At 63.3% G+C, this 57,671-nt stretch carries 46 protein-coding genes (1 of these 46 running past the window's edge); 35 read left to right on the forward strand and 11 right to left on the reverse strand.

The window, feature by feature from the left end:
• From ACXIUA_RS00055 to ACXIUA_RS00070, 4 genes are all read left to right on the forward strand, one after another.
• A partial coding sequence (locus tag ACXIUA_RS00055; RefSeq protein ID WP_457975840.1) for a CshA/CshB family fibrillar adhesin-related protein occupies positions 1-5,688 on the forward strand: 5,688 nt, incomplete at its 5' end.
• A 5-nt stretch (positions 5,689-5,693) separates the two neighbouring features.
• Positions 5,694-7,223, forward strand: coding sequence for a SpaH/EbpB family LPXTG-anchored major pilin (locus tag ACXIUA_RS00060; RefSeq protein ID WP_457975841.1), 1,530 nt, complete (start codon positions 5,694-5,696; stop codon positions 7,221-7,223).
• An 18-nt stretch (positions 7,224-7,241) separates the two neighbouring features.
• Entirely contained in the window at positions 7,242-8,483 is a 1,242-nt protein-coding gene (locus ACXIUA_RS00065; protein WP_256005541.1) for an LPXTG cell wall anchor domain-containing protein, read from the forward strand.
• Positions 8,480-9,325: a class C sortase gene (locus ACXIUA_RS00070; RefSeq protein WP_256005539.1), complete on the forward strand. Its 846-nt coding sequence runs from the start codon at positions 8,480-8,482 to the stop codon at positions 9,323-9,325. The genes ACXIUA_RS00065 and ACXIUA_RS00070 overlap by 4 nt, the downstream gene beginning before the upstream one ends.
• Positions 9,326-9,445: 120 nt before the next feature.
• Here the strand turns inward: ACXIUA_RS00070 and ACXIUA_RS00075 are convergent, their stop codons facing one another.
• Positions 9,446-9,871: a MarR family winged helix-turn-helix transcriptional regulator gene (locus tag ACXIUA_RS00075; protein ID WP_070361882.1), complete on the reverse strand. Its 426-nt coding sequence runs from the start codon at positions 9,869-9,871 to the stop codon at positions 9,446-9,448.
• A 42-nt stretch (positions 9,872-9,913) separates the two neighbouring features.
• On the reverse strand, positions 9,914-10,204 hold the full coding sequence (locus ACXIUA_RS00080; protein WP_070363433.1) for a rhodanese-like domain-containing protein: 291 nt from the start codon (positions 10,202-10,204) through the stop codon (positions 9,914-9,916).
• A 49-nt stretch (positions 10,205-10,253) separates the two neighbouring features.
• On the opposite strand from ACXIUA_RS00080, the gene ACXIUA_RS00085 reads away from it, so the two are divergent.
• The 3 genes from ACXIUA_RS00085 to ACXIUA_RS00095 all read left to right on the forward strand — a co-directional run bounded on the left by ACXIUA_RS00085 (position 10,254) and on the right by ACXIUA_RS00095 (position 14,334).
• Positions 10,254-10,952 carry a sortase gene (locus ACXIUA_RS00085; RefSeq protein WP_256005536.1) on the forward strand — a complete coding sequence of 233 codons (699 nt, stop codon included), beginning with the start codon at positions 10,254-10,256 and terminating at the stop codon, positions 10,950-10,952.
• A gap of 106 nt (positions 10,953-11,058) precedes the next feature.
• Positions 11,059-11,841, forward strand: a complete 783-nt coding sequence (locus tag ACXIUA_RS00090) for a hypothetical protein (protein ID WP_457975843.1) — start codon at positions 11,059-11,061, stop codon at positions 11,839-11,841.
• Between the two features lie 9 nt (positions 11,842-11,850).
• A complete protein-coding gene (locus ACXIUA_RS00095) occupies positions 11,851-14,334 on the forward strand; it encodes a hypothetical protein (RefSeq protein WP_457975844.1) in 2,484 nt (827 codons plus the stop codon).
• Between the two features lie 222 nt (positions 14,335-14,556).
• Here ACXIUA_RS00095 and ACXIUA_RS00100 read toward each other — a convergent pair whose 3' ends face one another.
• A complete protein-coding gene (locus ACXIUA_RS00100; protein ID WP_070361888.1) occupies positions 14,557-15,033 on the reverse strand; it encodes an inorganic diphosphatase in 477 nt (158 codons plus the stop codon).
• An 89-nt stretch (positions 15,034-15,122) separates the two neighbouring features.
• On the opposite strand from ACXIUA_RS00100, the gene dacB reads away from it, so the two are divergent.
• The 16 genes from dacB (at position 15,123) to ACXIUA_RS00180 (ending at position 30,691) form a co-directional block, all read left to right on the forward strand.
• Entirely contained in the window at positions 15,123-16,385 is a 1,263-nt protein-coding gene (gene dacB, locus ACXIUA_RS00105; RefSeq protein ID WP_457975845.1) for a D-alanyl-D-alanine carboxypeptidase/D-alanyl-D-alanine endopeptidase, read from the forward strand.
• A gap of 2 nt (positions 16,386-16,387) precedes the next feature.
• On the forward strand, positions 16,388-17,293 hold the full coding sequence (gene tilS, locus ACXIUA_RS00110) for a tRNA lysidine(34) synthetase TilS (protein ID WP_457975846.1): 906 nt from the start codon (positions 16,388-16,390) through the stop codon (positions 17,291-17,293).
• 78 nt (positions 17,294-17,371) lie between these two features.
• A complete protein-coding gene (gene hpt / locus ACXIUA_RS00115; protein WP_176754803.1) occupies positions 17,372-17,980 on the forward strand; it encodes a hypoxanthine phosphoribosyltransferase in 609 nt (202 codons plus the stop codon).
• A gap of 18 nt (positions 17,981-17,998) precedes the next feature.
• Positions 17,999-20,293, forward strand: coding sequence for an ATP-dependent zinc metalloprotease FtsH (ftsH, locus tag ACXIUA_RS00120; protein WP_457975848.1), 2,295 nt, complete (start codon positions 17,999-18,001; stop codon positions 20,291-20,293).
• Complete coding sequence (folE, locus tag ACXIUA_RS00125; RefSeq protein WP_070361892.1) at positions 20,283-20,855, forward strand: GTP cyclohydrolase I FolE; 573 nt, start codon at positions 20,283-20,285, stop codon at positions 20,853-20,855. Before ftsH ends, folE begins: the two co-directional genes overlap by 11 nt.
• Before the next feature lie 2 nt (positions 20,856-20,857).
• Positions 20,858-21,709 (forward strand): dihydropteroate synthase, encoded by an 852-nt coding sequence (gene folP / locus ACXIUA_RS00130; RefSeq protein ID WP_457975849.1) that lies wholly within the window; start codon positions 20,858-20,860, stop codon positions 21,707-21,709.
• Entirely contained in the window at positions 21,702-22,082 is a 381-nt protein-coding gene (folB, locus tag ACXIUA_RS00135; protein WP_070361894.1) for a dihydroneopterin aldolase, read from the forward strand. Before folP ends, folB begins: the two co-directional genes overlap by 8 nt.
• Positions 22,082-22,543, forward strand: coding sequence for a 2-amino-4-hydroxy-6-hydroxymethyldihydropteridine diphosphokinase (folK, locus tag ACXIUA_RS00140; RefSeq protein ID WP_457975850.1), 462 nt, complete (start codon positions 22,082-22,084; stop codon positions 22,541-22,543). Before folB ends, folK begins: the two co-directional genes overlap by 1 nt.
• Positions 22,540-23,007 carry a DUF3180 domain-containing protein gene (locus tag ACXIUA_RS00145; RefSeq protein WP_070361896.1) on the forward strand — a complete coding sequence of 156 codons (468 nt, stop codon included), beginning with the start codon at positions 22,540-22,542 and terminating at the stop codon, positions 23,005-23,007. Before folK ends, ACXIUA_RS00145 begins: the two co-directional genes overlap by 4 nt.
• 10 nt (positions 23,008-23,017) lie before the next feature.
• Positions 23,018-23,830, forward strand: a complete 813-nt coding sequence (locus ACXIUA_RS00150) for a DUF6779 domain-containing protein (protein ID WP_457975851.1) — start codon at positions 23,018-23,020, stop codon at positions 23,828-23,830.
• Positions 23,827-24,462, forward strand: a complete 636-nt coding sequence (locus ACXIUA_RS00155) for a hypothetical protein (RefSeq protein WP_457975852.1) — start codon at positions 23,827-23,829, stop codon at positions 24,460-24,462. The genes ACXIUA_RS00150 and ACXIUA_RS00155 overlap by 4 nt, the downstream gene beginning before the upstream one ends.
• Entirely contained in the window at positions 24,459-25,265 is an 807-nt protein-coding gene (locus tag ACXIUA_RS00160) for a pantoate--beta-alanine ligase (protein ID WP_457975853.1), read from the forward strand. The genes ACXIUA_RS00155 and ACXIUA_RS00160 overlap by 4 nt, the downstream gene beginning before the upstream one ends.
• 57 nt (positions 25,266-25,322) lie before the next feature.
• The gene (locus ACXIUA_RS00165) at positions 25,323-26,609 is read left to right on the forward strand and encodes a hypothetical protein (RefSeq protein WP_457975854.1); all 1,287 of its coding nucleotides are present in this window, start codon (positions 25,323-25,325) and stop codon (positions 26,607-26,609) included.
• 13 nt (positions 26,610-26,622) lie between these two features.
• Positions 26,623-28,017 (forward strand): DHA2 family efflux MFS transporter permease subunit, encoded by a 1,395-nt coding sequence (locus ACXIUA_RS00170; RefSeq protein WP_457975855.1) that lies wholly within the window; start codon positions 26,623-26,625, stop codon positions 28,015-28,017.
• Between the two features lie 25 nt (positions 28,018-28,042).
• Positions 28,043-29,593, forward strand: a complete 1,551-nt coding sequence (lysS, locus tag ACXIUA_RS00175) for a lysine--tRNA ligase (protein WP_457975856.1) — start codon at positions 28,043-28,045, stop codon at positions 29,591-29,593.
• A gap of 207 nt (positions 29,594-29,800) precedes the next feature.
• A complete protein-coding gene (locus ACXIUA_RS00180; protein ID WP_457975857.1) occupies positions 29,801-30,691 on the forward strand; it encodes a hypothetical protein in 891 nt (296 codons plus the stop codon).
• Here ACXIUA_RS00180 and ACXIUA_RS00185 read toward each other — a convergent pair.
• Complete coding sequence (locus ACXIUA_RS00185) at positions 30,688-31,785, reverse strand: hypothetical protein (protein WP_457975858.1); 1,098 nt, start codon at positions 31,783-31,785, stop codon at positions 30,688-30,690. The two genes, ACXIUA_RS00180 and ACXIUA_RS00185, sit on opposite strands and share 4 nt — an antisense overlap.
• A gap of 96 nt (positions 31,786-31,881) precedes the next feature.
• Between ACXIUA_RS00185 and ACXIUA_RS00190 the strand changes: the two genes are divergently transcribed.
• The 3 genes from ACXIUA_RS00190 (at position 31,882) to ACXIUA_RS00200 (ending at position 34,963) form a co-directional block, all read left to right on the forward strand.
• Positions 31,882-32,787, forward strand: a complete 906-nt coding sequence (locus ACXIUA_RS00190) for a hypothetical protein (protein ID WP_457975859.1) — start codon at positions 31,882-31,884, stop codon at positions 32,785-32,787.
• Positions 32,788-32,815: 28 nt separating this feature from the next.
• A complete protein-coding gene (locus tag ACXIUA_RS00195) occupies positions 32,816-34,117 on the forward strand; it encodes a hypothetical protein (protein ID WP_457975860.1) in 1,302 nt (433 codons plus the stop codon).
• A 393-nt stretch (positions 34,118-34,510) separates the two neighbouring features.
• Positions 34,511-34,963, forward strand: a complete 453-nt coding sequence (locus tag ACXIUA_RS00200) for a Panacea domain-containing protein (RefSeq protein ID WP_288792714.1) — start codon at positions 34,511-34,513, stop codon at positions 34,961-34,963.
• 638 nt (positions 34,964-35,601) lie between these two features.
• On the opposite strand, the gene ACXIUA_RS00205 is transcribed toward ACXIUA_RS00200, so the two are convergent.
• From ACXIUA_RS00205 to ACXIUA_RS00235, 7 genes are all read right to left on the reverse strand, one after another.
• Positions 35,602-36,015 carry a monovalent cation/H(+) antiporter subunit G gene (locus ACXIUA_RS00205; protein WP_457975861.1) on the reverse strand — a complete coding sequence of 138 codons (414 nt, stop codon included), beginning with the start codon at positions 36,013-36,015 and terminating at the stop codon, positions 35,602-35,604.
• A gap of 13 nt (positions 36,016-36,028) precedes the next feature.
• On the reverse strand, positions 36,029-36,304 hold the full coding sequence (locus ACXIUA_RS00210; RefSeq protein WP_070361856.1) for a monovalent cation/H+ antiporter complex subunit F: 276 nt from the start codon (positions 36,302-36,304) through the stop codon (positions 36,029-36,031).
• Between the two features lie 3 nt (positions 36,305-36,307).
• A complete protein-coding gene (locus ACXIUA_RS00215) occupies positions 36,308-36,829 on the reverse strand; it encodes a Na+/H+ antiporter subunit E (RefSeq protein WP_256021507.1) in 522 nt (173 codons plus the stop codon).
• Positions 36,826-38,610, reverse strand: coding sequence for a Na+/H+ antiporter subunit D (locus ACXIUA_RS00220; RefSeq protein ID WP_457975862.1), 1,785 nt, complete (start codon positions 38,608-38,610; stop codon positions 36,826-36,828). The genes ACXIUA_RS00215 and ACXIUA_RS00220 overlap by 4 nt, the downstream gene beginning before the upstream one ends.
• Positions 38,600-39,094 (reverse strand): Na(+)/H(+) antiporter subunit C, encoded by a 495-nt coding sequence (locus ACXIUA_RS00225; RefSeq protein WP_256001346.1) that lies wholly within the window; start codon positions 39,092-39,094, stop codon positions 38,600-38,602. Before ACXIUA_RS00225 ends, ACXIUA_RS00220 begins: the two co-directional genes overlap by 11 nt.
• Positions 39,094-42,123, reverse strand: coding sequence for a Na+/H+ antiporter subunit A (locus tag ACXIUA_RS00230; protein ID WP_457975863.1), 3,030 nt, complete (start codon positions 42,121-42,123; stop codon positions 39,094-39,096). The genes ACXIUA_RS00225 and ACXIUA_RS00230 overlap by 1 nt, the downstream gene beginning before the upstream one ends.
• Before the next feature lie 726 nt (positions 42,124-42,849).
• Positions 42,850-44,193 (reverse strand): M20/M25/M40 family metallo-hydrolase, encoded by a 1,344-nt coding sequence (locus tag ACXIUA_RS00235; protein WP_457975864.1) that lies wholly within the window; start codon positions 44,191-44,193, stop codon positions 42,850-42,852.
• A 78-nt stretch (positions 44,194-44,271) separates the two neighbouring features.
• Here ACXIUA_RS00235 and ACXIUA_RS00240 point away from each other — a divergent pair, with 78 nt between their 5' ends.
• From ACXIUA_RS00240 to ACXIUA_RS00280, 9 genes are all read left to right on the forward strand, one after another.
• Positions 44,272-46,272 (forward strand): OPT family oligopeptide transporter, encoded by a 2,001-nt coding sequence (locus ACXIUA_RS00240; protein ID WP_288792800.1) that lies wholly within the window; start codon positions 44,272-44,274, stop codon positions 46,270-46,272.
• Positions 46,273-46,374: 102 nt separating this feature from the next.
• Entirely contained in the window at positions 46,375-48,018 is a 1,644-nt protein-coding gene (gene groL / locus ACXIUA_RS00245; RefSeq protein ID WP_070363432.1) for a chaperonin GroEL, read from the forward strand.
• A gap of 670 nt (positions 48,019-48,688) precedes the next feature.
• Positions 48,689-50,173, forward strand: coding sequence for a SpaH/EbpB family LPXTG-anchored major pilin (locus ACXIUA_RS00250; RefSeq protein ID WP_070361866.1), 1,485 nt, complete (start codon positions 48,689-48,691; stop codon positions 50,171-50,173).
• 114 nt (positions 50,174-50,287) lie between these two features.
• On the forward strand, positions 50,288-51,196 hold the full coding sequence (locus tag ACXIUA_RS00255) for a class C sortase (protein WP_070361867.1): 909 nt from the start codon (positions 50,288-50,290) through the stop codon (positions 51,194-51,196).
• Positions 51,196-52,110, forward strand: a complete 915-nt coding sequence (locus tag ACXIUA_RS00260; protein ID WP_457975865.1) for a SpaA isopeptide-forming pilin-related protein — start codon at positions 51,196-51,198, stop codon at positions 52,108-52,110. Before ACXIUA_RS00255 ends, ACXIUA_RS00260 begins: the two co-directional genes overlap by 1 nt.
• A 21-nt stretch (positions 52,111-52,131) precedes the next feature.
• The gene (locus tag ACXIUA_RS00265; protein ID WP_457975866.1) at positions 52,132-55,773 is read left to right on the forward strand and encodes a DUF6923 family protein; all 3,642 of its coding nucleotides are present in this window, start codon (positions 52,132-52,134) and stop codon (positions 55,771-55,773) included.
• A gap of 567 nt (positions 55,774-56,340) precedes the next feature.
• Positions 56,341-56,625, forward strand: a complete 285-nt coding sequence (locus ACXIUA_RS00270) for a type II toxin-antitoxin system TacA family antitoxin (protein WP_070361871.1) — start codon at positions 56,341-56,343, stop codon at positions 56,623-56,625.
• Entirely contained in the window at positions 56,615-57,124 is a 510-nt protein-coding gene (locus ACXIUA_RS00275; protein ID WP_070361872.1) for a GNAT family N-acetyltransferase, read from the forward strand. Before ACXIUA_RS00270 ends, ACXIUA_RS00275 begins: the two co-directional genes overlap by 11 nt.
• 309 nt (positions 57,125-57,433) lie before the next feature.
• Positions 57,434-57,671: the 5' end (the start) of a single stranded DNA-binding domain-containing protein gene (locus ACXIUA_RS00280; RefSeq protein ID WP_143000799.1), read on the forward strand. The gene runs 431 nt beyond the window's last position; 238 of the gene's 669 nt are visible here — the first part of the coding sequence; its start codon is at positions 57,434-57,436; the stop codon falls past the right edge of the window.

A 57,671-nucleotide genomic window follows, 5' to 3' on the forward strand; every position in this document is an offset into this window, starting at 1 on the left:
ATGCTGCTCGCGCTGGTTGCCGTGCTCGGAGGCCTCGGCGGTCAAAGCTCAGCGAGCGCCGCCGACGCTAACGGCCGCGTCAATATTGGGGACTGCTCGTTTCGTAAGGCGGACGGGGACGCCAAGAAGTGGGCGAACCAGATGTGTTGGATTGATGCGTCGGATATTGCGAAGCCGGGGACGCACAATGTGACGAAGCGTTTCGGGGATTACACGCTGACGTACACGGTGACGGTGGAGGCCTCGGATACGGGGACGGGGTCGAATAAGGGCAGCTTGTCGGCGGGGCAGCAGCCGCCGTGGAGCCGGGCTGCGTTCGGGAACCAGATTGCGGGGCAATCGTTCTTCGTTGCGGAGACGGGGGCTACCGCGAATGACATTTTCCAGACGGAGAAGAACCGCTTCGTGCGCCTTTCGTTCCGCAACGTGAAGTTCACGTACCGCGGGCAGCCGCTGCCGTCGTTTCGGATGATGGTTGCGGATGCCGAGTCGACGGGCAGTGTGCTCGGCGGCGAAATGATCAGCGTGGATGTCTCCGACTCGGGCGGCACGGGCACGGTCAATCCGCCGATTAGGCTGACGCCGAACGGCAGTCGTGAGGCGTGCCGGAAGACGTTCGGGGCGGGCGTCGAGAGGAATCAGTGGCAGTGGGCCGACATGGGCGGCAAGAAACGTGACTTCATCTGTGATAATGACTCCGGCGGTACCTACGGCACGTTCCTTGTTGGGTTGGATTCGCCGACGGCGTTTGAGATTGGCATCGCGTCGAACTCGGGCGGTACGGCACGCTTCCCGGACCCGCGCGGCAACCAGGCGTTCGCGATGGCGATCGCGCTTAACCGCATCTCCACTCAGGAAGGCAAGGAGCTGGGCACGGCGGACACGGCGGCGCAGCAGGCGTTCACCGGCCAGGCGGAGCAGCCGGTGACGAGGATTTTCACCCAGGATGGGCAACAGCGTAACTGGATTGAGCCAGTCGGTGGGTCGAGCACTACTCCGGTGCTGCGTCGTCTGAACGCGGACGGTGTGCCGGAGGATACTGTCGGGCTGCAGTCGACGATGGCTGGGAAGGATCTGGCCTTTCGTCGTTACTCCCCGGAGTGGACGTGTAGCGCGATTTCCGCTGACGGCGCCACGGACACCTTCGTGTACGAGCCAGGAGCCAACACTGACCAGGCCCCGGTGCGTTTGACGCACAACGGTGCGCCGCTGAGCCGCGCGGATGCGGAGCGCAGTGGCATTTGGTTCCGGGAAAACCGCGCGGAGGGCGTCTCCGAGGTGCAATTCGCGAACAAGGAAAACCGGGAAATCAACTGTAACGTGCACTGGAAGTCTCGCTTCGCCCCGGCATCGTTGGAGCTGAACAAGCGGGTCACCGGCACGGCGAGCAATTACGCGGAGCTTGCCGGCAAGAAGTTCACCATCGACTACGCGTGCACGGCCCCGGAGGGGTTCCAGGCCGCGTACCCGGATGTGAAGCTCAGCGGGTCCCGCGAGGTGCAGCCGGGTTCTCGCCAGCTTGTCGACGGCCTGCCAGCCGGCGCGACGTGCACCCTCAAGGAAACCGCGCCTGCGGCGGTGTCGGGCGCGGACCTGGATCTGCGGTGGAATGGCGCCACCCACGGCACCCCGAACCAGGGCAGCGCGCAGCATACGTTGACGCTGCAGCCGAATACCGCACCTGCGGCTGTTGAGGCGGAGAACCAGTACTCGGCGCGGACTGCGACGCTGCAGTTGCGTCATGTGGTGCAGGGCCCGGCGGCGACGCCCGTGCTGCAGAATCAGGAATTCACGTTTGAGCTCAGCTGCCCGGCCACCAATGCGCCTGCGCGGCAGATCACGGTCCGCGGGGGCGCCCCGGTGACCGTGGATGGTGTGCCACGCGGGCAGGATTGCGTGTTGCGCCCCGTCGAAGGGCTGACAGCGGAGCAGCAGAAGTACATCAGCCTGACCAGCAGGGACGCCACCGGTGCCGCCCAGCAGCAGGACGGGCTGGCGCTCCGCCTGCCTGCGACCGGGCCTGCGGCCGCCGAGCCGGTGGAAATCCGCAGCACCTACGACTACCGCACCGCCGATGTGCAGGTGCACCAGGTGCTTGCGGGCCCGGCGGGTGCGTTGCCGTCCGTGACGGGCCAGGGCTTCAGCGCGAACTATGCGTGCACGGCCCCGGACGCGACGAAGCGCACCGGCACTGTGACGCTGACTGATGGCCACGCCGTCATCCCGAAGATGCCGGTCGGATCTACGTGTACGTTGAGCTCGCAGGAGCCCACCGCGGCTCCCGGCGAGGGTCCGGTGCGCACGTTCGAGCTGCAGAGCACGACCGTCGCGCCGCAGACGTTGACGGTCGGCGATGGGCAGGCGGACGCATTCACCATCACCCGTACTTACGACTACAAGTACGGCACTGCACAGCTTTCCAAGGTCGTGACTGCCAACGGGGTGCGCAGCTTGCCCGCGAATTACACGTTCAACTTCGCGTGTGGTTCCCGCAACGTCGTGAGCAATGGCACGGTCGAGGCAATCAAGCTGGAGGGCACCGCGACGGTCGCTCCGGGTGCGCCCGTCACGCTGAAAGTGGGGGATCCGCGTGTCGACGACGGCCCCGGCGCCACCATGCGCGTGCCCTACGGCAACACCTGTACCTTCACCGAGGATCGCCCTCAGCTGCCCGGTGGTGTGAACTGGGACACTGACGTGGATAACGTGGCGCTGACCATCACCGGCCAGACCAATACGGCCACCGTGAACAACACGTTTACCCCTGCCGGCAACGGGCTGACCATCACGCAGCGCTACACCGGGGAGCAGGCACTGTACCCGAAGGTGGGCGTCGATTATCAGTTGAGCTGCGGTGCATTTCAAGAGACCTTCCAGCTTGCCGACGGCGCCCAGCGCACCTTCAGTGCCGCCGAAATCCCCGCAGGTACCCAGTGCACCCTTGCGCGGCGCAGCCCGGTGGACACGCAGCGTACCAACAGCAAGGGCGCGGACTACCCAATCACTCACACTACGGTGGGCCATTACGCGCCGGGTGGCGAGCAGTCCACGGAGCTGGCGCCGGGAGTTGCCTTTACGGTCGGGGAGCGCGCGACGCTGGCCATGGAGGACGAGTTCGCCTACCAGCGCGCCACCCTCACCGGGGTCAAGCGCGTGCGGTTCGACCCGGCGACCAAGGGCCTGATCGCGCCTGCGAAGCAGGAGGCGTGGCTTGGTCGGGAGTATCCGGCGTCGCTGCGCTGTGTGCTGCCGGATGGGACGCCGGGGGCGTCGCTGCAGGCGTCAGTGCGCAATGGCGTGGCCGTAACCCAGGGCGACCTGGTGGTGGGCAGTAGCTGCACCGTCGCGGAGAACCCGCTGACCCCGGAGCCAGGCATCCACATGGCGGCCACGACCGCCGTGGACGGCACACCGGGCAACACGTTTACAGTCTTGCGGGCTGGTAACTCGGTGGAGTTCATCAACACGTTCTCCCGCCGGGTCACCGACGCAACCGTGCGCACCGGCGTGGTGCTGCCGGGGACGGCGCGCCAGGACTATGAGGCCACGGGGAAGACGCTCGGCGCGGTGCTGCCCGCCCACCCGGTGACGATGGTGTGCCGCGACGGGGACGCCGAATTGCTCCGCCGCAGCGCCATCGTCGACGGCGAAGGCGCCGTCAGCGTGGCAGGCGTGCCGGTTGGCGCGGCCTGCACGGTCGAGCTCGGCGGGTATGCGCCGCTGGACCTCCAGGCGGACACCCCGGAGGATTCGCTGCGGGCAACAATGCTGCCGGACGCGGTGGACTGGACGGTGAGCCGCCCGGACTCGACACTGGCGACGGGCAAGCCACTCGAGCAGGGGAATGAGGCGGCGGTTGCTCCTGCGTTCGTGGTCGAAGAAGACGCTGCGGCCAACGTGGTGCGTGCTACGAGCCGCTACGTGTACCAGACCGCGCCGCTGAAGCTGCGCAAAGACATCGAAGGCAATTCCGCGGACATGCGACTGCTCGGCGAGGCGAACACGATGCGATTCGCGCTGCAGTGCCGGGCGCTCGGCACCGAGTTGACCAGTGTGGAAGGACTGCCGCTCCAGCTGCAGCCCGGTGACTTCACGGCGGTCGACGGCGGGCTGCGCTACATCTCCACAGGCGGCGCGGAGTCCGCGGTGCCGGTCGGTGCGCACTGTCGCCTGCGCGAAATCGCGGTAGACAACGTGCCCGCCCAGCTCACCGTGGTCGCGGCCCAACCCAGCGTGGAGGCCGACGTCACCACCCAGGGCGCAGAGCTGCACCTGGTGAACAAGATCAGCCGACGCACCACCAACCTGCAGGTAGCGATGCGCCAAACCGGGTACCTCCACGGCGCGGACCCCGCAGGCTACACGGGCACGCTCGTGTGCAAAGACGGCGACGCCACCCTGGCCATCCGTCCAGTCCAGTTCAGCGTGGCCGAAGTTCCCGAGCGCCCGCTGCCCGGCGCGGACGCCGTGCCGGTGACCGGCCTGCGCACCGTGGAGGTGCCGGCGGGGACCTCGTGCACGCTGACCATGGATGCCGCGGCGGCACTCAGCGCGCGTGGCGAGCTCGAAGTGTCCGCGGGTGATCGCCGCCCGTACCTCGGCTTCGCCGCCTGGCACAACGGCACCTACGACGGCCCGGATACCACCGTGGACGGCGTCGCCCCGCAGGACGTGGGGGCCAAGCAGTACGAATACGCAGTGGACGTCCCCGTCGACGCTCCGGATACCACCGCGGCTGACCCGGCGGTGGTCGTCGGTGTGCAGGCGCACCACCCGCGGGCAACCGTGGACGTGGCATTCACCAAGCAGGCTGCCGGCGCCCCCGACGCAGAAGGCACCTACACCTTCCGTGCCAATTGCGGCGACGGCACCCGCGATCCGTTTACCCTGCGCGCCGGGCAGACCCACGTGCTGCGGAACGTGCCCGTGGGCAGCGACTGCACCGTGGAGGAAGAGCAGACGGCTGGTACGTACACGTTCGCGCTGACCTCCCAGGGCGCCAAGCTGGGGGAGGGCTACCAGCCTGAAACCGGCACACCGACCGTGGCGTTTAAGGTGCTCGCCCCCGAGGCCACCGACACCGCCCGCGCGGGCGAGGCCTGGACGGCGACCGCACTGAACAAGTACGCCAGCGTGGCGCTGAACAAGCGCATTGCAGGCACCCCGCTGTCTGGCGTCACCAACGTGGTGGATACCGCCCTGTTGCCGGATCACGCCACCACCATGGACGTCACCTACGAGCTGACCAACACCGGCCAGTTCGACCTGAGCAACATGGTGCTGCGCGACCCAGCCTTGGCAGGCATGACCGTGCGCACGCCCGACGGCCCGCACACCATCGGCGAGCAGGGCACCATCCCCGCCGCCGCATGTTCTGCGGTGCGGGCGGCGCTGGCGCCGGGCCAGTCCGCAACCTGCACCGTCACGGTGGACATCCCCGCGGAGGGAACGTTCCGCCACCGCGGCACCGCGACGCTGCAGGCAGCCACGGGCACCCTCGGGGCGGTCAGCGCCGAATCCACGTACGGGGCGCTGCGGGTGCCGTCGACCATTGGCTGGTTGTTGCCCGATACCGGCAGCACTACACTCGTGTGGATTCTGCTCCTCGGCCTGCTGATCTTCGGCTTCAGCGCCCGACGCCTGCTCACACAGACTTCAACCTCAACAACTCCAACAACAGAAAGTTAGACACCATGAAACACATCATTTCCCGTTCCGCACTCGCAATTTCCACCGCGGCGGCCGTCGCGTTTGTCGGCCCGGTGGGCGCTTCCATCGTTGCGACGATGCCAGCCGCCGTCGCCCAGGCGCAGGTCGACGTCAACCACGCCACCAAGCTGACCATCAAGAAGTACAAGGGCGAGCCGATCGGCGAGAACGGCAAACTCGACGACCTGAAGACGATCAAGGACGTCACCTTCAAGGTGGAGCGTATCGCCACCGCGCCGCTGAACACCGCGAAGGGTTGGGAAGACGTCGCCGCAGAAGGCGAGAAGAAGGTTTCCGATGTGCAGGCGGACCCGAACTTCACAGCGAAGGAAGTCGCCACGAACGCTGACGGCGAGGCCGTGTTCACGGACCTCGGCGTGGGCCTCTTCCGCGTCACCGAGCTGCGCGCCGAGGGCGCGAAGCACTCCGTGGCAACCCCGTTTCTGCTCACCCTCCCAGCATTCGAGAACGGCGAGGCGAAGTACGAGCGCACCATCAGCCCGAAGAACCAGATCCTCGAGCCGAAGAAGTCGCTCATCAGCGAAAACACCACCCTTGGTGACAAGGCCCGCTACCGTATCGACGCCCCCATCCCAGCATTCGGCCCGAACCCGGAAGGCGATCAACTGAGGGTCGTCGATACGCTGGCGGCGAACCTCAAGTGGAGCCAGGCCGAGCACCCCGTGCTGGTGCAGGTGCTGAAGTCCGCCGACGACAAGGCTCCGGAGACGCTTGCCGTCGATACGCACTACACCGTGCCCGATGCGGGCGGCAACACCATCAACGTGACGTTCACCGAGGAAGGCCTGAAGAAGCTGCGCGACTTGCGCGCCGCGAACCCGGGCCTGACCGTGCGCACCGAGTTCGACGCGACGCTGGTCGACCTGCCCGAGAACGGCACGATCGACAACACCGCGCAGGTGTACTACTCCAACGACGACAAGCCGCACAACACCACCCCAACCGACGACCCGGACGGCGGCGCAACGACGCTGAACTTCGCCAATGTTGAGGTGACCAAGCTGCTGAACAAGCAGGCCAAGGACGGCGAAAAGAACGGCGCCGGCGCCCAGTTCCAGATCTTTACCTGCACCAAGCAGAACGACGGCTCCTGGAAGGTCGAACAAGGCACCGCCGCGCAGCGCGTCGTCATTGACGGCAAGCCCGGAACGACCCTGACCGCCGACAAGACCGTCGCTGACGGCAATGAGCACGCCGGTGCCGCCCAGGCGAAGGCCAAGGGCCTGAACCTGACCAAGAAGGACAACAAGTTCGCCGACTACTGCGCAGTAGAAACCAAGGGCGTGTCCGGCTACCTGAACAACCCGGAGCCACAGCCGCTGACCTACGATGAAGCCACGAAGACGCTCACCGGCAGCGTGAACAACGTCAAGGACAACCTGTTCGGCCGCCTGCCAGCAACCGGTGAGCGCACCATGCTCATCATCCTGGCGCTCGGCGTGGTCCTCTTCGGCGGCGGCGCTGTCTACCAGCTGCGCTCCCGCAAGGCATAGGTAGGGGAGCACACAGCGGTGAGAAACCCGGGGACTGCGATGGCGGTGGCGCTGGCCGTAACGGTCGGCGTTGCCGGCGTCGGCATGCCTGCGTTCGGGCCACCCGCCGCGGTGGCTGCGGCACCGAGCAGCGTCACGGTGGACCTGCGCGCCGCCGCGGGTGTCGACGGCCTGGACACCATCGGGGAGCGCACCGTCACCGCCTCACGCATCACCACCGTGGACATGAGTACCCAGGCCGGGCGCGAATCCCTGGCCACCCTCGACGTCCCGGCACTGCTACGTACGCAGCCCGACACGATCGTCGAAGTCGCCACCGCGCGCACCAGCGGCGGACGCGTCACCCTCGACGGCCTGCAACCCGGCGCGTACCTCTTCACGCTTGGCGACACTGAGGCGAAGACGGCGTCGCAAGTCTTCTTCGCACCCTTCGTCGTGCCCGTGACGGGCGGCTCCGCGCGCACCGTGGAACCGAAAGCCCAACAACTCAGCGTCGTGCTCGAGGCCAGCCGCAAGCGCGTCCACCCCGGCGAGGACGTCACCCTCACCGTGCGCGGAGTGGCGCCCAACCCGTCTCTCGACGGCACCATCGGCCACTACGAGCTCACCCTCACGCTCACCGGAAACCTGGAATTCGACGGCGAACCCACCGTGCGCATCAACGGGGCGGCACTCGGCCCGAGTGACGTCACCTTCCACCGCGAAGGCAACCGCCTGCGCGCAGCCTTGACCAAGTCCGGCCTGGAAAAACTCGCGCGCGCCCGCGCAACCGACGCCACCACCACCGTCACGCTCGAGCAGCGCGCCCGCGCCACCGCGCAAGGCACCGCAGGTGCCGACGCCACCCTCACCACCGACGGCATGGACCCCGAACGCAACCACGTCACCGTGCGAGCCACCCACGCGGACGTACTCATCGAGGCGCCTGCGCAGCAGGGCTCCTCCAAGGGGGATCGGCGCTGGCTGTGGGGCCTGCTCGGCCTGCTGCCGCTGATACCGCTGCTGCCAGGGCTGCCAGACACGGCTCCGTCGGACACTGCGCCGACGAGCCCGAGGCCTGCGGGCCCGCAGGGGACCGCGCCGGAAACACCGAAACCTACAACTGAAGCGCAGCCCTCGCAGGACGGACCGCGCGGCCGCGTCGATCAAGTCCTCGCCTACACAGGCGCTAACGTCATCTGGCTCGCGCTGCTCGCCCTCGCTTTGATCGTTTTGGGATGGTTGCTGGCGCGTCGAAAAGAAGACGAGCAACAACAGTGAGCAAACCCAACCGCAAACGCGCCGGGAACCTCATCTCGTTGATCGGGCTGATCCTCGGCGCGCTCCTGCTGCTGTACCCAATCGTGGCCACACTCGCCACCAACGAGCAGCTCCGCCGCCAAGCCGACGCCTACAGCGAACACACCACCAGCCTCAGCGCCGAAGAACGCGACGCCCAACTCGCGCGCGCCCGCGACTACAACCAACGCCTGCTGGCCACCGGTCCACACGCACGCCCACCCGCCACAAACGACCCCGACATGCCCGACTACATGGCACAACTCAACCTGCCAGGCTCCGGGGGCATCATGGCGCGCATCCGCATCCCCGACATCGGCGTCGACCTGCCCGTCTACCACACCACCGCACCCCACGTCCTCTACGACGGCGCAGGCCACATGTTCGGCTCCACCCTCCCCGTCGGCGGCGACGGCACCAACGCCGTCATCACCGCCCACACCGGCATGGTTAACGCCGCCATGTTCGACGCCCTCCCCACCCTCAAAGCAGGCCAAGACATCTACATAGACGTGATGGGGCAGCGACTGCGCTACCAGATGGTCAGCCGCGAAGTGGTGAAACCGGACCAATACCAGGCCGTAGGCTACCAACCAGGGGAGGATCGCCTCACCCTGATCACGTGTACCCCCTACGGGCTCAACACTGACAGGCTGCTCGTCCACGCCATTCGCGTACCTCTTGACCCTGACGCCCCCGAACCGCGCGTCACCGGCCTGGGCATCAGCTGGTGGATGATCCTCGTGGCCCTGATCGTGCTGGTGGTGTTGCTGCTGATTCTGTACCGGCGGTGGAAGCGTCGGCGGGACGCTGTCGAGGAGTAGCTGGGAGTTTGCTGGGCACCACGATCCGCGGCGACGGGCTGGTGAACTGGGGAAACGCTGCGCGGGTCTGCTGAAACCCGGGAATTTGGTGCGCGCCGCGCGAAGTGAGTCAAGCAAAAGCTACAAAATCGCCTGCGACAGCTTCCGCAGGTTCTTGAGTTGCTTGTGGTTGGCGGCGTCAAGGGCGCGTTCCTCGGCGGCGGCCACATCCTCCGCGAGTTTCGCCAGGGCCTTGCCGCCCTTCTTGGTGGCGGTCACGATTTGGCGGCGTCGGTCCTTCGGGTCGCGTTCGCGTTTGACCCACGCGTGCTTCTCCAGGCAGTCGATGAGGCGGACCATGTCGGAGGCGTCGATCGCGAGCAGCTCGGAGAGTTGCGATTGGGAGCGTGCTTGCTCGGAGACGCAGCTGAGCACCCAGAACTCTCGCATGGAGGAGTCGTGCTTCGCCAGGGTGCGCTCCACCTCGTCTTTGGTGTGCCTGCGCACGCGTTCGATCTGGAACGATGGCGAAGTAGTCAGCGCCTCTGGGAGTTCAATCGTGGCCATAAGTCCCAGAGTATCGGGCTGCTGGCCAGGAATGAAACCGTGCTACTCGGTGGGCAGCCCGTTGGCGATCCATTCCATGGTGCCGCCCTCGACGTTGATGGGTTCCCAGCCGTGTACCTGCTCGAGGTATTCGCATGCGCGGGAGGAGCGCCCGCCGGAGCGGCAGATGACGTAGATGTCCTGGTCGGGGTCGATCCGGTCGGTGAGGGTGGTCAGTTCGCTCAGTGGCAGGTTGGTGGCGCCTACGGCGTGGACTTCGGCGTACTCTTCGGGCTCGCGGACGTCGATAAGCTGGGCGTTTTCAGGGACTTTGTTGACGTTGATGGATTGCATGTGCGCGATTGTAGCGGAAGTGTCGGGTGTGTCGGCTACGATTTGCACTATGCGCACGCCTCCTCGAACTCGCCCCCCGCAGTGGGTGTTTTGGGTGCGCCGAATAGTGGCGTTGGTGCTGCTCATGGTGCTCGTCTCGCTGCCGGTACGGTGCGGCAAGGAGGAGCCTACGCCTGCGCCCGAGCCGCCCGCGCCGGCTCCTGCAACGCTCGGCCAGTCGCAGCCGTTGGAGATGTTTATCCCCTCGGTGGGGCTTCGCGCGCAGTTCGAGGACGGCCCGTGCCGCGTGCGCGCCGACGCGCTGGACCCCGCCACATTAGATAAGGCGTGCGTCTACACGGCGTCGGATAAGCCGTACTCGCTGCCGGGCCCGGGTGCTGAGGACCTGGTGGTCGTCGCGGGTCACACGGGTGCAGGGGTGCACGGGGTCTTTGACCAGCTTTTCGACGGCTCCTCCGACCACCACACCATCCATGTTGGGGACATGCTGTACCTGCGCACCGCCGATTCCGAGGCGGCCGGCGGGAAGTGGTTGTCCTACCGTGCGACTGACCTGCATGACCCGGTGAAAGAGGTGATGGCGGGTGATGCCGATATTTGGGGTGATGGGCCACGCCCGGGGCGCCTGCTCACGATCTCCTGTATTCAGCCGCGCAATATTTTGGCGGACTCGGTTCGCAACGCGGTGATTGGGTGGCAATTCGCGTCTGTGCTGGATGCGCCGCCGACCGATACGGGCGCAAAGTAACTGAAGTTTTTTGTGTAAACACTTGTGACTGGGGTGAAGTGCGTCTACAGTGGGGCTAAACCATGAAGTAAGACTTGAGACTTCATGTTGAGCAAAGGAGCCCCTAATGAAGCGCAACACCGTACTGGCCGCCGTCATGACCGGCGCGCTCGCAACCGCCATCGTCCCCATGGCCCAGGCACAGGACGTCCCGCTGCCGGCCGTGACCCACGACATCAACGGTGCCGAGTACTTCCTCACCCAGGACGGCACCCACTACGTGCCGGACCGCAACCTGGTCAACATCGCCTTTGACCAGCTCTCGGCGGCTGACCGTGAGCGCGCAGTGGACGTGGCCAAGGCGGCCGTCGCCGGGCTTATCGACGCCCCCGCTGCCGAAACCGCAGCCCCTGCAGCTCCCGCAACCGAAGTGACGACCCCTGTCGAGCAGCCAGATCCGACCGGCGACCACCAGGACGTCCCATTCACCGCCGAAGATGTTGACCCGAACAACCCGGCACCGGCTGCAGCTGGCCTGATCGCGCTTCCGGCAGTGCTCGCGATTGGTGGTCTGACGTACTACCTCAACGCTGACGGCAAGACCTACGTCACCGACCTGGCCCGCATCAACGAGCCTCCAACCGACGCCGAGGTGAAGGACTCCAACGCGCTGCTGGCAGAAAACGCTGCTGAGGTGGCGCGCCAGGGCCTGGCAACCTCCAAGGCCGCAGGTCAGGCGCCGGTTGAGGCGCAGCAGCAGGCCGCCCCAGCGCAGGCTCCGGTGGCAGAGCAGCGCGGTATCGCGGCTGAGACCGGATCCAACACCCTGGTGCGGGCGCTGTTTGCGTTGGTGGTGGCGTCGATAATTGGTGCAGCCGTCTTTGCATACGGGCGCCGATACCTCATATAGTAAACCTTTGTGAAAACTCGAAATGTCCTTGCTGCAGTCTGTACTTTCTCCCTGGTATTAGGGGGTACGGCGCCCGCGTACGCGCACGTTGATGTTCAGCCGAATGGCAGTGAATGCAAAGCGTTGAAGTCGCAGTTCAAGCGGGGACAGCAACTGGACATTTCGCGGTTTACGTTCGCGGGTGACCACAACACGGGCATCCGCAACAACACCCTCTACCTTTACGACACCACCGGCCACCGCGCCGACATCCAACGCGCCGCCGACCTGTGGGTCAAGGCCGTGCGCGACCGAGGTGGGTACCTGGATATCAAGTTCATCGATCACAAGACGCCCGAGGCCGTCAGCGTGCTCGTTGATCCAAGCCTGCCGGTGCTCGGCCGCGTGACCGGTGGTGGGCCGTCGCTCACCGTGCGGATTAGCCCGCAAATGTTCGCGTCCACAGTTGGCGCGACCAGCCGAATCATGACCATCGCGCACGAAATGGGCCACGCGATGGCACTCGCGCACAGCTGCGACGACCTGCTCATGGTCTCTGGTCGCTCGCGTAAGCCGGGACTTACCCCGCAGCCTCTCGACGCCGAAATCCTCATCCTGCGCAACAACCTGCGCCAGAAGCCGACTCCTACACCGGAGCCTTCGCCTGAGCCTTCGCCTTTGCCACCGGTGGTGACGCCGACGACTTCCGAGCGTCCGAAGCCAAAGCCGACGACATCGTCTTCTTCGTCTTCGTCGTCGAGCCAGCCGTCCCTCCCGGACCTGCCACCGTTGCCGATGCCGACGATCCCGAGCGCCCTACCGCTGCCAACGACCTCGACGAGCTCGACGACTTCTGAAGCGCCCTCCGTCACTGTGACGATCGCTCCGGAGACCACGCCGTCTACCTCGACGACTGCTACCTCTAAGCCTTCTACCTCTAAGCCGTCCTCGACGTCTTCGCAGGTACCGAGCACCGACTACATCGTTGCGCCGGAATACGTCGCCCCGCCAAAGCCTTCCACGGTCGAAGAGGGCGAACGCATCGTCGCCGACGCAGAAGCCACGTTGAAGAAGGCCGAGCAGGCTGAGAAGAACGCTCGGAGTACGAAGGACCGCATCTTGACGCGCCTGCACGTGGAGAATGCGGAGCGTGCCCTCGCGGAAGCCAAGGCAAACCTTGGGAAGCTGCGCGAGCAGCTCGCCAGCGAGACCTCAACGACCACGTCCACAACGCCTACCACGTCGACCACGTCCGCGCCGCGGACAACCGCGACTACGTCGGTTGCGCCAACTCCGACCACGTCGATTACGTCCGTTACGCCAACTCCGACCACGTCGACTACGTCGGTTACGCCAACTCCGACCACGTCGACCACGTCCGCGCCGCGGACAACCACTTCGGCGGCCCCGAGCGTGTCGGCAACGCCAACTACGTCTACGACTTCCGCTACGCGGACAACGCCGACGGTGGGGCCGTCGACAAGCGGGGAGACCTCCACGTCATCGCCTCGTTGCTGCCCGAACTGCGGAGCCACAACACCGCAGTACGAAGCCCCGAGCTACGCGCCCGCAGTGAAACCAAAGAGCGTTGAGGAAGCCCGCGCGGCGCTGGCGACCGCCAAGCAAGAACACAAAATCGCCGAAGCGCTCATGAAGGTTGTGCGCCGCACCGGTTACGCACCAGAAATCAACAAGGCGCAAGCCGAGCTTGACCGCACGTTCTTCCGCGTCGTCGAGGCGCAGGAAAACCTGGACGAGCTGCTGGCAAAGGAGCCGACGCCAACAACCACGGACGTCACTTCTTCTGCTGCGCCATCGTCGGTGACTACTTCGGTCACACCGTCTCCGACCACGTCAGAGGTTTCGACGACCACATCCTCGTCCGCGACCTCGTCCACGTCTTCGTCCGCGTCCTCGGAAGCACCGAAAGCGTCCGCGCCGCGGACAACCGAAACGACTACGGCGGAGCCTTCCACGGAGCCTTCGACTTCCGAGGCGCCGAAGGTGTCCGCGCCGCGGACAACCGAAACGACTACGGCGGAGCCTTCCACGGAGCCTTCGACCTCGGAGGCGCCGAAAGTGTCCGCCCCGCGGACAACCCAAACCATCGAACCTTCGACCTCGGAGACGTCGAAAGTGTCCGCTCCGCGGACAACTACGCCAACGACTACGCTGGTTGAGCCCGCACCAGAGTCTTCAACAACGCTGACTACGACGGCATCCTCTTCGACGACCGAGTCGACTACCACGTCCGAGTCGACTACCACGTCCGAGTCCGCCGCGCGGACAACTGAGGAAGCCCCAGAGCCGGAGGTGGGGACGTCGACAAGTGAGCCGGCACCCGAGCCGAGCGTTCCGGCGCCTGCGACCTGCGCGAAGGATGGTTCTTCAAGTGGATCCTCCGAGAATTGCGAAGGCAGCTCGAAGGGCGGCATCATCGCGGCGATCCTGGTGCCGCTGCTTGCGCTGCTGGGCGCGGCGGCGTTCTGGGCGAAAGATCACCTCAAGTTCTAGACGCTCGTGGTGTGCAGATTGGGCAGCCAGTGACAAAGGACGCAACCCTGCAAAAGCGCATCCTTATTTCCGCTGGTAGGAAAAGGGCTAGATGTATTGGGTTGCGTGTTTTGTCACTCAGGCCGACTCGGGCCTGCTGAGCCGACGCCAAAACCAGGAATTTGGTAGAGGCCCAAGCAAAAAGCCGCCCGGGAACACCCAGGCGGCTTCAAAGGCAGCAGACTACTTCTTGTAGTTGTCGATGGAGGCCTGCAGGATCTTCTCGGCCTCTGCCTTGTTGCCCCAGCCGGAGCCGGAAACTTCCTTGTTCGGCTCGAGGTCCTTGTAGTGGACGAAGAAGTGCTCGATTTCGTCCTTGAGGAACTGGGAGACATCGTCGATGTCCTGGTAGTGGTCGTAGCGGACGTCGTCGATGACGCAGAGGAGTTTGTCGTCGCCGCCGGCTTCGTCGGTCATCTTGAAGACGCCGATTGGGCGTGCCTTAACGATGACACCTGGGAAGACGGACTCGGGGAGGATGACGAGGGCGTCCATTGGGTCGCCGTCGTCGGCGAGGGTTTCGTCGATGAAGCCGTAGTCGAGTGGGTAGGCCATCGGGGTGAACAAGTGGCGGTCGAGGTAGACCTTGCCTGTTTCGTGGTCGAGTTCGTACTTGTTGCGGGAACCCTTGGGGATTTCGATGGTGACTTCGACAGCCATGTGCGCTCCTTTTGTAGTCGCGTTGATAATACCGGTACTTATCATACGGGGCTGCGTCGGCGTGTGGGTTTGGGCTACGCTTATGCGCCGTGAAGCTTTGGACTTGGATTGTTGGCGGGGTTGCGTTGGTCGCGGTGGGTGGCGCGGCTGGCTTCGGTGTGGCGGCGCAGCAGGAGTTGGGGCGCATCGAGCACGCCCCGGCGTATCAGTTGCCGCAGGCGGAGCCGGTGTTGGTGCCGGCGGTGCCACGCCCGGTGGATGTCGAGGCGCTGCAGGCGCGCCTGGCGGAGCTTGCGGAGGACCCAGCGTTGGGCACGTTCCATGCGCGTGTGTCAGACGGTTCGACGGGTGAGGTGTTGTTTGATCGGTTGGCGGGGGAGGCGTTGCGCCCGGCGTCGACGACGAAGATTCTGACGGCTGCGGCGGCGGTGTTGGAGTTGGGGGCGGATGACAGGATCGAGACGCAGGTGGTGCGCGGGGAGCAGCCGGGCTCGGTTGTGATCAAAGCGAATGGTGACGTGTGGTTGGACGCGGAGGCCATCGACCAGCTCGCCGAGCAGCTCAAAAACCAGCAGGTTACCGCCGTCTTCATCGACACGACGGCGTGGGAGGGCCAGCCGACCATGATGCCGGGCTGGGACCCCGTGGACATCGATGGCGGCTTCGTCGCGCCGCTGGAACCGGCGATGCTCTCGGGCGGTCGCCTCAACGGGGAGACGGAGGGGGACGTGCCGCGCTCGCATACTCCGGCGTTGGATGTGGCGCAGGCGTTGGCGGATCGCGTGGGTGCGCAGACGGTCGGTCTCGGCCCGGCGCCCGCGGAGACAGATACGCTGGCAAGCGTGGTGTCGCCGGACCTGGTGCAGCGCCTGCACATGATGATGAAGGAGTCCGACAACGTCTACGCGGAGGCCATCGGCAGGGAGGTGGCGGCCCACGTAGGTATCGACGCCCCCTCCGCCACCCTGCACGTCCTGGCTGAGCACGGCTTCGACACGGGCGGCATCACCTTGGTGGACAGCTCGGGGCTGTCGGTGGACAACCGGATCACCCCGCGCATGTTGGACAGCATCCTGAGTGACGCTACTCAGCACGAGCAGCTGCGCCCGATGCTGGACGCGCTGCCGGTCGCGGCCGGCGACGGCACCTTGGCCACCCGCTATGGGGACCTGGCCGGGCGCGGTTGGGTCCGCGCGAAGACGGGCACCTTAGACGAGACGTCCGGGCTGGCCGGCACGGTGACCGCGGAAAGCGGCAACGTGTACACCTTCGCGTTGCTCTCGAATGATTCGGACATTCTGGAGGCGCGCCGGGCGATGGACACGTTTGCCTCGGCGCTGCGGGAGTTCTAGCGATGGAGCCGTTCTGGCCCCGGCGCAGCCCCCACTTTTTGGCGTGCCGCCGTGCGGTGCGCGGGTGGACGGAGCCTGCGGTGATTGGGCTGTCGGGTGGGGCGGACTCGTTGGCGCTGGTAGCGGCGGCCGCGGCGGAACGTTTGGACGTGACGGCGCTGGTGGTGGACCACGGGCTGCAGGAGGGCTCGGCGGAGGTGGCCTGGCGTGCGGCGGAGCAGGCGCGCGCGTTTGGGGTGCCCGCGGAAATCGTGACCATCCAAATCACACCAACGGGTAAGGGCACGGAGGCCGACGCCCGCCAGGCGCGCTACGCGGCCCTGTTCGAGCACGCCGGCCCCGACCGGGACGTGTGGACGGCCCACACCGCGGACGACCAAGCCGAAACGTTGCTGCTCGGGGCGCTGCGCGGCAACCCGGCAGGGATGTCGCCGCGCGCGGGCAGGTTGGTGCGCCCGTTGCTGGGTGTCCGCCGCGCGGACACCGCGGGCGCCTGCGCCGAACTGGGCGTCGCACCCTGGCAGGACCCGATGAACAAGGACGAGCGGTACCGGCGTGTGGCACTGCGCACCCGGGTGATTCCGCTGCTGGAGGAGATCGTCGGCGGGGAAGTCGTCCCGGCGTTGGCGGGCACGGCGGACCGGATCGCGCAAGCCGCGGCGCAGCTCCAGCGCATCACCCCGGCCGCGAACGAAGACACGCTGGACTGCGCGGAGCTCGCAACACTGCCGCCGGTGGTGAGGAGGGCGGTGTTGGCGGAGTGGGTCGTCGAGAAGCGGGGGGAGGTCAAAGGTGCCCACCTTGCGGCGATTGAAGCCCTGGTGACGAACTGGCGGGGGCAAGGTGCGGTGCAGCTCGGCGGGGGAGTGCGGGTGGAGCGGCGCGGCACAACGCTTCTGTTCGCGTAAATGGTTGTCCAAGGTGACGTGAAAGTGGCAAGATGATGAACTGATGCCAACCGAGAAGGGCTTGAGAAAGGGCACCCGATGACCGAGCTGTATGACAAGAAGGATTTCAACGTTGCGCCACACCGCTACGGAGACGACGTAGAGGCGGTGTTGATCCCCGAGGAAGACCTGCAGCGGCGCATCCAAGAGCTGGCTGACATGGTCTCCGAGAAGTACCGCGACTCCGAGCAGGACCTGGTGCTCGTGTGCGTGCTCAAGGGCGCTGTGTTCTTCTTGACGGACTTTGCACGCAAGCTCTCCATCCCGTGCGAGATGGAGTTCATGGCGGTGTCCTCCTACGGCAGCTCCACCACCTCTTCGGGCGTGGTGCGCATTCTGAAGGACCTGGACAAGGAGATCGAAGGCCGCGACGTGCTCGTGGTCGAGGACATCATTGATTCCGGCCTGACCCTGTCGTGGCTGCTGAAGAACCTGTCGGGACGTAACCCGAAGAGCCTCGAGGTGATCACGCTGCTGCGTAAGCCTGAGGTGCAGAAGGCCAAGATTGATCTTCTCGACGTCGGCTTCGACATCCCCAACGAGTTCGTCATCGGCTACGGCCTGGACTACGCCGAGCGCTACCGCGACCTGCCGTACGTGGGCACGTTGCACCCTCGCGTCTACTCCGACGCGCCTGAGGACATCTAATACACACAGAAGAGCTGTATGACCAAGAATAAAAACGTGTTGCGGTGGGGCCTGATCGGCGCCACCGTGCTTATTGTTTTGTACCTGCTCACCCTCATCGGGGACGACACCCGCGGCTACCAGCGCGTGGACACGTCGATCGCGATGGAGCAGCTGCAGAACAAGAACGCCAAGGAAGTCCAGATCGACGACCGCGAGCAGCGCGTCCGCATTGACCTGCGGGAGCCGATCAAGGTTGAAGAGCGCGAGGGCGTCGAGCAGATCAGCGCCCAGTACCCGGCCCGAACTACGCCGGAGATCTTCGGCGCGGTGAAGGAAGCCGCCCCGGACAAGTACAAGACGAACGTGACGCAGGAGTCCTTCCTGATGTCGATGCTCGGCTTCATGCTGCCGATGGTGCTGATCTTCGGCCTGCTGTTCTTCTTCATGTACCGCATGCAGGCCGGGGGCGGCATGTTCGGGATTGGGTCGTCGAAGGCGAAGCAGCTGTCGAAGGACAATCCGACGAACACGTTCGCGGACGTCGCGGGTGCGGACGAGGCTGTCGATGAGCTGCAGGAGGTCGTGGACTTCCTCATCGACCCGAAGATTTACGAGTCGCTCGGCGCGAAGATCCCGCGTGGCGTGCTGCTGTACGGCCCGCCCGGCACGGGTAAGACGCTGCTTGCCCGCGCCGTCGCTGGCGAGGCCGGGGTGCCGTTCTACACCATCTCTGGCTCCGACTTCGTGGAGATGTTCGTCGGCGTGGGCGCCTCGCGCGTGCGCGACCTGTTCAAGCAGGCACGGGAGAACTCGCCCTGCATCATCTTTATCGACGAGATTGACGCCGTCGGCCGCCAGCGTGGCTCCGGCATGGGCGGCGGCCACGACGAACGCGAGCAAACCCTCAACCAGCTGCTCGTGGAGATGGACGGCTTCGGCGACCGCGAAGGCGTGATCCTGATCGCGGCGACGAACCGCCCGGACATCCTGGACCCGGCGCTGCTGCGCCCGGGCCGCTTCGATCGTCAGATCCCGGTGACCAACCCGGACATCGCGGGCCGCGCCCAGATCCTGAAGGTGCACGCGAAGGGCAAGCCGTTGTCCAAGGATGTGGACCTGGATGCGCTGGCGAAGCGCACCGCCGGCATGAGCGGTGCGGACCTGGCCAACGTGCTCAACGAGGCCGCGCTGCTCACCGCCCGTATCGGCGGCAACGTGATCACCCCGGACGCGCTGGAGGAGGCCACGGACCGCGTGATCGGCGGGCCGCGCCGCTCCTCCAAGGTGATCTCGGAGAAGGAGAAGAAGGTCACCGCCTACCACGAGGGTGGGCACACGCTTTCGGCGTGGGCGCTGAAAGACATCGAGCGCGTCTACAAGGTCACCATCCTCGCCCGCGGCCGCACCGGCGGTTTCGCCATGACGGCCGACGAGGACGACAAGGGCATGTACAACCGCGACGAGCTCTTTGCCCAGCTTGTCTTCGCCATGGGCGGGCGCTCCGCGGAGGAGCTCGTCTTCGGCGAGCCGACCACGGGTGCGTCCAACGATATCGAGCAGGCCACCAAGATCGCGCGCGCGATGGTCACCGAGTACGGCATGACCTCGGCGCTCGGCACCGTGAAGTACGGCCAGGCGCAGGGCGACGCCTTCTCCGGCATGGGAGCCGGCGCCAAGATGGAGTCCTCGCCGGAGGTTGCGGCCACGATCGATAAGGAGGTACACACGCTTATCGACGCCGCCCACGCCACCGCCTACGGCATCCTGGAGCAGTACCGCGACCAGCTGGACACCATGGTGTCCAAGCTGCTGGAGAAGGAAACGCTGCGCCGCCAAGACCTCGAAGCGCTCCTCGAGGGCGTGGAGCCGCACCGGCCGGAGCTACCCGCCTACGACATCCGCTTCGGCCGCCAGATCGGCCGCGAGCCCGTCAAGACCCCGGTCGAGCTTGCCGAGGAGCGTGGTGAGGAGCCGCCGAAGCGCTTCTCCATCCTTGAGGCGTCGCGTGAGACGCGGGAGCGGCGTCGAAAAGAACGGGAGAAGGAGCACGGCGCTCCGCTGCCACCGCCGCCTGCGGGAGGCGCCCCGACCTACGGCGGGCCGAAGCCGCCGAGCGACTGGACGTACCCGGGCGCGCCGAAGCGTGAGCCCGCGCCAGAGCCAAAGACTTCGCCTGAGCCGGATACGCACCCGGGCATGGACAACTACCGCCCGGACGAGGAAATCGGGTTCCGCCTGCCGGAGCACGAGCGGCCCGACCGGCCCGACCGCCCCTCCGAGGAAGAAACCAAACAGCTGCCACGACACAGGAGCAACGAGGATGACCAGTAAGTTCGACCGCGCCCGCGCCGAAGCCGCGGTGCGCGAACTCCTCATCGCCGTCGGCGAGGACCCGGACCGTGAGGGGCTGAAGGAAACCCCGGCGCGGGTTGCGAAGGCGTACGAGGAAGTGTTCGCGGGGCTGCACCAGGACCCGACCGCTGTGCTGGAGAAGACGTTCGCGGAGGACTACCGGGAGCTCGTGCTGGTGCGCGACATCCCGGTGTACTCCACGTGTGAGCACCACCTGGTGCCATTTTTTGGCAAGGCGCACGTCGGCTACATCCCGGGCAAGGAAGGCAAGGTCACGGGCCTGTCGAAGCTCGCCCGCCTGGCCGATATGTACGCGAAGCGGCCACAGGTGCAGGAGCGGTTGACGGCGCAGATTGCGGACGCGATCGTCGATAAGCTGGGGGCTTCCGCCGTGATTGTGGTGCTGGAATGTGAGCACCTGTGTATGGCGATGCGGGGCATCCGCAAGCCTGGTGCCGTGACGACGACCTCCGCGGTGCGCGGCGGCTTCCAGAAGAACGCCGCCTCCCGGGCCGAGGTCTTGAGCCTGATAAGGAGCTAGCAATGGTCAGTGTGCAGGATCTCACCGCGCCGGGGCGCACGACGGTGATGGGCATCGTCAACGTCACGGAAGATTCGTTTTCGGACGGCGGGAAGTGGCTCGCAGTTGACGACGCCCTCTCGCACGCCCACGAGCTGGTCCGCCTGGGCGCGGACATCATCGACGTGGGTGCGGAGTCGACCAGGCCGGGCGCGACGCGTGTGCCCGCCGAGGTCGAGGCGGCGCGCGTTGTCCCGGTGATCCGGGCCCTTCACGAGGACGGCATCCGGACCTCCGTGGACACGATGCGCGCCGCCACCGCTGAGGCCGCCGCCGAGGCGGGCGTGGACCTTATCAACGACGTCTCTGGTGGGCTCGCGGACCCGGACATGTACGCCACGATGGCGCGCACGGACCTGCCGGTGTGTCTCATGCACTGGCGCGCCCAGCAGTTCGTGAACGCCTCCGGCGCCGCCGACCACGGCGGGGACGTGGTGGCCGACGTGCTCGGCCTCTTCGACGAGCTGGTTGCCAACGCCACGGCCGCCGGGGTGCGCCCCGAGCAGATCACGCTGGACCCGGGCCTCGGCTTTGCCAAGACTCCGCAGGAGAACTGGCAGCTGCTCCAGGCGCTGCCCGCGCTCATGGACTGTGGCTACCCGCTGCTAGTGGGCGCCAGCCGCAAGCGCTTCCTCACCGGAGTGCGCGCCGCCCGCGGACTCGAGCACGGCCCGGTCGATGCGGACCCAGCCACCGCCGCCGTCACCGCCCTGTGCGCTCAGGCCGGCGCCTGGTGCGTGCGCGTGCACGAGGTGGCCGTCTCCCGCGACGCCGTGGACGTGGCCGCCGCGTGGAAGGCGGGCAACCTTGGCTGACCGCATTGAACTCAAGGGCCTGTCCGTCTACGCACACCACGGGGTGTTGCCGCACGAGCGCGAGCACGGGCAGCGCTTCCTGCTAGACATCACCTGCTGGCTCGACTTCGCAGGCGCCGCCGCTACCGATGACCTGACCCAGACGATGAACTACGCGGAGCTAGCCCAGCTGGCCAGCGACATCGCCTCGGGCACGCCGCGCCAACTCATCGAGACGGTCGCGACCGAGATCGCCGAGGCCGCCATGGAGCGCTTCGACATCCTGCACGCGGTGGAGGTCACGCTGCACAAGCCGCACGCGCCGATCCCGCTTCCCTTCGAGGACGTCGCCGTGGTGGCACGCCGTTCCCGTAAACGGATGGGGGCCCGCTGATGCGCGCGGTGATTTCGGCAGGCTCCAACATGGAGGACTCGCGCGCCCACCTGCAGTCGGTCGCCGACGAGTTCGCCGCCGAGCTCCTCGACGCAAGTTCGATTTACGCCACCGCGCCCTGGGGCGGGGTGGAGCAGCCAGACTTTCTCAACCAGAGCTTTCTTATCGAAACCGACAGCGACGACCCCTACAACCTCCTCGCCCGCTGCCAGCGCCTGGAGCAGCAGGCGAACCGCGTGCGCGACGTGCGCTGGGGCCCGCGCACGCTGGACGTGGACATCATCGACTTCGAGGGCTACCGCAGCGATGACCCTGAGCTGACGCTGCCACACCCTCGCGCGCACCTGCGCGAGTTCGTGCTGGTTCCTTGGCTGGAGATTGACCCGCACGCCAAGCTGCTCGATCGCCCGGTCAGCGAGATTCTCGCGGAGCTGGAGCCGCAGGGGGTTCGCAAGCTGTGAAACGCACGCCGCTGTCCGGAGTGATCGCCGTGTTCGGGTTTTGTACCGCCGCGGCGTTCATTGTGGTGCGCCGCCTGTTCGGCCTGCTTGAGTCGCTGAACATGGTGGTGCCGCTGAGCCTCTGGATCGTCGCCGCGGTGTGTTTCTACGTTGCGTTCATGGTGCACAAGCGCCGTGATGAGGGCAAGGTTGGCCTGGATCGCAGCCAGCTCAACCCGATGATGGCGGCGAACTTCATGCTGTTTGGCAAGGCCTGCACCTGGGCAGGCGCGGTCAGCGGCGGGCTGTATGCGGGGTGCCTGCTCTTCGTGCTGCCCCGGATGCACGTGCTGATGGCCGCGGCGCAGGACGTGCCGCCCTTGGTCTCCGGGGCGTTGGGCGGCGTCACGCTGGCGGTGGCCGGTGTCGTGCTGGAACGGGTGTGTGAGGTGTCGCCACCCTCAAGTGGAGAACAGGTTAGCTAAGGTAGTGGGCATGAAAAATACTTGGGTGATTGTTCCATTTGTGGCTGCGCTTGCAGGCACAGTGGTGATGTTGTTTACCAACTCCGCGAACATACTCAAGCTTTCGCTGATCCTGGCGCTGTGGGCCGCCGTCGCGGGCCTCATCGTGATCTACCGCCTGCGCCGCGACAACGAGGAGGCCGTGCGCCTGCAGGAGGAGCGGGAGAAGACGTTCGCCGCAGAGCTGGAGGCCGCGCGCGCTGGCGCACCCTCGGGTGTCGACGCCCCCTCCGAGGAATTGCTGCGCGACATCCAGGAGGAGCTGCGCTCCCTGCGCTCCACGATCGAGGAGATGAGCGGGCACGTCTTCGAGTACGAGCCCGCCGCCGTGCACGCCGCGGCGCGCCGCATCCAGGAGATTGAGTCCTTCACCCAGCCCACCTACGAACCGTCCGAAGACCGCCCGGCCGGGGCGCCGTCCTCCGACGCGATCGCCGGGCGCATTGGCAGCCAGCCGAGTCGGGAGACGCAGAACCCGCTCACGGCGCTGATTAGCGAGCACCAGGCGAAGCAAGAAGCGCAGGAAGCGCAAGAAGCGCAGAAGCCGGCGCCTGAACCGACACCAATTCCGGAGCCGGAGCCTGTACCCGAGCCAGTGTCTGAGCCGGAGCCCGAACCGGAACCAGAGCCTGAGCCTGAGCACGGCCGCCACGAGCAGCCAGTCACTGAGGTCATCGAGGCCGTGCCGGAACCAGCCCCGCGTGTTGGGGGACGCCGCCGCCGTGACGCGGCTGGCGAGAACGCTGTTTCCGTCGCCGAGCTGCTAGCGCGCCGCAACAAATGAGCCCAACGCTGACTATCGCCGCCTGGCGCGGCCCCAGTGCGCTGAGTGATCAGCTCGCGCGCGCCGGGCACCGCGTGACGTACCCGCGCGTGGCCGCGGACATCGCCGCCGCCGACCTGGTGCTCCTCGAGGGCTCCGCTGACTTCATCGAACGTGCCGCCGCCGAGTGCGCGCCGTTCGTGCGCCCGAGGCAGATGTTCTGGCACACCAACCTGGACCACGGCGCCCAGCTCCTCGACGAGGTGGAGGTCGCAGGGGCCGTCGTCATGTGCGCGCACAACATCGTGGACAACGTGTGGGTCACCTCCGCAGCCGACGAGCTGGGGGAGACCGTGATCGCGCTGCTGCTCGGGGAGCTCGGGCAGGTCACGATGCCGATCACGGATGCGGATCGCCCACTGGTGGCCACCGCCCAGCACCTTCGCGCCCTGCAGCGCGTCGTCCGGGAGGACGCACTCGCGCTGTTGCGGCAGGCCAACCCCAACTTCGAGGCGGTCGCGGACGCCTTCGACGGCGCCGAGCTGCCGCCGCTGCGCCCGCTCGACCGAGAGCCGGTTGGGGGAGAAGGGGTGCGTCGACTAGTAGAAGTATTGGAGCGCCGCGCGGCGCAGCAACGAGAGGAAGACCTGTGACTTTTGAACCGGGCAACGCGGTTGTCGTGCGTGATGAGCAGCTGCTGGCCACCTACGGGCGCGCATTCCGCAAGATTGGCAAGACGATTGCGGTCGTACCGCTGGGCGCCGACGTCCACGCCGGGCACATCGAGCTGATCCGGGCGGCGAAGTCGCTGCTCGGCGCGTACGTGTTTGTCATCTACTCCGGCGAGGAGGTGCCCGAGACCTTCCGCAACGAGGGCGTGGACGTGGTCTTCCACGGCGAGCTGCGCACCGCCGTGAGCGTGCGCACCGGGATGGAGCACCTCGACGACGCCGACGCCGTGTCCCGCGACGTCGCCCGCATCCTGGCGGTACTCAACGCCACGCACGCCACCGACCTGGTGATGGGGGAGAAGGACTTCGAGCTGCTCGTGGCCACCCAGCTGGCCGTGTCTGGGCTGCGCATGGAGGTGAAGCTGCACAGCGTGCCCACCGTGCGCATGCCTGACGGGCTGGCGCTTTCGCTGCGCAACGAGCGCGTCGCTGAAGACGCCCACGACCAGGCGCTTGCGCTGTCCGCCGCCCTGACCGCGGGGGCGCACGCCGCCGAACACGGCGCCGAGACCGTCCTGGACACCGTGCGCGGCGTGCTCGAAGCCGCAGGGGTCACGCCTGCCTACCTCGCCGTGCGCGACCTGGCTATGCGCGAGGCCCCTGCCCAGGGCGACGCCCGGCTGCTCGCCGCGATCGACCTGCCCGCCACCGACGGCGGCACGGTGCGCCTCCACGACAACGTTGGTCTGCCGCTCGGCATCGGCTTCAAACACATCGAGGACTAGGGCGGAAAGACGAGGGCCATAGCGAGAAACGGCGAGTTATTCGCTACACTCTTTGGCATGCCTATAGACCTGATTGCTGGAATCCTGAACGAGCGCTTCGGCATGGACTTCACCCCCGAGCAAGTCCAAGCCACAGGGCGCACCGAAGACTCACAGCTCTTCGTCGCCAGCAATGATGCAGGCCAGGCCGTCGAAGTCGAGCTTTTCGACGCCGCCCAGCCCGAGAACCAACGCCGCGACATCGCAGGCCTGAACCGGGCGCTTGCCGCCTCGAACCACCCGGGCGCGTTCCAGCCGCGCAGCGCCGGCTACACCGACGACGGCCACCTCTACGTACTGCGCGAAGCCCCGACCGGCGCTTCGCTCGCCCGCCTGATCGCCGACAAGCACGCCGACGGCGGCGTATTCACCCCCGCCGAGGCCCGCGAGCTGCTCATCGGCGTGGCCGAAGCCATCGATGACTATGACGCCCAGGGCCTCGGCGCGTTCGTGGCCCGCTCCGTGGACGCGTCCCGGATGCTGGTGCAGCCAGCCTGGTCCAGCGTCCCGGTCAAGCTCACCCTGGTCGGCCCGACGGCCACCGCGCCCGAGCACGCCGAGGAGCAACACGCGGCGAACGTCGCAAGCTTTATCGACCTTTTTAACTCCATGACCGGCCTCGACGTTGACGAGGACGCCGCCAACGCCGCCACCGGCTGCGTCGGCTACCTCAACGCCGTCGCCGGTGAACCTCTCGATGAGCCGGAGGTGTCCCCGGTCGCGCCGGGCGCCACCGACGGCTACCGCCAGCCACCGCAGCCCTACCCGTATGGGCCGACCGGCGAGTACGTGCGCCCAGAAGACGAGAAGAAGTTCAAGCTCTGGCCGTGGATCGCGGCCATCGTGGCGCTGCTGCTCATCGCCGCAGGCGGCATCTGGTACTGGATGCAGCACCGCGGTGAGGAGTGGGTCGGCGTCGAGGCCGAAATCGCCGAGACTTACCCTGGCATCGTGTCCGACAAGGCCGGGCAGAAGGGTTGGCACGGCCTGATCTGTGACTCCGCCACGCCGGACGAGGGCCAGGAGGGCAAGATCCGCTGCGCGAACGAGACGTTGGGGGTCTCCGTCGCAAAGTATGTGTCCTCTGATGCGCTCGATCGCGTCCTGCCGGACCCGAAGGAGGCCGTCGTGCTTGGCTCCGGCGAGTGCCTCATCTACGACTACCAGCTTCCCGACGCCACGCCGCCGGCCTTCGTGCTGACCCCGCGCACTGAGCGCGAGTACATGGTGGTCATCAACGGCGATGATGCCGAGGCACAGCGCCTCGACCTGCCACTGTGTGCCCCAGCGACCGACGAGGAGTAGCCTAAGCCGGGCTATGAAATCAACGAACCCAGTACTGCTTATTGGAGTGCTGGTGGTCTCCGCGATGATGATGATCTTCAACGAGACCACCGTCGCTGTTGCCCTGCCCGCAATCATGGCGGACTTCGGCGTACCCGCCGACACAGCCCAGTGGCTGATGACCGGCTTCCTGCTCACCATGTCCGTGGCGATCCCGGCCTCGGGCTTCGTCATCCAACGCCTCAGCACTCGCGCCGTCTACTTCGCCTCGATGGCGCTGTTCATCGTCGGCTGCGTCATGGCGGCCACCGCGCCCTCGTTCGGGGTGTTGCTCGTCGCGCGCGTGGTGCAGGCGCTTGGCACGGCGGCGATGTTGCCGCTGCTCATGACGGTCACCGTGACGGTGGTCGCCCCGCAGCGCCGCGGCACGGTGATGGGACTCAACGCGGTGGTGATGTCGGTGGCGCCCGCCCTTGGCCCCACGCTCGCCGGCTTCGTGCTCGGCGCGTTTACCTGGCACCACATCTTCTGGGTGATGGTGCCCATCCCAGCCGTGGCGGTGCTGCTCGCGGTGTTCGCCCTCCCGAACGTCGGCGAGCGCCACGACGCTCCACTCGACATCCTGTCGGTGCTCCTTTCAGCACTCGCGTTCGGCGGCCTCGTCTACGGCTTATCGACGATCACCTCCCTGCTCACCGGCGATTCCTGGACCCCTCTTGTTGCCCTGGCGGTCGGCGCGGTGTTCCTGGTGCTGTTCGTGCGCAGGCAGCTGCGACTGGCGCCAACCGGGCGCGCGCTGCTTGACCTGAGCGTGTTCGCCCACCGCAACTTCGCCTTCTCCGTTGTCGGCGTGTTCATCGCCTTCGGCATCCTGCTGGGCACCGTGAACATCCTGCCTGTTTACATGCAGGTCGGCCTTGGTATCTCCACCGTTGCCACCGGCCTGATTCTCCTGCCCGGCGGTATCGCGCAGGGCGTCGCGTCCCCAATTGCGGGGCGCTGCTACGACGCCTACGGCCCACGCCCCCTGGCCATCCCGGGTGCGGTGCTGATGTTGGCCTCCCAGTGGATCCTTGTGGCCATCCTCGCCGATGACACCCCACAGTGGCAGCTCGTTGCCGTGCTGATCCTGGTCAACGTGGCGATGTCCATGATCATGACCCCGCTCATGACCGTGTCACTGTCCTCGCTGCCCTCGCAGCTCTACGCCCACGGCTCCGCGGCGCTCAACACGTTGCAGCAGCTCGGCGGGGCGGCGGGCACCGCGGTGTTCATCGCAACGATGACCATGGGCACCCAGGCCACCGGCAGCGCCTCCGACGGGACGGCGCGCGCCTTCATCGTTGGTGGCGTCGGCATGCTGCTCGTCGTTGTAGCCGTGTGCTTCGTGGGAGGCAAGCCGAATACACGACTAATTGACCACGGCTGACCCGGACCGACTAGGCTAGGTCAGCGTGAAGAATCAAACAACGCAGGACCTCTCCGAACAGCAACAGTTCCGTCGTGCGAAGCGCGAAAAGCTTCTGAGCGAAGGCCGCGACGCCTACCCAGTCGTCGTCGACCGCACGACCTCCTTGCGCGAGCTGCGCCAGAAGTACCGTGCCGTGCCCGAGGGCGAAGGCGACGGCAAGTTCAACCTCGCGCCGGGCGAAGAGACCCAGGACGTCGTCGCCGTCGCGGGCCGCATTATGTTCCAGCGCAACACCGGCAAGCTCTGCTTCGCCACCCTCCAGGAGGGCGACGGCACCCAGCTGCAGGTCATGCTTTCCCTCGCAGAGGTAGGGGAGGAGGCGCTCGCGTCCTGGAAGGCCGACACCGACCTCGGCGACATCGTCTCCGTGCGTGGCCGCGTCATCGCTTCCCGCCGCGGCGAGCTCTCCGTCCAGGCGCAGTCCTGGCACATGGCGTCCAAGGCGCTACGCCCACTTCCGGTCGCGTTCGCTGACATGAACGAGGAGCAGCGCGTCCGCCACCGCTACACCGACCTCATTATGCGCGAGGACGCCCGCAAGAACGCCATGACCCGCATCAAGGTCATCGCAGCTGTGCGTAAGTTCCTCACCGGCCACGACTTCGTCGAGGTCGAGACACCGATGCTGCAGACCCTGCACGGCGGCGCCGCAGCCCGCCCGTTCATTACCCGCTCCAACGCGCTCGACATGGATCTCTACCTGCGCATTGCACCGGAGCTCTACCTCAAGCGCTGCGTTGTCGGCGGCATCGAGCGCGTCTTCGAGCTCAACCGCAACTTCCGCAACGAGGGCGTCGACTCTTCCCACTCGCCCGAGTTCACCATGCTCGAGACTTACCAAGCGTGGGGCACCTACAAGGACGGCGCGAAGACCATGCAGGAACTCGTGCAGTTCTGCGCGAAGGAAGTCTTCGGCTCCACCACCGTCACCCTTCCAGACGGCACCGAGTACGACCTCGGCGGCGAGTGGAAGGTCATGGAGATGTACCCTTCCCTCAACGAGGCGCTGCAGCGCAAGTTCCCGGGCCAGCCTGAGGTCACCATCGAGTCCTCCGTGGAGGAACTGAAGGGCATCGCCGACGTCATCGGTCTGAAGGTGCCGAAGGATGAGGGCTGGCTGCACGGCAAACTCGTCGAGGAGATCTGGGAGCACCTCTGCTCCGACCAGCTCTACGAACCAACCTTCGTGATCAACTTCCCAGTCGAGACGTCCCCACTGACCCGCGACCATCGCGAGCTGCCCGGCGTCACCGAGAAGTTCGACCTCTACGTCCGCGGCTTCGAGCTGGCCACCGGCTACTCCGAACTCGTCGACCCAGTCATCCAGCGCGAACGCTTCGAAGACCAAGCCCGCCTCGCCGCCCACGGCGACGACGAAGCCATGGTCCTCGACGAGGACTTCCTCGCCGCGATGGAACAGGGCATGCCACCAACCGCCGGCTGCGGCATGGGCATCGACCGCCTGCTGATGGCGCTGACCGGTCTCGGCATCCGCGAGACCGTCCTCTTCCCGCTGGTAAAGCCGGAGGCGTAGGACTGGTTCGCTTTGGTTGGGCCCGGCTGGCCACGCTTTCAGGAAAGTTCCCGCGATTTTAGGAATGGCGGGAACTTTCTTCGTCGACAGGCGTCGTGACCTGCAGGAACTCCAGTGCCGGTCGACCAGAACCGGCCTCGAACGCAAAATGGTTCCCGAGCGTAGGAACTTTTTCATTTCCAGGCCCGCCCCATCGGTTAGACTTGCATGAAAAACTGGATGTTGGCTGAAAAAGGGGACGTCGAAGTGGTTCGTGGGCGAGTAGCGCTTGTAGCAGTGGGCGCGCTGAGCATGGTGGCACTGGCTGGTTGTGGTGGGGAACCGGAGGTGGCCGAGCCGGACATTGTAGGGGCCACGAAAACTATCGTGACAACAACGGCATCGGAGGAGGCGTCGGCTGAAAAGGAGTCGGTGCCGGACTGCTCGCAAGGGGCGCTTGACGCCAGCCCGAAGCTGAGCGGACTGGAATTTGTTGATGGCTGCGAGGGCAACTTCGCTGTCGTGGCGCAGCCGAATTCGGACATGTTGCGCCTGGCCCAGTGGAACGGGAAGCACTGGGAGTTTGTGGAACCCGACGGGACGTGGGAAGGCCTGGGGATGGCGAAGGAGTGCTACAACCCGGGCCGTCTCGAGTCGATGGGTGTGCCGGAGTCGTTGAGGAAGGGGGAGCGGACCTGTGGCGTGTATGGGCCTGGGGAGGCTCCTGCCGGAAAGCAAACGACGTCGGCGACTCCAACCGACGTACTAGATGCCGTAGCGCAGCAGGGGGACGGGCTGCTCGGCAACCCTGCCAAGCCGGCGTGCGACGGCCGCAATATCCTGATCATCGACTCCATCATCGACAACGGTGATTTCTACGGCTCGACCATGTACCGGATCTTCGACGTGATCAACGCGCCCGACCCGACGGGGAAGAAACGCCAGTGGACGAACCCGGGCCACTGCCCGTCGCTGCGCGCCCAGGTCGACGGGCAGGACATTTACCCCGTATTCCTGGACTTCGGCTCGGATGTTGCCGGTGTGTGCGATGCAGCGGCGAAGTACGGGGGCAACCCGCGCATCCTGAGCAACCGGGCGGAGTATCTCAGTCCGTGCTAGGCGGTGTCGGTGGTGGCGTCGATAATCCAGGCGCCAGGTTGCTTGGCTGAGAGCGGCACCACCGCGAATTCGGTCGAGTCCTGAGGGGTGCTGAGTTCGCCGCACATCTCCAAGCTTGTCGACGCCCCTTCGCTCAAACGAATGTGGTCATAGAAGTAGAGTTCCACGCGGTAGCCGCTTGGGAAGAGCGCGACCAAGCTGGGTAGATCGAAGCGGCTGTACCACGAGCCACGTGCGTAGCCGAGGGTGAATGTGCCGGTTGCGCAGACTTTCTGCTGGTCGCCGTCTCCGGTGATGGTGGCGCCGGAGATCTGGAACGTGTTGCCGTCGTAGTGTGCGTCGCGGAGTGCAACTGAATTCTCGCGCGGGATGCTCGATTGCTTCGCGTCCTTATAGAGTGCGCTTGTTGCTTCACCGGTAGGCGCAGAAACGTCAAGGTATTGCGGGCGTGAGAAGTCGAACAGGCCGTGGTCGATGCGGGTGAAATCGTAGAAGGTCTGTAGGTTGGCGAGTTGGCGTGCCAATGGGTACGCAAGCTGACATGGCCCATCGACGGTGATCCAGATTGGGCGCAGTATCGGCTCACGGCCAGCCAGCTGGCAGCGCATTCCCCGGCCTTCGCCGTCCAGTTCCTTTAGGGTTTGAGGGATAAACGCCTCTGGGTCTGTTGTTTCTTTCCAGCCAACGAGCTCAGGATCGCCGATTGTCTGTGCATCGCCCTCGGGGGCGTACTGGGTGCGGACATCGATGTTGACGTTGTGGCCGTCGCTCGACGTCACGGTTCCAGAGCACATTCCGGCCTTTTGAACCACTCTCTGTACACCTGCAGAAGCGTAGAAATCCGAGCCGAAATCGCACTCGGTGATCTCCCCGCCTTCCATGAAACCGCGCAGCTGGGTTTCGTCCCATCCTGTCGCGGAGGTTGCTGCGGGGCGTACTGCCTGAAAGACCCAAAGCCCCGCGAGCACCACGACAATGGTGGCGACGACCGCGCCCACCACAATGAGCGGAGTCCGGAGAGACGTGGATGCAGTGTGCGGTTGTGCTGCGGGTTGCTGGACAGGTACGCCCCAGTCATACGGTTGTGAATTCATGGCTCGCATTCAGTTTGCTAACAGTTGTGTTGCAGAATGCTAGCATAAAGACCCGACACTTTAGCCGCTACTGAGATACACGAAGGGCCCCTGCACATGGCGCATTATGACCTCTACCAATCTATTGGACTCGACCGCAGCCACGACTGTGCTGCCATAGCGCAGGAGATTGATGGCCGACTTGCCTCTGGCATCACCACCAACCCGGGTGGGGTGGAGGAGCTGCACATCGCACGGGCCATTTTGGGTGACCCGCAGCGCCGCGGGATCTACGACCAGAAGATGGCCGACCCGACCGCGCCTGACATCAATATTGCAGCACTGCGCGATTTGGCGAACCTCCAATTCGGCGGCGCCCCACAACCGGGACAGGCCGCCGCGCCGCAGCAACCGCACATGAACCTAGCGATGCCCTCCATGGGGAAGGGCAAGGAAGCGTTCGCGCAGTACTCGAAGCAGGCCCAGGAGCGCCTGACCCCTGCCGTGGAGACCGCGAAGTCCGAGATCGCGCGTTCATCCAAGGGCGTCATTGCCGCAACTGCCGCCATCACAGCGCTGGTGATGCTGTTGATCGGTGCCGCTATTGTGTTCGCGAACACGGATCGCGACGCCGCGAAGGCAAAGGATCTTGTGAACGAATTCCTTGACTTGCGCACCAACGATGAGGCGGAACGTTGGTTGATTGAGAACGCCCTAGCGAAGGAGCGGCAGGCAATCATGCAGGATCTGGAGATCAATGAGGGGTTCAGCGGTGTTGATACCTACTTCAAAGTCACGGATCCGAAAGCTGGTGACGCCGTAAATATGGGAGAGTTCTTATCTTTCGTTCCGGAAACTGAAATAGACGAGTTCGAAGAGGAATTGGAAATCAACAATGCCGATGACCTCTACGTTGTTCTCGTTAAAACCAAAGACAGCGAAACAGCTGCAGGGTCTGTCTGGGTACTGTTTGAAGATGGGAAGCCAAAGCTTGCTGGGGCAATTGATGATTTAAACTCCTAATTCACGCTCCAACACGAAGGAACTCCCAATGAACGAATCTGCACTGGCCCGCGCGCTTGAGACCGAGTACGCGCTGAACAATCTGGAAGAAATCGGACACACGGACAGCTCCACGCTTTTCCGCGCCTCAAACATGTGGGGTACCACAACCGTTGAGGTTGAGCTGTTCACGGAACCCTTGGGCGAAAGTGGTGTCGAAAAGCTTGAGCAGATCAATGCATCACTCGAGTGGCTCGATTCCCCTGCACTGCAGCGTGTGCGTTCCTGCGGTGTCACTGACGACGGCCAGCTCTACGTCGTGCGTGACCTCGTTGAAGGCGAAAGGTTACGCCAGCTTATCGACGCCCGCTCCGTCTGGGGCACCGGCATCAACCTGCAAGAGGCAGCCGGTCTGCTGTGGGGTGTGGCCACCACCGTCGACCAATTTGCCGACGCCGGCCACGCCGACCTGCTTGCACGCTCCCTGGACCTGGACGCGCTGATTGTGCAGCAGAGCGTCGGGGCTGTGGAGGCGCCGGTCAAGATGCGGTTTGTTGGCCCCGCGACTGGTGTTGCCCCCACCACGAAAGAGGAGAACCTTCGTAGCTTTGCTGACCTGTTTGCTGCGGCGACGGGGACGGCGGTGGACGGAGAGGTCGTCGAAAAGTCGGGTTCGGCGCAGCAGCTCCTGCAAGCGGTGGTTTCTCCACAGTCGCAGGCACCGACAGTCGACTGGGCGCAACCGGTTACCGAGCAACCGGCTACGGAGCAGAAGCCCCAGCAGTACTTCCCGGATACCGACGAAACTCCGGCTGTCACTGATGTACAGGAATACAGCCTTGAAGGTGCGCCTGAGGAAGGCAAGAAGCGGACGGTGTGGCCATGGGTCCTCGCTGCAATTTTGCTGATTGCTGCTGCTGGTGGCGGCGGAGGCTACTGGTGGTGGCAGTCCGGCGGATTGGCGAAGGATTGGGAAGGTGTTGAAGCTGAGATGGCAAGCGACCTGCCGAAGCTCATCGCCGAGAAAGATGGAGGGCGCGGGTACGAAGACATGCGCTGCCGCACCAGCGACAGCCGCGAATTCGGCGAGGGCAAGATCCGCTGCGCGAACAGCGAATTCGGTGTGAGCATCTACAAGATGGAAAACGAGGAGGCTCGCAACGCTGTTATTCCTGAAAGCGAAGACAACAAGGACTTCGAGCACGACGGTTGTAAGGCCCACGTCGGTACGTTCAGCAATACCACGCCACCCGTGATGTTCATTGCGCCCGAGGGCGACCTGAACTCATATTTCTTGGTCATCAACGGCCCTGATGCAGAAAAAGTGACGCCGCGCCTGCCCCTGTGTTAGTGGGTGAGTGACGGCCGCTTCTGCTTCGAGTGGGTGTTCTCGGAGCCTTGCCGGGGTTGCGCAACCGCATAGATCGTGATAATGTACAAAACATCATGACTAGTCGACCTTTCCGTAGGGGAGGCGGCTAGTTTTTTTATTCGGGGGTGAAGGATGTGGGTTAAGGGTCAAAATGTGTGTCTGGCTCGGCGTGTCGCGGGGGTTAGATTTGGCCTTTTTGAATGCCGATTGAGTTCAGGCAACTGTGGGTCGGTCATGAACAAAACCTCCTATGGATTGACGTTCACAACCATCCTGGCACTAAGGGGAAATCCAGGAATGTGGTGCGTGTAGGGGTTGGTTGATGCTTGATGGGGTAGGGTTGGCGTCGATAAGTGTTGAGAGGGGAACAGCATGGCAAACGTGAATGATGTGGCGAGATACATTTTGGAGCGTCAGGGGGAAAGCCTGAGTACCATGAAGCTGCAAAAACTCGTTTACTACGCACAGGCTTGGAGCTTGGTCTGGGACGAGAAGCCGCTTTTTAGCTCCCGTTTCGAGGCCTGGGCGAACGGCCCAGTGTGCCGCGAACTATACAACCAACACCGTGGGCACTTCACCGCGACCCCTGCAATGTTTCCCGGCGATGCTCACCGGCTCACAAACGATGAGCGGGAGACGATCGATACTGTGCTCGACGCATACGGACATCTCACTGGCCAACAGTTGAGCGACCTCGCGCATGGCGAGCGGCCCTGGCGGGAAGCCCGTGAAGGCGTTGCAGCGGGGGCACCCTCTACGAATGAGGTGAGTCAGGAAGTCATGCAGGATTTCTACAGTTCGATGCAGTCGGCGTCTGCGGTGTAGTTCGCGTGGGTGGGGGAAAGCGTAGTAGGAAGAAGCTTGCGCGTCAGCAAAACAACTTCGGGGGTAAGCGTGTTCCGCACTTGTCGCCGGTGGCAGGCGATAAAAGCGTGCCCAGTGAGGCGACACAAAGTGCCTGGCGGGAAATGCCTGTTCGGTGGACTGTCGCTGAATTGGACATCCCTCCTGGTGAGAGCTTGTGCCGATGGTCGCTGGAGGCCAAAGAGACGAAAGAGCTCTTGACATTTTTGGAGAGCATTTCACGAAAGACATGGAAAGAGTGCCTTGCTGAGACCGTCATGTCCGGCCGGAAGAAACGACCCCGCAACCATGACCAACACGTTTCGACCCTAAGTGTCGACGCCCAAAAGCGCATCCAAGCGCTGCCCTCTGCGGAGGAGCGCGTGTTTCGATTCCGCCTATCTGGCGAGACCCGATTATGGGGCTTCCGATCCGGTGACCTATTCCGGGTATTGTGGTACGACCCTCACCATGCCGTTTGCCCTGTAGAGAAGCGAAATACCTAGTGGGTCTGGACCTTGAGCACCAAATTCCCACGTGGGGTGCGCGCGACCTGGGGAAACACCTTGGGCGTTCGCGGAATCCAGGAATTTGGTGCGCAGCAAGCTCAGCAGCAGGCCCTACTTCTTGGTGGGGTCGACGCGCTTGGGGTGGTAGGCGGCGGGGCGGTCGTTGCGGCTGAGGGTATCGGGGTTGCCGTAGAGGCCTTCGCGTCGGGCGACGCGGCCGAGGCGCTGCGCGGTGACGGGGTTGGTCATCAGGGCGAAGATGAGCAGGATGAGGATGACGCCGATGTCGTGAAGTTCGTGGGTGCCGACAGCCTCGCCGGTGCCGGCGGCCTGCCCATTCGAGAGTCGAATAATCGTTCCGATGATCATGAGAACCAGCCCCGTGGTTTGGGGTTTGGTGATGGCGTGGATGCGCGCCATGGTGGACTGGAAGCGGGCGGTGCCGATGGCGGCGGAGAACACCATGAATGCGCCGGGGAGGATGAAGACGAGGGAGGCGGCGTCGAGGAAGAATGCGAGTGTCATTGGTGGGTCCTTCCTAGGAGTTGTCGCGTTTGCGGAAGCGGGCGACGGACAGGGAGGCGATGAAGCCGAGGAGCGCGATCACCATCATGACGTTGACGACGGTGGTGTCGAGCGTCCAGCAGATGTAGAGGGCGAGGACGCATTGGAGTGATGCGGTGATGGCGTCGTTGCCGAGGACGCGGTCCATGGAGTCGGGGCCGACGATGACTCGCCAGGCGAGGACGAGGAAGCCGATGGCGAGGAAGATGCCGGCGACGATGAGGAATGCGTTGTATACCTGGGGGTTCATGGGTTATCGCCTGCTTTCGAAGATGTCGATCATTTGGCGCTCGAGTTTGGCTACGTTGGCGATTTCGCGGTCGATGTCGGTTTGGTTGTCGGCGTGGAGGACGTGGATGGTCCATTCGCGGTTGGCGATGTCGATGTCGGAGACGCTGCCGCCGGGTTGCAGGTTGTAGGCGCAGGTGGCGAGGTAGAGGACGAGGTCGTCGGAGACGCGCATGGGCACGCGGAGGATGGCATTCTTGGGTGGGGCGGCGGGCCGCAGCGCGAGCCAGGAGACTTTGGCGGAGGCGACGATGAGGTCGGCGAACCACTGCAGCACGAACAGCAGCAGTTTGCCCCAGTGGATTTTGTTGCCGCTGCGGGGGATGTTCGGCAGCGGCAGCACGAGCACGATCAGGACGCCGAGCGCCAGCCCGGCGGCGACGTTACCCCAGGTCAGGTCGCCTTGCATGAGGACCCACATGAATGCGAGCCAGAGGACGAAGGCGCCGCGGAAGCGGTTTCGGATGCCGGTGAGGAGGTGGTTCATCGGTCTGCTCCTGTCGGTTCGGCGGTTGCGCTGGCGGGGAGGGGGACTCGTTCTGTCGTGACGACGTCCTCTCCGTCACCCGAACGCGCTGACTTGCGGGCGAGCGCGTCTTTGCCGCCGCCGGAGTCGGTGGGTTGGCGGAAGGCGTCGAGGTCCCGGGTCGGGTTGGTGGGGTCGCCGGAGAGGACGGCGTGTTGGTAGATGCGTTGGTCGCTGGCGGATTCGGCGGCGCGGTCGGTGATGGCGGAGATCGGGCCGGCGAGGAAGGTGATGGATACGGACGTCGCTACGAGGAGCGCGGTGGATAGGAGCATGCCGGCGGGGATGCGGCCGACGTCGGCGCGGTCGTCGACGGCGATGGTGTCGTGGCGCTCGGTGAGTGATGAGGGTCGCGCCATGGCGACGGATTCGGGGGCGTCGGCGCGGTCGCGCAGGAAGCCCTTGGACCAGACGAGGATCATGGCGTAGAGCGTCAACAAGGAGGTGACGACGGCCCCTGCGATGAGCACCCAGGCGAGCCAGGAGCCGTCGGCGGCGCCGGCCTGGATGAGCATGACTTTGCCCAGGAACCCGGAGAACGGTGGGATACCGCCCAGGTTGAGCGCCGGGATGAAGTAGAGCAGCGCGATCAGTGGCGCGGTGTAGAGCAGGGAGCCGAGGCGGCGCAGCTGTGCGGACCCGGCTTGGCGCTCGATGAGGCCGACGACCAGGAAGAGGGAGGTCTGCACCAGGATGTGGTGGACGGCGTAGAAGATGGCGCCGGACAGCCCGGCGACGGTGCCGAGGGCGATGCCGAAGATCATGTAGCCGATGTGGCTGACCAGGGTGAAGGAGAGGAGACGCTTGATGTCGTTCTGCGCGAGCGCTCCCATTACTCCGATGACCATGGTCAGTAGTGCGACCCACATCAGGAGGGTGTCGAGGGAGCCGTCGATAAATACGGTGGTGCGGACGCGAATGATGGCGTAGACGCCCACCTTGGTGAGCAACCCGGCGAACACCGCGGTGACCAGTGAGGCGGCGGTGGGGTAGGAGTCGGGGAGCCAGGCGTCGAGTGGGAAGACGGCCGCTTTGATGCCGAACGCGACGAGCAGCGTGGCGAAGATCGCGGCGCGCGTGCCGTCCGGGACCTCGGCCATGCGCTGGCCGACCTGCGCCATGCTCACCGTGCCGGTGGAGGAGTAGATCAGCGCAAGCGCGAAGAGGAAGACCATGGAGGACGCCATGGAGACCATCACGTAGCCGATGCCGGCGCGCACACGCCCCGGCGAGGCGCCGAGGGTGAGCAGCACGTACGAGGCCACGAGGAAGACCTCGAAGCCGACGTACAGGTTGAACAGGTCGCCGGCGAGGAAGGACAGGTTCACGCCCATGCACAGCAGCATGTAGACGGGGAGGAAGACGGCGACTGGGTCGTCCTCGTCGCCGTCGCGAAGCCCTTGGGAGATGCCGTACCACATGACGGCGAACAGCACGATGGAGGAGACGAACACCATGATGGTGGACAGCCTGTCCGCCACCAGCGTGATACCGATGGGTGCTTCCCAGCCGCCCATCTGGACGGTCTGGATGCCGTGGACGTCCGCGATGATGATCATCGCACCCGAGATGACGGCCAGCGCGAACAGAGTTGTCAGCGCGATGGTGCGCTGCAGGGTGACGGCGCGCCCGGTGACCAGGATCAGCGCCGCCGCCAGCGCTGGCAAGAGCAGCGGCATGACGGTGAGGATCGGCATGGCGGGCAGCGCCCAGTGGGCGAACTCGAACAGGTTATTCGTCATCGTCGGCCTCCTTGACGGGGTCTTCGAAGGAGCGGGGGCCGAAGGCGTCGCCCTCGGAGCTCATGCGTCCGGTCTCTGGGTCGTCGGAGGCGTCGTGGTCGGGGGCCGCCGCCGCGGTCTTGGGGCGGGCGGCGATTGCGCGGTCTTCCTCGTCGCGCTCGATGATGTCGTCGGTGCGGTAGCGGTACTGGCGGTAGGCCAGGGCCAGCATGAACGCGACCATCGCCATCGAAATCACGATCGCGGTGAGGATCATCGCCTGCGCGAGCGGGTCGGCGGTCCGCTCGCCGAACAGGGTGGACATGCGCCCAATGATCGGCGGGGAGCCCGCCTGCCCGCCGGATTGCAGCAGCAGCAGGTTCGCGCCGTTGCCGAGCAGCAGCACGCCCATGATCATGCGGGTCAGCGCCCTATCGAGCATCAGGTACACGCCGGTGGCCACGAGCACACCCGACCCAATGAGCAGGAACAGGTTCGCTTCCATTACTCGCTCCTTTCGCGGCCACGCGCGGTGGTGTGCACCGGTGCCCCAATTGTCGACGCCCGGCCCCGCCCCGCCGTCGCGTCACCGTCACCAGTGACCGCTTCTCGACGGCTCTCTCGCTCCAACCGTTTCGCCGCCTGCGCCTCGCGGCGTCGTTTATTCTTCTCCTGCAGCTCACGGGCGCGCTGGCGAGCGTACTGCTTGCGGTTGTCTTCCTCTTGGTCGAGGTAGCCGCCCATGGAGGTCAGGATGTGCAGGGTCAGTCCGACCACGATGAGGTACACGCCGGCGTCGAACACGAGCGCCGAGGTGACATCAAACGAGCCGATGAGCGGCAACGTGACCGTGGTGTAGCCGGACGTGAGCGGCGGGTTGCCGAAGAACATCGGGGTCACCGCCGCGGCGAAAGAGAACAGCATGCCGGTGCCCAGCAGCTTCGCCGGGTCCACAGGCAGGGCCTCCTCGATTTCCTGGCGCCCGCCCGCGAGGTAGCGCAGCGTGAACGCCAGCGCCGCCACCAGGCCACCTGCGAAGCCGCCGCCTGGCGCGTTGTGGCCACCGAAGAAGAAGTACACCGACAGCAGAATCATCGACGGGAACAGAATCCTTGTAGCGACGTCCACCATCAACGAACGGTTCTGCGCCGTCTCCGAGTCCACGCCGCTGGCCAGCCAGCGCGCTTTCGTAGTAGACAGCGTCGGGCGCCTCGAGGAGCGCCCGAACTTGCCGGTGCCGAAAATCAGGCTGGCCACGCCCGTCGCCGCGATCACCAGCACGATGATCTCGCCGAACGTATCGGCGGCGCGCAGGTCCACGAGCAGCACGTTCACCGTGTTGCGTCCGTGGCCGATGTCGTGCGCCAGCTCCGGCATGAACACCGAGATCGGGTCGGCGGTGCGCGCGCTCATCGCGAACATGGCCACCACCACAACCGACACGCCAGTCAGAATCGACAGCCAGGCGCGGGCCCGGTTGTCCTCGTTGCGGGGTTCGACCTCCGTCGGCATCTTGCGGAGGATCAGCATGAACACCACCATCACGATGGTCTCCACGAGCGCCTGCGTCAGCGCCAGATCCGGCGCGCCGTGCAGGGCGAAGATCGTCGCCATGCCGTAGCCGGTCAGCCCCACCATCACTACGGCGGAGAGGCGGTTGCGCTGGACCGTCGCAAAGACTGCCATGCAGACCATGATGAACACCACCAGGCCCTGCCATGGCGAATCCCACAGCAGCATCCGAATATCGTTCGAGTGACCCAGCACCAGCGCAGCCAGCGGCACCACGGCCAGCACCGCGAAAATCACGCCGAGGTTGATCACCAGGGAACCGCGCTGCGTCGACGCCGTCAAGCGCAGCGACGCCGTGCGCAGCTGTGCGAGCAGCGCGTCCCACAGGTCGTCGCCATCGCCGAGCGCCGGCTTGCCCGTCTGCAGCGGCTTCAGCAACGCACGCTGCCAGAACATGACGACGCCACCCAGCACAATCACGGCCGTCAGCACCAGCGGGATCGTGATCCCGTGCCACAGCGCCAACTCCTGCTGCTCGCCGCCGGGGAAGCGCACGTCCAGGTACTCGTTGAACGCCGTCGACAGCAGCACCGGGAAGATACCGCACACCACCGTCAACGTGGTCAGCACCGCCGGCGAAATCCACAGGGTCGGGCCGATCGGGTGCATCTCGCGCACCGCCTCCGACTCGCCGTTGTTGTGTGCTGGCTTCGTCGCAAAGGCGGACCACCAGAAGTACAGCGAGTAGGCCATCGTCAGGATGGAACCCGCGACGATCGCCACCAACGTCATGTAGCCCGGCATGCCGTGTAGCATCTCCTCGTTGAGCACCGCCTCCAGCGCCGACTCCTTCGCCACAAAGCCGAAGAACGGCGGGATACCAGCCATCGACGCCGCCGACACCGCCGCCAAAAACGCCACAAACGGCTCCCGCTTCGCCAACCCCGACAGCTCGTGGATGTCGCGGGTGCCCGTCGTGTGGTCAATCGCGCCGACAATCATGAACAGGGTCGCCTTAAACATCGAGTGCCCGAACGTAATCGCCAGGCCGGCCATCGTCGCCTCACGCGACCCAATGCCGATCACCGTCGTGATAAAGCCCAGCTGCGACACCGTGCCGTACGCCAGGATCAGCTTCAGGTCACGCTGCTTCAGCGCCAACCAGCCACCCAGGATCATGGTGAACACGCCGGTCGAAAGCACCACCAGGTGCCAGGTGCTCACCACCGCCATATCGGGCGCCAGGCGCGCCACCAGGTAAATCCCGGCTTTCACCATCGCCGCCGAGTGCAAGTACGCCGATACTGGCGTCGGCGCCGCCATCGCCCCCGGCAACCAAATGTGCCACGGGGCCTGCGCCGACTTCGTCATCGCCCCCAACATAATCAGCACAATCGCCGTCGAAATCGCAGGCGTATTCTCAATATTCGCAAACTGCGACACCTCGCTGAGCCGCCAAATCCCCGTCTTGTAGCCCAGCAAATTAATACCGACGAGCATCGCCAGCCCGCCGAACGTCGTAATCATCAGCGCCTGGATGGCGGCGCGTCGTGAAGAAGCCCGCTCACCGTAGTAGCTGACCAGCATGTACGAGAGTATCGACGTCAACTCCCAAAACACGTACATCAGCAAGAAACTGTCCGAAATCACCAACCCGTACATCACGGAGGCGAACATGGTCAGCTCCCCGCCAAACTTCGCCAACCTGCGCGGATTCGAATCGAAATAGCCCCAGCAATACAGCAACACCAAGGAGCCGACGCCCAAAATAATCAAACTGAACAAGCCCGCCAGGGCGTCCAACCTGAAATCCAGGTTCAACTCCGCCGACGGCATCCACGGAATCCGCGAAACGATCTCCCCACCATCCACAAAGACACCCTTTGCGAACAGGTACACCATCCACGCGAACCCGCCCAGCGGCACCAACGCAACCAGCGCAAACGCCGACCTACCGATCGTACGGATCAACAACGGCGCCGCCGCCGTCGCGACGAACAGCGCGACAAGTAGCGTCAACACAACCCGGGCCCTCCTTGTTCAGCTTCATCAGCTTCTTCAGCTTCGGCGCGCCACAGCAACGCAGCTGCCCACCATGCACCGTCGAAACTAGAAACAAGGCGCGTCATGATCAGTGGCGCGACCAACAAAAATTCACTGTACTCACAGCCCCGACATTTTGCGAACGGTTTTCGCCCTGGTTGGCCTGCCTGTCTGGCCCCCTCGTGCGCCTGCGCCTCGCGCCCGCGCCCCCTTCGAAAAAGTTCCCACGATTGGGAACCATTTTGCGTTTCAGGCTGGTTCCGGTCGACCATCGGTTGCGTTTCTGCAGGTCGCGACGCCTGTCCACAAAGAAAGTTCCCGGGTTCACGTGATCGCGGGAACTTTTCCGGGGTGACGGGTTCGCGCGCCGTGGCTTTCACGTGATTCCTGTTCGTGTCGAGGTGTTAAAGGAGCGCGACGCTGGTCGCCGAAAACCGTCTCTGGCCGGTGGAAATGCGCGACCTGCATCGCACGCTTCTAAGCGCACGCTTTTAACCTTGGAGGCGGCAAACGGGGAGGGTCGACCGGCAAATAGAAGTTCGAAAACCCCCAAATCTGCAAAGTGTAGTAGGTGGATTGTAGTAATCCTCGAAAAAACGTGCGAAACGGGGATTACTACAATCCTTTTACTCCCATTTGGGTTTCGGCAGCGCCTCAGCCAGCAAAAACAAGCCGAAACGCAGCCGAAACCCGGCCGAAACCCAGCTACTTCCCGTACTGCTGCAGGAAGAGCACCTCGGCGACGGCGATGCGTTCGATTTCGGTGGGGTCGACGGATTCGTCGACGCCGTGGATGCCGCACTGTGGTTCCTCGACGCCGTAGAGGGCGATGGCGGCGTCGGGGAAGTGGTTCTGCAGCGTGATGGTCAGTGGGATGGAGCCGCCGGAGCCGATGAGGGCGAGGTCGGCGCCGTCGTAGGCGGTTTGGAGGCAGTCGCCGAACAGGGCGATGGCCGGGTGGTTGGGGTCGGTGGCGAATGGTTCGTTCACGCCGGAGATTTCGACGGTGACGTGGGCGCCGTTGGGGGTGTGGGCGTGGATGTGCTCCTTGACGGCGTTGGCGATGGCGGCGGCGTCGGTGCCGGCGGGGACGCGGAGGTTGTATTGGGCTTCGGCGCGGTGGTTGACGGCGTTGACGGCGTCGGCGACGGGGGTGGAAGTGAAGCCGATCATGGTGATGGCGGGGCGGGCCCAGACCATGTCGGCGGGGTTGTCGTCGGGGGTGCCGTTGAGGGCGACGCCGTCGAGGACGCCGGCGTCGGTGGCGAAGGTGTCGGCGGGGTAGGGCTGGCCGTTCCAGGTGGCGGTGCAGTCGACGCCGTCGATGCTGGTGCGGCCGGTTTCGTCGAAGAGGGAGTCGGTGATGCGGACCAGGGCGTGGGCGGCGTCGGGGGCTGCGCCGCCGAAGGAGCCGGAGTGGATGGCGCCCTGCAGCGTCTCGACGGTCACGTTGATCTGGGCGCCGCCGCGCAGGGAGGTGGTGAGCGTTGGGACGCCGACGGCGGCGTTGCCCGAGTCGGCGATCATGATGGCGTCGGCGCTGAAGAGGTCGGGGTGGGCGTCGATAAGTTTGCCGAGGCCGTCGTCGCCGCCGAGCTCCTCGGAGCCCTCGACGACGACCTTGATGCCGAGGTCAGTGCCGCCGTTGGCCTGGATGAGGCGCAGTGCTTCGAGGTGCATGGCGAGGTTGCCTTTGCAGTCGGCGGCGCCGCGGCCGTACCAGCGGCCGTCGCGTTCGGTGAGGGTGAAGGGGTCGCTGGTCCAGGCGTCGGGGTTGTTGGCGGGCACGACGTCGTAGTGGGAGTAGAGGAGGACGGTGGGGGCGTCGCCGACTGGGGCTTTGGTGGCGATGATGGTGTCAGCATTATCGACGGTCGCGTGGCGGGTCACGTCCAGTCCGAGGGCCTCGAGCGCGGAAACTGTCCAGGCGCAGGCGGCTTCGTGTTGGTCGGCGAGCTCAGGCGTGGAGTGTGGGGAGTTGAAGCCTACGAGGGCGGAGAGGTCGTCGAAAATGCGGTCGCGGTTTGGGGTAAAAGCTGTTTGTGTCATGTGGTCGAAAGTACCACTAACGGAGAGAGTACAATTCCCCACGTTCGTTTTTATGCCTATATATTGAAAGGTCTTGCAATGGCCTCGACGATGCGTGAGTTGACGCTGCGCGGGATCATCATTGGTGGCTTGATCACCTTGGTGTTTACTGCTGCGAATGTGTATTTGGGGTTGAAAGTCGGGTTGACTTTTGCCACGTCCATTCCGGCGGCGGTGATTTCTATGGCGGTGCTGCGGAAGTTCGCCGGGCACAATGTGCGTGAGAACAACATTGTGCAGACGATTGCGTCGGCCGCGGGTACGCTGTCGGCGATCATTTTCGTCCTGCCCGGCCTGGTGATGGTCGGTTACTGGCAGGGTTTCCCCTTCTGGACGACAGCCCTAGTGTGTGCCCTGGGTGGCACGTTGGGCGTGATGTATTCGATTCCGCTGCGTCGCGCGCTGGTGACCGGCTCTGACCTGCCGTACCCGGAGGGTGTCGCGGCGGCGGAGGTGCTGCGCGTTGGCGACGGGGACAATGGTGGTTCGGAGCGTGATCACGCGGAGAACTCTGAGGGGTTGCGTGTGATTATTCTTGGTGCGATTGCGTCGGCGTTCTATTCCTTATTGACGGCCATGAAGGCGGCTGCCAGCGAGGTTGCCGGCTTCTTCCGCGTTGGTGGGGGCGGCACGATGATGGGTGGTTCGCTGTCCTTGGCGCTACTGGGCGTGGGCCACTTGGTGGGCTTGTCGGTGGGGATTGCGATGCTGGTTGGCGTCGTGATTTCCTTTGCGATCCTCCTGCCGATGAAGTCAGCGGCCCATATGGATGAAGGCCTTGAGCTCGCCGAGGTTGTCTCCACGACGTTCGCGGACGAGATTCGCTTTATCGGTGTGGGCACGATGGCGGTGGCGGCGCTGTGGACGCTGATCAAGATCGCGAAGCCGATTGCGACGGGTATTGCGTCGTCGTTGGCGTCGTCGAAAAAGAGGCATGACGGTGTGGCCGTCGACGTGACGGAGCGTGACATCCCGTTCCCGATCGTGGCCGGGGTGATTGTGGCGTCGATGCTGCCGATTGGTCTGCTGCTGTGGAACTTCGTGCGCGGCACCGACATCCACGAGCACGCGCTGTCGCTCACCATGATCTCGGTGCTGTTTATCCTGGTTATTGGCCTGATTGTGGCGTCGGTGTGTGGCTACATGGCGGGGCTGATTGGGGCGTCGAACTCCCCGATTTCCTCGATCGGCATCATCGCGGTCCTCTCGTGTGCGCTGCTGATTGGCGCGTTTATGGCGGGCACGGACGCGAATGCGGCCTCGCTGGTGGCGTACACGCTGTTTACGGCAGCGATCGTGTTTGGCATCGCCACCATTTCGAACGATAACCTGCAGGACCTCAAGACGGGCCAGCTGGTGGGGGCGACGCCGTGGAAGCAGCAGGTGGCGCTGATTATTGGTGTGCTGTTCGGCTCGGTGGTCATCCCGCCGATCCTGCAGGTGATGCTCACCGGCTTCGGCTTCCAGGGCATGGAGGGCGCAGGCCCGGACGCGCTCGCGGCACCGCAGGCGGCCCTGATGTCCTCGGTGGCGAACGGCATTTTCAACAGCTCGCTTGATTGGGGCTTGATCTTGCTGGGCGCGGGCATCGGCGTTGTGCTCATCATTATCGACGAGACCCTCACCCGCACCACGGGCAAGTACAGCTTGCCGCCGCTGGCTGTGGGCATGGGCATGTACCTGCCGGTGGCGGTGACAGTCATCGTGCCGATCGGCGGGTTGATCGGATACATCTATAACCGTTGGGCGCAGGTGCAGCGCCACCCGGACTTCGCGCGCCGGATGGGCACGCTGGTGGCCACGGGCATGATCGTGGGCGAGTCCCTGTTCGGCGTGCTCAACGCGGCGCTCATTGCGGGCGCGGCGGGGGAGAGCCCGCTGGAGGTGTTCACGGAGCAGTCCTGGACGCCGTGGTTCAGTACGGCCCTGTTCGTTGTGTTGGTGTGGTTCGTGTACTCGAAGACGCGCTCCAAGGTCACCTCGGTTGCCGAAGATGGTTCCTTGCACTCGGCGGGCGAGAGTGCTAAAACTGTGTCTTAGCACTCGAGGCAATTGAGTGCTAACGCGGGTGAGGTTGGCCACGCGCCAACCGTGCCGTCGCGGGCGCCTGCACTTTACGACGAATACAAGGAGAAAACTTACATGGCTAAGATGATCGCATTCGACGAGGAAGCACGCCGCAGCCTAGAAAACGGCCTGAACACACTAGCCGACGCCGTCAAGGTCACCCTTGGGCCAAAGGGACGCAACGTCGTCCTGGAGAAGTCCTGGGGCGCACCAACCATTACCAACGACGGTGTCACCATCGCCCGCGAGATTGACCTCGAGGACCCATACGAGAAGATCGGCGCCGAGCTGGTCAAGGAAGTAGCCAAGAAGACTGACGACGTCGCCGGCGACGGCACCACGACCGCAACAGTCCTGGCACAGGCGCTGGTCCGCGAGGGCCTGCGCAACGTCGCAGCTGGCTCCAACCCAATGGGCATTAAGCGTGGCATCCAGGCAGCCACCGAAAAGGTGTCCAAGTACCTGCTGGATAACGCGAAGGAAGTAGAGACCCAGGAGCAGATCGCCTCCACGGCTGGCATTTCGGCTTCCGACCCGGAGATCGGCAAGAAGATCGCCGAGGCGATGTACGCCGTCGGTAACGGTGCCGTGAACAAGGAATCCGTCATCACCGTTGAGGAGTCCAACACCTTCGGCGTTGACCTCGAAGTCACCGAAGGCATGCGCTTCGACAAGGGCTTCATCTCCGCATACTTCGCCACCGACATGGAGCGCGGCGAAGCCGTCCTGGAAGACCCATACATCCTGTTGGTCTCCTCCAAGATCTCCAACGTCAAGGACCTCGTCCCGCTGCTGGAGCAGGTCATGCAGTCCGGCAAGCCACTGCTGATCATCGCCGAGGACGTCGAGGGTGAAGCCCTCTCCACCCTCGTTGTGAACAAGATCCGCGGCACCTTCAAGTCCGTCGCTGTCAAGGCGCCAGGCTTCGGCGACCGCCGCAAGGCAATGCTGCAGGACCTCGCCATCCTCACCGGCGGCCAGGTCATCTCCGAAGAGGTCGGCCTCTCCCTGGAGACCGCCACCCCTGAGCTGCTGGGCCAGGCACGCAAGGTCGTCGTGACCAAGGACGAAACCACCATCGTCCAGGGTGCCGGCGACCAGGCGCAGATCGACGGCCGCGTCAAGCAGATCCGCGCCGAAATCGAGCACTCCGACTCCGACTACGACCGCGAGAAGCTGCAGGAGCGCCTGGCCAAGCTTGCCGGCGGTGTCGCAGTCATCAAGGTCGGTGCAGCCACCGAAGTTGAGCTCAAGGAGCAGAAGCTGCGCATCGAGGACGCCGTCCGCAACGCGAAGGCAGCTGTCGAGGAGGGCATCGTCGCCGGTGGTGGCGTCGCCCTCCTGCAGGCCGCCCGCGAGCTTGTCGACGACCTCGGGTTCGAAGGCGACGAAGCAACCGGTGTCAAGATCGTCCGCGAGGCGCTTTCCGCACCGCTGAAGCAGATCGCTCTGAACGCTGGTCTGGAGCCAGGCGTTGTCGCCGACAAGGTTGCCAACCTGCCTGACGGCCAGGGCCTGAACGCCTCCAACGGCGAGTACGTGGACATGATGGAAGCCGGCATCAACGACCCGGCTAAGGTGACGCGCTCCGCACTGCAGAACGCGGCCTCCATCGCGGCTCTGTTCCTCACCACCGAGGCAGTCGTTGCCGACAAGCCTGAGCCAGCCGGTGCTGCCGGTGCAGGCATGGACCCAGACGCCATGGCAGGCATGATGTAACGCGCTAGTTTCTGACTGGCTTTCTCCCGGGCGCCCCGCTTTCGCGGTGGGGTGGCCCGGGATTTTTGCGTGTTGTGGCGTTGTGGTTGGTCGGGCTTCGGGTTGGGGTATGGCTCTTCGGTTTGTTCGAGATTTTGTGAACAGAATTGCGTGTGGCTCGGCATAGGTTTCGCGCTGTTTCCACCTCGATTTCGTTCCCGTCGACCTCTTCCCGTCGACCAACCCAGGTCACGGCAATTTGGGCTGTTTCACGCGATTTTGCTGATTTCGCGCTGATCAGCGTTGGTCGACCGGAGGAGGTCGAGCGGAATGATTGTGGCGGCAAAGGGCCTTGCGTCGGCAGCGCTGAAAACTCCCCCATAAGTGGTCAGAAAGTATGAGGAATCTCTAAGAGTTTTGGAGAATCCTGACGGTCAGAATGTCTAGCGTTAACTGACAGCCGGCTACATATGTAATGGTCAACGAATAAAACCGGTTTGCGCTGCATAAATGGGTCAATATGTCGGCTGAGAAACCTTGAGATTTCGTACTAAATGACTTGGACAAAGCGGGGGGGGGGGTGCTTAAATTCAATGCGTTCCCAAAGTTGGGCCACTGGCGCGTGCGCAAGAAACCTAACTTCTTGAAGTGCGCTGAGGGCCCCAAGAGACCTCTTTTGGAAGGAAACCAAATGACAATTGCCCTCAAGAAAACCGCCGCGATCGCAATCGCAGCAGGCCTGACCTTCGCCGGCTCTGCTGGCATCGCTGCGCAGGACGCGATGGCGCAGGAGAACGGCCCAGCTGTCGCGAAGTCGACGATCGATGTCGCCAAGAAGGGTTCCATCACCCTCTACAAGAAGGCTGACCCAGAAAGCCTTGGTACACCTACGGGCGAGGAAGACACCACGGTCAAGGGAGAAAACCTTAAGGATGCTGGGTTCACCCTGTACCCTGTCACTAATGCTGACCTGACGACAAATGCAGGTTTGGTGGCCGCATCAAAGCTGACCGCGGGTAGCGCGAAGCTTGGAACCCCGTTCGCAGAGGTGAAGACAGATAAAGACGGCAAGATTGTCTGGTCAGACCTCAAGGTTGGCGTCTATCTCGTTAAGGAAACTTCTCCTGTAGCGGGTTACTCCCCGGCAGCTGACTTCCTCGTGTTCGTGCCGATGACGAAGGCCAACGCTCAGGCTGGTGGCACGGAGTGGATGTACGACGTCGTTGCTTACCCGAAGAACTACAAGCAGAAGGAACCGAAAAAGTCTGTCGTTGACTCTGGCAAGAATGTAAGCCAGCAGGTTGAGTACACGATCGATACCTGGGCGCAGACGATCGATACTGATCGTCAAAAGCGCACCATCTACCGGATTGAAGATACTCTCGATCCGAAGGCTTCAACCACGGAGAAGGACGTCCAAGTTCTCGGCAACGACTTCGAGCCATCCGACTACAAGATCAAGGTTGAAGGTCAGAAAGTTGTTGTTACCTTCACTGAAGCTGGCGTAGCAAAGATTAAGAACGGCCAGCAGATCTCCGTCAAGATCACTGCGAAGGTCAACGAGATGCCTGCTAATGGCATCCTGAAGAACACCGCTGTGCAGATCGAGAACAACCCGAACAATGTTCAAGAGGAAAAGAAAAAGCCGACGAACGATGTCGAGACTCGTTACGCTGGCATCCAATTTAAGAAGGTGAGCAAGGAGCGTAAGCCGCTGGAGGGTGCTGAGTTCCAGGTCTACGGTGCCACGGATGGCCAGGACTGCAAGGCAGCGGTCACTAACGATAAGGCGCTTCAGACCACTGAAGGTAAGAGCACGTTCGTTTCTGGCCAGGACGGCATGGTGAAGATTGATGGTCTGCACGTCAACGACGGTGCAAACAACGATCCGAACACCAAGAACCAGTGGACCAAGTACTGCCTCGTTGAGACGAAGTCCCCGAAGGGCTTCGAGCTTTTGTCCCAGCCAATCGAGTTCACCCTGCTTTGGAAGAACGCTGGCACCCTCCAGAACATCAAGGTGGGCGACAACGATGGTGAGGTCGTCAACTTGGAGGACACTACGCCGTTCCTGCCAAACACCGGTGGTATGGGTATTGCCATCCTGATCCTGGCTGGTCTTGGAATCATCGGTGGCGGCGCATACGTCGCTCGCCGTAACTCCCAGGCCGCCTAGGTTCCATGGCCCTGATGTCGCGCTTTCTTAGCGCCACATCACGCCGTCGGCGGAGGGCGTAAAACTCCGCCCAGTTTTCCAAAATATTTCCCAACAAGAAAGACGTTGATTTCTGTGACTGCACCAACGAAGGCGAAGCACAGGCGGCAGCCTGGAGCGAAATCGCTGTTTCAGCGCGTCGGTGTTCCAGCTATCATCATCCTTCTTGGGCTGGCTGTTTTGATGTATCCGGTAGTTGCTACGCAGTGGAACAACCGAATGCAGGAACAGGTGGCAAAGGATTACGAAGCTCTGCTGCATGACCAGCCAGAGCCGCAATTGAATACTGAGATTGAAGCCGCCAGAGCGTACAACCAGGACCACAAAGACGGTCCAATCCTTGATCCATGGTTGGCTCGAGTTTCAAAAGATAATGCGTCGTATCAGGAGTACTTGCGGCAACTCGCAGGGTTTCCTGCGATGTCCCAGATTGTGATCCCAAGTACGAATACCCGCTTGCCGGTCTACCACGGTACTGCGGAGGATACGCTGCAAAAGGGTCTTGGCCACATGTTTGGCACGGCACTTCCGGTCGGTGGTGTGGGCACGCACTCCGTGATTACGGGACACACTGGGATTCCTACTGCCACCCTGTTCGACAACCTTTCCGACATCAAAGTCGGCGACGCCATCTATGTATCCACGTTTGGCGAGCGCATGAAGTACAAGGTGTACGACATCGAAGTTGTCCTGCCGGATGAGACCGACAGCCTGCGCGCCGACCCCGAGCGCGACCTGCTGACGCTGATCACCTGTACGCCGTACGGCATCAATACGCACCGGTTGCTCGTCCACGCGGAGCGAGTACCCATGGACCCAGATGAGGCCAGCGTCCTCGACGACTCCACCTCCACCCTGCAGTGGTGGATGTGGGCACTCGGTGGGGTGTCCCTGCTCATCCTGCTGGCGCTGATCTGGTGGGTGTACCGCGAAAAGAAGAAGAGCGACCGTTCCGGCGCTGTGAACGAGGAGGTTCTGTCCTAATGCGCTTGTCCCCACTATTGGCAGCGTGTGGTGCAGCCACGATGCTTGCCGCGGGTGCGTTTTCGCCCGCGGTGGCTGACGTGCGCCCAATCAGCGGTAATGACGCCAACCTGAATCCGGCGAGCATCGACAAGAATAAGCCGATCCAGTTGCTGCTGAAGAAGCAGGGCACCAACCCGTACGACCAGGTCCCGGCCGGTCAGAAGCCTCCCGCCATCGCCGGCGCCAAGTTCACCTTGTCGAAGGTGCGGGGCATCGACATCACCTCGGAGCAAGGCCGCAACGTGGCAAAGAAAACCACGCTTGACGACGCCCGCTCGCGCGGCCTCGACGTCATCGAAACGAAGGCGACGAACCAGCGCGGCGAGGTCATGTTCGACAACCTCACCCCGGGCCTGTACCTGGTGGAGGAGTCCGCGCCGGACACGAAGTACGAGTACCACCTGAGCAGCCCGAAGCTGCTCATCCTCCCACTTCCTGACGAACGCGGCATCCGCTACGAGTACGAAAACGTCCTGGTGATGAAGTGGGACAAGAGCTACGGCACCCCACCACCGTGGGAGCCTTCCGAGCCACCATCAACGACGCCAACAAAGCCCGGTAACACGGTGACCACGACGAAGACGACGACGTCGACACCTCCTCGAGTGAGCACCACCATCCGGACGACGTACACCACGACCCCTCCGAATGGCACACCGACAACGGTGACGACCACGGTGCCGTCGACAATCGTGACAACGAAACCGAACGGGGTGGTCACGACGGTGACCCACCCCCGCGCCGTCCCCGAGAAAGAGCGCGGGTCGCTGGCGTCCACCGGCGCGAACGTGCTGTGGGCCGCGGGACTTGGCGGACTGTTAATTGTGCTGGGATTGTTCCTGGCGCGGCGAAGCAAGAACGAGACACGGTAAAGCGGAAGTAGGGAAAGAAAAATGCGAAACTTTATCAAACCTGCAGGATCTCCTGCTCGGCACCGTGCCCGTGGACTTGCAGCCGTAGTAGCCTCGGTGGCGTTGGCCGCCGGCCTGGGCGCGTACCCGGCCGTTCAGGCGGAGGAGACCACGACGGTCTCCGACATCACTACCGACGACGCCGGCCTGCCCACCTACTCGTGGATGGACGACGACACACCGTCTTCCTCCGCCACGCCTTCGGCGCCTGCCGCAGCGTCGGCCTCTAATCCGGCCTCTGCATCTGCTTCGAAACCAGCAGAGGCCCCGGCCACCGCGAACCCCGTGACCGTCGAGCGCAAGGGCGTCGTTGACCGCATCGTGGTCAACGACCCCGATGGCGAGGCATGGGAGTTCGGCGGCAAGGCGTCGAAGGAAAACATCTTCGCGCTCAAGCGTGAGGGCAAGGGCGAGATCAAGGAAGTCCTGTCCGTCACTGCTGATAGCCGCAAGCTCGAGCCTTACGACTACGGCTACGTGAACGCTAAGGATGGCGGTTTTGTGGCGTTCAACCTGAACGCCCTGCACACGATTCCGCCGCAGGTCGTTGAGATTGAGGCCCGCACGACCGACGCCGGTGAGTACGCGATCGCCGAGAGCGCCGAAGTGCCGTCCGAGGCACAGCTTGCCGAGTCTGGTTATGGCAAGGGGCGCCCCGCGGAGGAGGTTGCGGATTCACAAGACCGCGCTGCTGCCCCGGGAGATATTCCGGGTGTCCCAGGGCAGCAGGATCAAGAGTTTTCTCTTACCGATGCTAAGCCAGATTTCTTGGGGGACAACCCCCAAATTGAATTTAAGATCAACGAGACTGGTAACTGGCGAGTAACCAGGTTCGCCATCAAGAAAAACCGAAACGATAACAATACGAAGGATATCTCCGGTCCAGTTAGGATCCGCGTCGTTCGTCAGGGGGCGATTGTCGTTGACCGAACCATTGATTTCGCTAACGCGATTTTTTGGAATAAGAACGCCAAGGGAAAGTCTTATGACACGGAGTTTCAGCTCATTCCGAGTATTACTGACCTCTATATCAAGGGTGGCGACTCGGTAATCCTGAATCCCGTGGCACCTCCAAACGGTATTTACCGGGTCCAGATGTGGGGCCAGGACATGGACAATAAGCCTCAGGACCACAAGGTGAATGTCGCAGGTGATGGTATTCCAGTATCCTCGCACACGACTATTGGCGACAATCCGTACGAGACAACATTCGATGTTCAAGCGCGTTCTAATTTCTCAAGTGCAACAGTAACTCTGAGCCCTTCAGTCCGATTAGAAGATGTGTTTTTCTCTATTCCAATTGAGCAAACGGACGGTGTAAGGCTCGAAAATAAAGTTGAGACCTACCCGGATCGTGTGGTTATTACATGGTTCCCGACGAAGGACGGCCGCCGAATCGACTCGGTACCGGTTTCGGCAGACTCGACTGTGACGCTTCGGACTTCCTACAGATCGGCTCCAACCAGACCCGAGGACATCACTTTGCAAGGCTCCCTCGCGGCTCCGGTAGAGAAAGATCTTCCGATTCTTCCTTCAGCCGACGCTGACGTGTTGCCACTTACGCACGGCGATAAATGTGAGCTTCGCGATGTAAAATCTGTTCATCGACAGCCACCTCGCTTACTTTCCATTGCGGAGCAAAAATATGGCTTCCGACGATTTATCGTCGCGAGCCCACAAGCCTCTAGCAATAGAACTTCTTCGCAGCTGTATCTTCAGGTAGAAGACGGACAAGGTGCATTGCAGTCAGAAAAGATCGGACCCGCCAGCGGGTGGGTATATAACGCACTTGCCTACAACGAGAACGATAACTACCTCTATGCTGTTAGTCAGCCCAGGATTTCGGTGAAGACGGGCCACAGGGATGACCCTTGTTTCCCCGCAGGCCACTTACTGCAGATAAATCCTTATACGGGTGAAGTTTTTGATTTGGGCAAGCTTCAAGGACTTGATGGATTTCTTCCCGAGAATCATCCGGACAATACAACATCCAACGACCTCGGTAGCGGCATCAACGCAGGTACCTTCGATGATGACGGCACATACTGGGTCGCAGGTGCGTCTGTATGGGGTAGTGGCCGTCTTTACAGCGTGAATTTAGACACGATTACTGCAACGCTAAAGCCTGCAAAAAACGTGACTCTGCAAGCCAAAACAATCTGGAATCCGGGACAAACATTCCGTACGGTTTCAGAGGACTTTGTTGCCATCCCAGGTGCGAAAGGGTATCTGTGGGGCCTGCAAAGTGGGTGGGCGCAAAGCGATGGAAGGAACAAACAGCGCGTTTTCTTGGAACGTATTAGCACGAGCGGTGGTGCCCCCCTGCGCGTGGATATTACCGATATGAAGATGCCTGATGGGCAGACCGTCGGTCAGTTTCTCAACATTACAGACCAAGCGCCTGTTTGGGGACAAGCATGGGTTGAAGAAGACGGATCGATTGCTTTCGGAAAGGGTGGCCGGTCTTCCGTGGACTCGAACACAACGGAAGTAATCAAAATTAAGGTCGGGAACCCGACGGCGAAGGCTCCAAATCTCCTAAAAGTCGAAGTAGTCGGCGCTCAAACTGCACCGTCCTCATACAATACTGACGGTGCATCGGCAAAGGCTCCTACGACGACACCAGAACCAATTGTTCCAGACGTCACCAAAGAAGCGATTGGACAGTCTGCGAAGAAGCAGGAAGACGGGACCTATATAGTAAAATACCAGGTAAATGTAACAAACCCAGGAAATCGCGAGGCTGCCTATAGTAAGGTAGTCGACACTCCAACGATGCCGACGGGGATTGTTGTGAAAAAGACTTCTTGGTCCTTGGTCGATGAATTCGGGAAATCGTATGCCACGACATTTCAAACTGGCCAAGGTCCGTTTGTGCTATCTGGCGGTGGAACGATACAGCCGAAGGGGCTCAATAGATTTGGTGCTACAAGTAATGGCATCCATCAATTTAATGTTGAAATGACAATCTCTCTCGATGCCTATACAGGAAACGAGACTGGAGATGAATGTGCACCCGGCAAATCGCTTTTCAACTCTGTACAAGTTGGGCCCAAGGAGGCGAAGGCCTGTGTGCCTCCGCCAGAAGTAGAGAAAAAAGCTCGGCTTGTGATTGCAAAGATTTCTTCCGATGCAGTTTCGCACGAGCTATTGAAGCCAGAAAACCGTCTAGACGGTGCTGAGTTTATACTTCAAAAACTGGACGAAAATGGCCAAGTCATCGGTAATGGAATCCCAATGATTTACGATAAGGAGAATCGAATCTTCAAGTCAGAAGAATTGGAGCCGGGTCACTATCAGCTCGTAGAGACTCGGTCGCCTCAAGACAGTCTGGGTGTTTACAATCTTCTTGTGAAGCCGATTGTGTTTTCGTTGTCGGTGGACAACGGGAATGTGACGATCGCGCTAGATGAAGATGCCAAAATTGTCGCGACGCAGGTCGATAAGGCGGTGGCACCGAGCTCCTGGCAGCTTACCTCCCAGGATGCGGTACTGACCGTTGCCAACGTCCGCCAGGGCAACCTGCCCAAGACTGGCGGAAACGGCCTGCAACTGCCGATCCTCCTCGGCGGTGCGCTCATCGCCGCTGGTGCGTTGGTGGGACGACGACGGGTCGTCGCTTAGTGGAGAGTGCGTCCTGAGCGCGTGACGTTACGAACAAGCTGACGGGGCTTGGCGCTGATCAACAGCGATCGGGGCCAAGCCCCTTCGGGACTTTGGAGTGCAATCGACCAATTGCCGACAAGTGGCGCTACGGTGTAATGTCTTCGCTCCCGGTTTGAAAGTGAACCGTCTGACTAGAAAGCAGATTTGGTCACGCGTGAATCGGATTCGACTTTGGGCTTGTGGCAGCTCGGTGAGCGGACAAGGGCAAAGCGACGGGCGAAGCCTTCTATCTGGTACCGTAGAAAACGTTAGCCTCGAGGCTACCGGCTCTAAAAGGATTGCTTTTAGTTGCGTCAAGGTCTCTCGGGGTGCTTGTTTTTAGGGGGGCATCGGGGGAGATTGAACATGCCCCTTTTGAGGCTTATGGGAGGCCGCGCTCAGAGGAGATTGTGTTCTTTGGGTTGGTGGGGCCGTCGTCGATAAGGAAGACCTGCACCCGTGGCGATGGTGACTCTCAAATTACGAGCCTTGCCCTCGACCTCTTGTGTGTGTACATTGTGAGTACAAGGGTTTTGGGAGGTTGAAATGGCTGTGAAAGATAGACGGCTGAATCTGCGTACATCGTCAGTGCAGGAGGAGTGCCTGCGGCGTGCGGCTGAGGTGACGAATTCCTCGGTATCGCAGTTTGTGCTTGAGAGCGCTGTTGAGCGCGCTGCCAGAGTGCTTGCTGATCAGCGGCTCTTCGTGTTGGGGATGGACGATTTTTCTCGTGTGGAGGAGTTGCTTGCTCAGCCTGCCGACTTTTCACGGCTAGGTACGCTTTTTGCGGAGGAAACTCCTTTTGGCAAGGAGTTCAGCTTTGGAAGCTGATGGGATTCTTCACCCGCCACGTCGGTTGGAGAAGTCGGATAATCGGGCTGAGTTTCGGTGCGGGGAGGCGTCGCTTGATACGTGGTTTCACCGCTACGCGATGCAAAACCAGCGTGCCAACAACTGTGCGGTGTATGTATCAACGTGGAATGAGCGGGTCGTTGGCTACTATGCGGTGTGTACCGGGGGTATCGTCGCTAAGGTGGCGCCGGAGCGTTTTGCGAAGGGGCGGCCGGATCCTATTCCGGTGATCATCCTTGCACGGCTTGCGGTTGACCAGAATGCTCAGGGGAAAGGCGTTGGCAAGGCGCTGCTGCGCGATGCGCTGGAGCGCTGTTTTACCGTTGCCGTTGAAGTCGGTGCCGCGGCGGTAGTTGTGCACGCGCTGGACGAGCGGGCGAAGCAGTTCTACATGCAGCACGCTGGTTTTCAGGAGATGCCGGGGCAGCCGCTGCATCTTCTGCTGTCGGTGAAGGGGATTGAGCGGTACATGGCGTGATGGGGGCTGAGGCAGGTTTTCGCCGACCAGCTGTTAGGACTACGCATTTAGTAACGTGGTGTTCCCCTCACTCGGGCGGGTTGTGCACAACTAGAGCCAAAAACTGCAGATACCAACTACGCTGTTTTGGGAGCCGACTCCCACGTCTTGGACGAACCGAATGCTTTGCCTCGGCCAGCTGCAAGTAGTGGTGTCTGGGTGCTCGCAAAACGGAAAATGTACAAAGGGGAACACACGTCGACTACGCCTGACGTGTTGCTTATTTGGAGTAATAAGTAATAGTGCTAGTGCTAATACTGGGGGTGGCACATGGGCGATCTCAATCAACATAGGAAATTTTTGTCCAAAAGTACTGAAGAGCGGTTGCCTTCTCAGCGGCTTAAGGTCAAGCTCCTAGTTTGTGGATTTCTCCTATTAATCGGTGTAATTGCTGGATACTATATTTGGTGTTCAGACCTATCATGGCCGTTTTATTTGTCAAGGGTATGCAAATATGTTTTTCCTAGCTTGACCCCAATAGTTGCAGCTATAGCGTTGATATCTGGGT

The organism is Corynebacterium sp. UMB8791, assembly GCF_054166365.1.

What these genes read in the sequence shown, in the direction of transcription:
- ACXIUA_RS00060 (WP_457975841.1), top strand. Translation starts at nt 5,694, where the DNA reads ATGAAACACATCATTTCCCGTTCCGCACTCGCAATTTCCACCGCGGCG.
- ACXIUA_RS00075 (WP_070361882.1), bottom strand. Translation starts at nt 9,871, where the DNA reads ATGGCCACGATTGAACTCCCAGAGGCGCTGACTACTTCGCCATCGTTC.
- ACXIUA_RS00080 (WP_070363433.1), bottom strand. Translation starts at nt 10,204, where the DNA reads ATGCAATCCATCAACGTCAACAAAGTCCCTGAAAACGCCCAGCTTATC.
- ACXIUA_RS00085 (WP_256005536.1), top strand. Translation starts at nt 10,254, where the DNA reads ATGCGCACGCCTCCTCGAACTCGCCCCCCGCAGTGGGTGTTTTGGGTG.
- ACXIUA_RS00090 (WP_457975843.1), top strand. Translation starts at nt 11,059, where the DNA reads ATGAAGCGCAACACCGTACTGGCCGCCGTCATGACCGGCGCGCTCGCA.
- ACXIUA_RS00100 (WP_070361888.1), bottom strand. Translation starts at nt 15,033, where the DNA reads ATGGCTGTCGAAGTCACCATCGAAATCCCCAAGGGTTCCCGCAACAAG.
- tilS (WP_457975846.1), top strand. Translation starts at nt 16,388, where the DNA reads ATGGAGCCGTTCTGGCCCCGGCGCAGCCCCCACTTTTTGGCGTGCCGC.
- hpt (WP_176754803.1), top strand. Translation starts at nt 17,372, where the DNA reads ATGACCGAGCTGTATGACAAGAAGGATTTCAACGTTGCGCCACACCGC.
- ftsH (WP_457975848.1), top strand. Translation starts at nt 17,999, where the DNA reads ATGACCAAGAATAAAAACGTGTTGCGGTGGGGCCTGATCGGCGCCACC.
- folE (WP_070361892.1), top strand. Translation starts at nt 20,283, where the DNA reads ATGACCAGTAAGTTCGACCGCGCCCGCGCCGAAGCCGCGGTGCGCGAA.
- folP (WP_457975849.1), top strand. Translation starts at nt 20,858, where the DNA reads ATGGTCAGTGTGCAGGATCTCACCGCGCCGGGGCGCACGACGGTGATG.
- folK (WP_457975850.1), top strand. Translation starts at nt 22,082, where the DNA reads ATGCGCGCGGTGATTTCGGCAGGCTCCAACATGGAGGACTCGCGCGCC.
- ACXIUA_RS00150 (WP_457975851.1), top strand. Translation starts at nt 23,018, where the DNA reads ATGAAAAATACTTGGGTGATTGTTCCATTTGTGGCTGCGCTTGCAGGC.
- ACXIUA_RS00155 (WP_457975852.1), top strand. Translation starts at nt 23,827, where the DNA reads ATGAGCCCAACGCTGACTATCGCCGCCTGGCGCGGCCCCAGTGCGCTG.
- ACXIUA_RS00165 (WP_457975854.1), top strand. Translation starts at nt 25,323, where the DNA reads ATGCCTATAGACCTGATTGCTGGAATCCTGAACGAGCGCTTCGGCATG.
- ACXIUA_RS00170 (WP_457975855.1), top strand. Translation starts at nt 26,623, where the DNA reads ATGAAATCAACGAACCCAGTACTGCTTATTGGAGTGCTGGTGGTCTCC.
- ACXIUA_RS00180 (WP_457975857.1), top strand. Translation starts at nt 29,801, where the DNA reads ATGAAAAACTGGATGTTGGCTGAAAAAGGGGACGTCGAAGTGGTTCGT.
- ACXIUA_RS00185 (WP_457975858.1), bottom strand. Translation starts at nt 31,785, where the DNA reads ATGAATTCACAACCGTATGACTGGGGCGTACCTGTCCAGCAACCCGCA.
- ACXIUA_RS00190 (WP_457975859.1), top strand. Translation starts at nt 31,882, where the DNA reads ATGGCGCATTATGACCTCTACCAATCTATTGGACTCGACCGCAGCCAC.
- ACXIUA_RS00195 (WP_457975860.1), top strand. Translation starts at nt 32,816, where the DNA reads ATGAACGAATCTGCACTGGCCCGCGCGCTTGAGACCGAGTACGCGCTG.
- ACXIUA_RS00200 (WP_288792714.1), top strand. Translation starts at nt 34,511, where the DNA reads ATGGCAAACGTGAATGATGTGGCGAGATACATTTTGGAGCGTCAGGGG.
- ACXIUA_RS00205 (WP_457975861.1), bottom strand. Translation starts at nt 36,015, where the DNA reads ATGACACTCGCATTCTTCCTCGACGCCGCCTCCCTCGTCTTCATCCTC.
- ACXIUA_RS00210 (WP_070361856.1), bottom strand. Translation starts at nt 36,304, where the DNA reads ATGAACCCCCAGGTATACAACGCATTCCTCATCGTCGCCGGCATCTTC.
- ACXIUA_RS00215 (WP_256021507.1), bottom strand. Translation starts at nt 36,829, where the DNA reads ATGAACCACCTCCTCACCGGCATCCGAAACCGCTTCCGCGGCGCCTTC.
- ACXIUA_RS00220 (WP_457975862.1), bottom strand. Translation starts at nt 38,610, where the DNA reads ATGACGAATAACCTGTTCGAGTTCGCCCACTGGGCGCTGCCCGCCATG.
- ACXIUA_RS00225 (WP_256001346.1), bottom strand. Translation starts at nt 39,094, where the DNA reads ATGGAAGCGAACCTGTTCCTGCTCATTGGGTCGGGTGTGCTCGTGGCC.
- ACXIUA_RS00235 (WP_457975864.1), bottom strand. Translation starts at nt 44,193, where the DNA reads ATGACACAAACAGCTTTTACCCCAAACCGCGACCGCATTTTCGACGAC.
- ACXIUA_RS00240 (WP_288792800.1), top strand. Translation starts at nt 44,272, where the DNA reads ATGGCCTCGACGATGCGTGAGTTGACGCTGCGCGGGATCATCATTGGT.
- groL (WP_070363432.1), top strand. Translation starts at nt 46,375, where the DNA reads ATGGCTAAGATGATCGCATTCGACGAGGAAGCACGCCGCAGCCTAGAA.
- ACXIUA_RS00250 (WP_070361866.1), top strand. Translation starts at nt 48,689, where the DNA reads ATGACAATTGCCCTCAAGAAAACCGCCGCGATCGCAATCGCAGCAGGC.
- ACXIUA_RS00260 (WP_457975865.1), top strand. Translation starts at nt 51,196, where the DNA reads ATGCGCTTGTCCCCACTATTGGCAGCGTGTGGTGCAGCCACGATGCTT.
- ACXIUA_RS00265 (WP_457975866.1), top strand. Translation starts at nt 52,132, where the DNA reads ATGCGAAACTTTATCAAACCTGCAGGATCTCCTGCTCGGCACCGTGCC.
- ACXIUA_RS00270 (WP_070361871.1), top strand. Translation starts at nt 56,341, where the DNA reads ATGGCTGTGAAAGATAGACGGCTGAATCTGCGTACATCGTCAGTGCAG.